The sequence below is a fragment of the Mesorhizobium sp. M1342 genome (assembly GCF_040317955.1).
Taxonomy (GTDB): Bacteria; Pseudomonadota; Alphaproteobacteria; order Rhizobiales; family Rhizobiaceae; genus Mesorhizobium.
In genome coordinates this window covers 171004-226985 of record NZ_JAMYLI010000005.1, presented here as the reverse complement: position 1 = coordinate 226985, position 55982 = coordinate 171004, and the positions used below count along the sequence as shown (strand labels likewise).

The following is a 55982-nucleotide window of genomic DNA, read 5'->3' as shown; positions in this document are numbered from 1 at the left end:
GCGGCGACTGCATCGCGTGCCGCGGAAAATCCAAGCTCCATCGCGATGCCGTGGTCGGCGTCGCCGATAACTCCGTCAAGCGCGCATAGTCGGTCCCTGTCGGCCGACATGGCGGTTGCGATCGCCGCGAACATCGCGACAAGGCGGGCGGTGTCGATTGTCGTCATGTCTTAGTCCTTGCCACAGAAGTGGGTTTAGCCGGCGCGAAACATGGCGCAGTCGCAGGGGTGGTCCAGCATCGTCTGCAACTCGCCGTCCAGCCGATGCAGAGTGATCGAGGCCCCGGCCATTTCGAGCGAGGTGCAGTAATTGCCGACCCAGCTTGCGTGTATGGACACACCGATCTCATCGAGCCTCTGCTTCACGCGCCGGTTCATGATGTAGAGTTCCATCAGCGGCGTCGAGCCCAGCGAATTGACGAGCACCGCGACCTTGTCGCCGCGCGCCGGCGCCATCTCGTCGAGAATCCTGTCCAGCATCTCGTCGGTGATCTCGTCGGCTGTTTTCAACTTTTCGCGCGCGATGCCGGGCTCGCCGTGGATGCCCATGCCGATCTCCATCTCGTCCGGGCCGATCTCGAAATTCGGCCGGCGGGTCTGCGGCAGCGAACAGGGCGACAGCGCCACGCCCATGGTGAAGGTATGGTCGTTGGCCTTGCCGGCGACGCGCTCGCATTCGTCGAAGGACAACATCCGGTCGCAGGCGGCGCCGGCCGCCTTGAAGATGAAGAAATTGCCGGCGACGCCGCGCCTCTTGTGCCGCTGGTCGCGCGGTGCCGAGGCGACGTCGTCGGTGCTCAGCACCGTGCGCACCTCGATGTCGTCCATGGCGGCCATCTCGGCCGCCATGTCGAAATTCATCACGTCGCCGGCATAATTGCCGTACATGAAGAGCACGCCGGCGCCGCCGCTGACTGCCTTGGCGCATTCGAGGATCGGGTCCGGCGGCGGCGAGGCAAAGACATTGCCGATGGCCGCAGCGTCAGCCAATCCCTTGCCGACAAAGCCGAGAAAGCTCGGCTCGTGGCCCGAACCGCCGCCAATCACGAGGCCCACCTTGCCCTGGCGCGGTCCGTCGCGGGCGATGATGGAGCGTGGACTGCCGTCCACGCTTTTGAGATGGCGGGGATGCGCTGCCAGGATGCCTTCCAGCATCTCGTCAACGGCGCGGTTGCCATCGTTGATGATCTTCTTGGTCTGCACCCGACGTCCTCCCGATTTCGGCATTTTCGCAGATAGTACCGGGTGTTACCGGGATTTCCACCCGGCAAGGCGCATTTCGCGTGTTGAAGTGCTCTCGCACAGCGGCTCCTGAAATCCAGGTGTCGGCTGGTTCAAGTGCCGAGGCCGTCGCGGATGGCTGAGAAATAGCGATCGGTTCCGACCTGGCCGCCCTTGAGCGCGACCTCCAAGCCGTCGATCGCCTTGACGCGCGAGTGGGCAACGCAGAGCGGCGAGCCAGGCGAAGCGGGCAGCGGCATGCGAATTGTCAGGGCATCGACACCCATCTCGCCGAGTGCGTGGCTCGACGTGTCGCCGCCGGCAATGACCACGCGCCGCAAATTCTGTTCGATCGTCAGGCTGCGAAGGATTTCTCCAAGGCCGCGGCCAAGCCTGTGGCGGGCGCCTTCCTGCCGGTCGATTTCGGCGCCCCTGTCGGCATCGGGGCCAAGCGCGGTGTAGAGGATGACGCTGCGCCCGGCTTGCAGACTGGCACGGCCGCTTGCCGTTGCGCGCGCGATCGCCTGCTGCGAAGACTCCGAAACCAGCTCGACGGGATCGACCTCGATGCCGTCGAAACCGTCGGTCAGGGCATGCCGGATCTGCCGCTCGGTGGTCGGCGAACAACTGCCCGACACGACGGCTATCCGCTCGGCTGCGCCCGGCGGCGTAAAACCTTGTCCAGCGCCGACAATGTCATTCGACGCCCATTCGGCCAGCAATGCATACTCGACCCCGGACGAGCCGACGACAAAAGAACCGCCTGGCTTGCGAACGCGCCAGATCTCCTTGCCGGCCAGAGCCTGCGTTTCCAGATTGTCGACATCGAGAAGCACGATGGGGGTGCCGTTTCCGGTCAGGCGATCGAACGCGGCCGATCGCGACGCGGACTGCAGCGTTGCAAGGTCGATCAGCCCGGAGCTCAGCGCCGTCTGCCGCGACAGATGGATCAGGAGATCGGCCTCATCCATCGGCGTCGTCGGATGGCGGCTCATCACAGGGTGGCGATCGATGCGGAAATATTGGTCGCGATAGGCGGCGAATAGATGGCCGAAGGCGGTGTAGCGCTTGAGCTGCGGCGCGCCGACCAGCAGCGGCACACTATCCTGCGCGAACACCGAGCGGCCGACCTCGATGGCCCGGCCGATGCTGCCGACCGTTGGGCTGGAATCGAAGGTCGAGCAAACCTTGTAGTGGCAGATCGCGGCGTTGAGTGTCTTCAGCCAGGCAAAGGCATCGCGCAGATGCATGTCCATCCACTGCGGCGTCTCGCTGCGGCTGGTGCCGGCGAGGCCGATCGCCCGGCAATGGGCAAACCGCGAAAGCAAGGCATCGTCCGGCTGGCGCATGAACAGCACGGTCGGCACGCCGCCGAGCTCAAGCGCCTCCATGACATCGGTCGAGCCGGTCAGGTCGTCGCCATAATAGCTGAGAAGCAGGTTCTGCATGGCTTCAGGCTGCCTTGCCGTCGCCGAATTTTTCGATCGACCGCGCCAGTTCAGGGTGGTTCAGGGCGAAGTCGGCAAGCGGAATGCCGTCGACCGCCGCCTGCCAGGCTTGCTGCACGGCACGCACGCCGGCGCCCGGCCCGTCCGGATGGCTGACGATGCCACCGCCGCAGAGATAGAGAAGATCGACGGTCCGGCCGGTCCGCGCATATGTCTCGGGCGCCTGCCCGCCCCACTGGCCGGAGCCGGCGACCGGCAAGGCGCAGTCCTCAGGTGAGAAGATCGGCGTCGTCACCGCCTTGAACGACTCGACGAAGGAGTCATCCGGCTCCCAATATTTCGAGGCGATGCCGTTGATCTGGAATTGGTCGACGCCGAGCAGTCGCCAGAATTGCTGCCAGACCTTGAAGCCCATACCTAGCCCGGGGTGCCGGGTGAGGATGTCCCAGCCGTTGCGGTGAGCATGCAGCACCAGACTGGAGCGCTTCCTCAGGAACGCCATGCCACTGAGCCCGATCGAATTGATGTTGACAACAGCGCAATTGCCGCCGGCCTTCGCCACCAGATCGTGGTTGCGCATCATCTCATCCGGGTCGGCATGCGAAATGCCGAAGGCATACATCACTTTCTTGCCGGTCTTCTGCTTATGGTCGAGGATCAGCGGCATGATTGCCTTCACCCGCTCCGACAGCGGCGAATAGGCCGGGCTCATCAGCTTCTCGTCATCCTTGATGAAATCGACGCCGGCGGCGATCAGTTCCGCCACCATTGCCGCCGTCTCGTGCGGCCGCAGCCCGAGCGCCGGCTTGACGATGGTGCCGATGATCGGGCGGTCCGTCACACCGGTCAGTCGGCGGCTGCCGGCGACACCGAACTGTGGGCCGGGATGCGCGCCGCGAAAATCCTCCGGCAGCTTCATGTCGACGACGCGGATCCCGGTGAGGCCCTTGATCGAATAGGTGCCGCCGATGGCGATGGTCATCAGCGCCGAAAGGTCGGTGCCGATGGCATCGAACGGAAAGGCGATGTCGACATCGGCGCGTTTGAACGGCCCGCTGCCGTCATCGGGAAGTGACGGCCGCTCGGCATCGGGCAGAGGCCGGATCGCCAGCACGCGCGCCGCCACCCGGGCCTTCAGCTCTTCGGTCTCGCCGGGCAGCGCGACGAAGGTGCCGGTCGACTGGTCGCTGGCGATCTTGGCGGCCAACGCTTCGATGCTTCCAGGCGTTTCGATGCGATAGGTGAGGGTGATCATGGTCTGCTGTCTTAAGCCGAGGCGTTCGAAAAAGGTTCACCGGTGTTCTAAATCTGGTATAATGAGTACATAAGTATTGCAAGGCATATCCGGCTAGAAGTTTTAGGCAGATCGACAGGCGGCAATTTCCGGGAAATGTGGCGGCAGTGTTAGATAGGGCCGGCTCAAGGGAGTGATTCGCGACGATGAACCGTTCGGAACCGATTGTCCGGCGCAAGCTTTCCGACGAGGTCTTCTTGCGGCTGAAGCGCCTGATCACCAGCGGCGAATTGATGCCGGGTGACGACATGCCGTCGGAGCGCGAACTGATGGAGCGCTTCGAGGTCGGCAGGCCGGCGATTCGCGAGGCGATGCAGGCGCTGAGCAATATGGGCCTGGTCGCGATCTCGCATGGCGAGCGCGCCAAGGTGCTGCAGCTCACGGCAAAGTCGATCATCAAGCAGGTCGATGGCGCCGCCAAGATCATCCTGTCGTCATCGAAGGACGCGCTTGAGCACCTGAAGACCGCGCGCATCTTCTTCGAGCGCGGCATGGTCAGGGAAGCCGCCGAAAAGGCCACCGCCGAGGATGTGCAGCGCCTCAGGGCCACCGTTGCCGAACAGCGCGGCTTCCGTGGCGATTCCGAAGCCTTCATCTCCGCCGACATGAAATTCCATACCCAGATCGCCGCGATCTCAGGCAATCCGATCTATGTCGCCGTTAGTGAGGCGATGCTCGGCTGGCTGAAGGAATACCACACCGAAATGCTGATCTGGACCGGCAAGGAAAAGTTCACGCTGACCGAGCACGAAGAGATCATCGGCCGCATCGAGAAAAAGGATGCGGATGGCGCCGAGAAGGCGATGATCAAGCATCTCGAACGCTCGCGCGCGCTCTATGTGATGAATTCCGAAAAGTAACTTCAGCCGAGCCGGGTGATCGCGTAAGGCGTCATCACGAGATGGCCGCGGCCAAAAGCCGAAATGTCGACCGGCACTTCGTCCGCCGTCAGGTTCGCCAGCCACGCGATTGTCTTGCCCGAGGCGGAGCGCCCGGCCAGCGCCAGCACCTTGGTCTCATCGCTCGTCCTTGCCGACACATGCGCAAGGCCGGCCAGTTCGCAAAGCCCCTTGATGGCCCTGAAGAGCGGCCGGGGTGTTCCTTCCGCGACGGGTTCTCCAAATGACGCCAGCACGCCGAACGGTCCGGTGAAGCTGGAGAGCGTGAGCTGTTCCAGCCCAGCGGGCGCGATGCGCGCGGCATAGCCGATCGTCCATGCCGCCGCGAACTGGCCGGCATGGCGCGGGTCTCGGTCGGCCATGGCGATGCGCTGTCCCCCGGGATTGGGCTTGGTCGCGCCGCCATAGGGGTTCTGCCGCATGGCAATCGTCGATGGTCCGATCCGATAGGGTTTCGCCCCGAAGATCGCCCGCGCCGATTGGGTGATGAAAGGCAGCGCCTCCAGCGATTGCATGATGCTGAGATCGTCGGCGGCGTGAACGATCGGGCAAGTACAATGGGTGACGAAATCGAGCTGGTCCTCCGGCACGCGCTTGCGGTTGAGTTCGGTGAAATAGCTGAACATGCCGCCGCCGAGCCGGATGTCCGGAAAGGCGCGCCGCGCGGCCGCGTAAACGTTCTCGAGCGGCGGACAGTCCGGCCACGTGCTGCCCGGCGGTGTCGACTGCCGGTCGACCGAAGGCGACACGGCAATGGCCGAGAGTTTTAGCCCGGCCTCGCGCACCAGGCCGGCGACACCTGACATCTCGGCGTCGAGATCGCCAGCGCAGGCAACGACGCATTCGAGGGTCGTTTCGGCTGCGTAGGCAGTTGCCAGTCGGGCGAAAGCGCGCAAGGCGTCGAGCCCGTGGCCACGCGTCGGATCGTAGTGAAACAGCAGCTGTTGTGGGCCGAGTGCCGCCAGCGTGGAGAGGTTCGCCAGCGCCGTCTCGACATCCTCGGGATAGATGACCACGCCGACATCGGGCAGCCTTGGCCCGACCTCGCCGAGTCCAACGCGGACCGGTTCGCTGGTCACGGTGGCAGCCGGTGCTTTGCCTTCACCTGCGATGCGCAGGCTGATCGTCTGGCGCAGGGTTTGGCCGGCAGGCAGCACATACGGCCATGGCAGCGCCAGCGGCCGCACATAGGTCTTGTAGGATGCGTCAGACCAGTTGCGCTGGTCCTCCATTTCGAAAGTATCGCCTTCCATCCGGCATTCGGCGGTGACGCCAGGCCGAACCTGATGGGTGATGGCGCGGATATCCTTGAAAGGCTGCCAGGGGTCTATCAGTTCGGGAAGCTTTGTCGCCTCCACGCTGCCGTCCGTATGCTCGACCTTGACCGGGCTGCCGGCGAGGTCGGCGATAGGATGCAGGATGCAGAAGCCGCAGCGGTTGGTTTCGAAATCGCTTTCGGGAAGGGCGCTGACCTCGAAGGCCAGATGGCTATCGGCAGAGCCTTTGATGGTGGCGCGGAAGCCGAGCCGGCTTCCATCGGGGGCCAGGCAGCTTGCCGAATAGCTGACCGAAAAAGCGTCGGCCGCCTGGTTGATGATCAGGTCCGTCAAATTTGGCTCATAGGTGCCCCAGTCGCGGTCACGCCCGATATAGGCGATGGCGCGCAGCACCTCGGTGCCGCCATGCCGGATGGTGCGCAGATTGCCGTTGACGAAGTCGGCGCTGAGCGCGCCTGCGCGTAGCCTGATTGGTTCGGCCTCGACGGCATGCGTTCCGTAGAGCAGGAATGCGTCGGCGGTCATTTAAGCAAGGCGTCGAGCTGCACCGGTTGCCGGCTCGCGGCACCGGTGTAAGCCGCCTCGACCAGTGCGAACGTCTTGAGATTGTCGGCGCCCGAGGTCGCCGGTTCGATTCCCTTCGCCAGGCAGTCTACCCAATGCTGCTGGATGGCGACGACGCTTTCCTGAATGTTATGCCAGGGCCGCGACGCCCATGGCAGCAGCGGCGGCGAGACGTCGGTGACGACCGTGCCGTTCTTGCCGGTGACGGTGAGCCGGTATCCCTGCGCCAGCCGGATCGTTCCGTCGCTGCCGTCGATCTCGATCAGCGTCTCGGGAAACGGCTCGGTGGCAAGCTTCGTCGCATAGCTGCAGTCGACCACGGAGGTCGCGCCGCTCTTGTGGTCCAGAAGCATCGTCGCCACATCCTCGCCCGCGATACTAGGATTGACGCGGGCGGTTCGCGACGTGATGGTCGAGACGTCGCCGAGCAGGAAGCGGGCGATATCGAGGATATGGATGCCGAGGTCCTCGATGATGAAGCGCTTTCCCGTCGCTAGATAGGGCTGGCCGGAAAACACGTCATAGCCGGAGCGGAAGGAGATGCGCCCGAAGAAAGACGTGCCGATCTCGCCGCTGTCGAGCACGGCGCGCACCGCCTGGATCGGCGACTGCCAGCGAAAATTCTCATGCACCATCAGCGGCACGCCGGCTTCCGCGCATGCCCCGACCATTGCCTTGGCGTCGGCGAGCGTCGGCGCGAACGGCTTTTGGCAGATCACCGGAACGCGATGAGCGGCCGCCATTTCGACAAGCGGACGATGGCTGGGCGCGGTGGTGGCGATGTCGACGAAGTCCAGGCTTTCGCCGGCAAAAAGTTCCGCCGCATCGGTATAGCGCTTCGCTATGCCGAACTGGTCGCCGACGATCTTGAGCCGTTCCGGGTCACGGTCGCAGATAGCAACGATCGAAGCGCCCGCAATGCCGCGCCAGGCGTGCATCTGGTTGACGGCAAAGAAGCCGCAGCCGATCAGCGCTCCACGCAACTCCGCCATGCTCAACCCGCCTTCGCCATCTGCATCAAGGTGACGCGCTGTTGAAGCCGGCGTTGTGCCTGGTCGACGACAACGGCGACGATGATGACGAGACCCTTGATCACCATTTGCCAGAACGAACTCACACCCATCATCACCAACCCGTCCGAAAGAATGCCGATGACGAAGGCGCCGACGATGGTGCCGCCGATCGTGCCGCGCCCGCCCGACATCGAGGTACCGCCGAGCACCGCCGCCGCAATGGCGTTGAGCTCGAAACTTTCGCCTGTTGCCGGATGCGAGGCCATCAGCTCGGACGAGATGATCAGGCCGACGATCGCCGCGCAGAAACCGGAGAACATATAGACGAACATCTTCACCATGTTGACACGGACGCCCGAAATCCGCGACGCCCGTTCATTGCCGCCGACGGCGAAGATATGGCGGCCGAGCGGTGTGTATTTGGCGAGATAGGCGGCTCCCAGTGCAACGACGATCAGGATCCAGATCGCCACCGGCAGGCCAAGCAGCCGGCCTGCACCGAGGAAACCGAAACCGGTGGTGCCAAGCTCCGGCTTGCCGACGAGGTTGGGAAAGGTGCGGCCATCCGACGACAGCAGCGCCAGGCCGCGCGCGACATAGAGCACGCCAAGCGTGGCGATGAACGGCGCGACGTTCAGCCGGGTGATCAGCAAGCCGTTGACGGCGCCGATCAATATGCCGACGGCAAGCGTGATCAGCGCGATCTCGAAGACGTTGAAATAGATGGTGTAGCCGATCTGCAGGTCGATGCCATTGAGCACGAGATAGCCGGCCACCATGCCGCACAGGCCGACGATCGAGCCGACCGAAAGGTCGATGCCGCCGGTGATGATGACGAAGGTCATGCCCATCGCCAGGAACGCGTTCAGCGCCACGTGCTTCGACATCAGGATCAGATTGGCGGTCGACAGGAAATTCGGCGCCGCGATCGAGAAGAAGATCAGCACGGCGATAAGCGCGATGAAGGTCCTGAGCTTCATCAGCGTCAACAGCACGGAGCCGCTGGAAGCGGAATGAGCGGCCGCCTTGGCTGGGATGTCAGTCATGGGCGGTGCTCTCCGTGTGTGGGACCGGTCCGTGGCCAAGCGCGGATGCAGCCACGAGTGCCGCCTCCGTCGCCTCGGCACGGTCGAACATGCCGGTCAGTTTTCCGTTGCTCATCACCGCGATGCGGTCGGACAGCGCCATCACCTCATCGAGGTCGGAGGTGGCGAACAAAATCCCCAAACCGTCGCGGGACAGTTTGCGCATGGTGCGGAAGACGTCGGCCTTGGCGCCGACATCGATGCCTCGGCTGGGCTCGTCCATCAGCAGCACCTTGGGTTCGGTGAGCAGCGCCTTGCCGATCACCACTTTCTGCTGGTTGCCGCCCGACAGCGACGACACCTCCTGCGCAGGATCGGCGACCTTGATCGCCAGCTCCCGCACCATCTGCGTCACCGCCTGCCTTTCGCCGGCGCCACGGATATGGAACAGGCGGGCAAAGCGCGATAGGCTGGCCAGCGTCAAATTGCTGGCGACCGAGAGGATCGAGACCAGCCCTTCGCGCTGACGGTCTTCGGGGATCAATGCCAGGCCACGCCGGATGCGCCGCGTCGTATCGCGCTCCTTGACCTTTATACCGCCAATGAAGATCTCACCCGTCGAATGGCCGTGGCGGCCCATGATGCAGTCGAACAGTTCGCTGCGACCGGCGCCCATCAGGCCGTAGATGCCGAGGATCTCGCCGGCACGCAGCGACAACGAGACATGGTCGACGGCAAGTCCGCCGGTGGCGCGGGGCAGGCAGATCTCCTCGGCACGAAAAATCTCTTCTCCCGGAAGATGGCCGTCGGCCTTGGCGAAGTCCTTGGCATCGGAGCCGATCATCTGGCGAACGATCCACTGCGTGTCGACGTTCTTCATCTCCTCATGGCCGGTGATGCGGCCGTCCCGCAGCACGGTGATGTAGTCGCCGATGCGGATCAGCTCTTCCAGCCGGTGCGAGATGTAGACGATGGCGACGCCGCGCGCCTTGAGGTCGGCGATCACCTTGAACAGGATTTCGACCTCCGCCGCGCTCAGCGCCGAGGTCGGCTCATCCATGATCAGGATGCGCGCGTCGAGCGAGACCGCCTTGGCGATCTCGACCAGCTGCTGCTGACCGATGCGCAGATCCTCGACCAGCATATCGGGCCGGATGCCGGCTTGCAGGCGTTCCAGAAATTCCGCAGCGCGGTTTTCCTGTTGCTCGCGGTCGATCTTGCCGAAGCGGTTGGTGATCTCCCGGGTGGCGAAAATATTCTCGGCGACGCTCATGTTGCCGAACAGGTTCAACTCCTGGAACACCATGCCGATGCCACGGTTCACCGCATCGCCGGATGACGAGAAGGAAACCTCTTCGCCTTCCAGCAGGATGCGGCCGGCGGTCGGCCGTTCCACACCGGCGATGATCTTCATCAGCGTCGACTTGCCGGCGCCGTTTTCACCGACCAGCACGTTGACCGCGCCCTTGCGCACCTCGAAATTGGCGCGCTTGACCGCAACGGTGCCGGAATAGACCTTGGAGACGTCCTCGAGCTTCAGGATGATTTCGCGCTCTGCTGTCGCGCTCATGGCTTCGGCCCGATCTCTGCCTCCGCCGGCGTCACCAGCGGCAGGTCCTGGCCGTTGCCCAGCGTATAGGCACCCAGCACTTTGGCACTGCGGCCTTCCAGCGCCTCGCGCGGCAGCTTGGACAGCACCGTCTTGTCGGTGTAGCTGTTGAACGCCTTGCCGAACTGGGCGAAGTCGATCTGGTTGGTGAAGTCGTTGAACTGGATGAAGTCCAGGCTGTCGCGCAGCGCGGTGCCGCGCACCGCCGGTCCGATCTGCACCCGTGCATCGGCCTTGCCGTCGCCCTCGACATCGACGTCGACGGTTGCCGCCCGCGACTGCGTGTTGGCCGCGACGATCTTGCCTTCCAGGCGAACCGCGAAAGTCCAAGGCGAATTCGCCTGCTTGTTCGGATTGCCGTATTTGGCGCCGGCAGCCGATGGATCGGTTGTCGCCAGGGTGTGAACCTGCGCAAACGGTCCGGCTTTCTGCTGGAGATAGGGCACGACCTTTGCCGCCCATGTCTCTTCGACCATCTTGTCTGGATTGAAGGCGGGAGCGTTGTCTCCGACTTCCGATTTCGTAGGCAGGATCTTGCAGGCGGTCAGGCTGATGCCGACCATCACGGTAAGGATCGGCCAGTTCGGCTTGGTGTTCAGCATGGCGGCCTGTCGTTCAGCATCGTGGGCGACCCACGGAAAATGGCGGCGAGGGGCGAAAACCGATTTTCGCCCCTCGCTATTGAAATCACGCTGGCTCAGTTCGTCAGCGCGAAGGTCTCCAGCTTGGCGGCATTGTCGCCATTGATCAGAACGCAGTCCATCAACTGCTTTTCCTTGGCCGGCGACTTCTTGTTCTTGATGAAGTCGTTGGCCTGCTCGACCGCCCTCTGCGCCTGCGCGAAGGCCGGCTGCAGCACGGTTGCCTTGATACCGCCCGACGTGATGGAGTCCCGTACGTCGTTCGATCCGTCGAAGCCGACGACGATGACGTCCTTGCGGTTCGCCGCGGCAAGTGCCGCATAGGCGCCCATCGCCATCGTGTCGTTGCCGGAGATCACACCCTTGATGTCGGGGTTGGCCTGAAGGATCGATTCCATCTTGGAATAGGCTTCCGTCTGGCTCCAGTTGGCCGACTGCTGGGCGACCATCTTCAGGTCCGGATAGTCGTCGATTACGTCGTGATAACCCTTGGAGCGAATGCCTGCATTGGTGTCGGATTCCTTGCCGACCAGTTCGACGAAATTGCCCTTCTCGCCCATCAGCTTGACGAACTCCTGCGCGCCGAGCTGGGCACCCTGGTAGTTGTTGGACACGATCTGCGCCACGGCGACGCCGGTGGCGTTGATCTCGCGGTCGATCAGGAAGGACGGAATGCCTGCGTCCTTGGCCTTCTGCACGGCGGCGACGGTGGCGTCGGCGCCTGCATTGTCGAGGATGATCGCCTTGGCGCCACGGCCGATCGCGGTGTCGATCAGCTCGGACTGCTTGTTGGCGTCGTCGTCATGGACCAGCACCAGCGCTTCGTAGCCGAGTTCCTTGGCTTTGGCTTCGGCGCCGACGGCTTCCGCCTTGAAGAACGGATTGTCGTGCGAGGGCGTGATAATGGCGATGAGATCCGCCGCGTAGGCGGGCACTGCCGTGCCAAGCGCCAGCATGCCGGCGAAAGCCGCAAGCGTCATTCTGCGTGTGAGTTTCATGAAGTCCTCCCGTTTGAAAAAATTGCCTTGATCGGCCAATGGCTTTGTCTGCATCCGAATTCGTCAGGCAGCGCGGGCCGCGGATCGCTTGGGTCAAAAAACCGTTGCCGGCTTACCCAAGACGGATCGTTGCTCCCCAGCCCTCCTCCACTCGCCCAGGCATCCTGCTCCCTGCGAAACCTTGTCGATCCGAGCCATGAACAGCTAAGCCAACTGGTATGATGAGTCAACCACAAATTCAGGTGACATGTACCTGATGAGCTACCAAAACCGAGGGTCGGCAATGACATGCCGGGCCCTCGAGGTGCTGCGTCAAGCACCTGTCTTCTCTCAGGTGATCCGCTGAATGCTGGCGGCGATCTCTTCCGGTTCGAACACCCGCTTCCAGTCGTCACGCATCAGCACCGGCTTGCCGAACTCGATCGCCTTGTTGCAGGCGTCCGAGAAAACGCCCTTGGTCTCGCCGAAAATGACGGCGCCGAGCACGTTCATATGGCCGAGCAGGAAGTCGAGTGCCGCCTGCTGGTCGACGCCGCGCGCCACGACCTCGTCGACGGCTTCTTTCATGACCACCAGCAACGAGGCGCACACCGTCTCCGAAAGGCCAGGCTCGAGCAGCGCCATCTGTTCGACGCTGACGCGGTGCGAACGCATCACCGGCGCCCATATGATCTTCGCGATCGCCTCGCCCTTGGCGTAGTCCTCTTCCGGCCCCTGCATCAGGGCGCTGACCATATGCTGCTTGGCCTTCACGCCGCCGAAATAATCCTTCTTCGCGGCCATGTCCGTCTCGTCATTGAAGATCGGCGGATGGCAGGGGTGGGTGACGAAATAGGTGAGGTCCGGCCGCTTCGGCAGATGGCCGGCAAAGGGTGCTGCCGCGTCGAGCACCACCACCATCGTGCCTGATACCAGCTTGCTCTCGATGCTGGCCGCTACCTTGCCGATATGCGTGTCTGGGACGGCCAGGATCACCACATCGGCGTCCTTGAGCGCCTCGTCGGCACTGACCGTATCGAAACCCAGTCCGGTCTTCAGCCGTTCGCGGCCGGCATCGCTGACCTCCACATGGCGTATCGTATAGGGCGACCCGCGAAAATTGGCCGACAGGCGGTAGCCCATTTTTCCGCCAGCCCCGAACAGCGCAATCGTTGTCATCTGGTCACCACTCCATCTCAGCCGACGGTATCGCCCGTCGTCTACTTATCAACTGGTATAATCACGCTACCAGATTTTGGCAATCGATAATGACCGTGCGCGCAGGGTCATGCGTTTGCGGCGTAATCGCCTGCCGCCCAGCAAGCTCCAGCACGAAGATGACAATGATGTTTCGCCCACGAACTGCTCCGTGAACAGAACCTTGGATGGCGCGCTCAGGGGATACGATCAGCCCGAAGAAGCCCGCACTGGCCGTTAAATGCGCATTGGCGCTCTGCCATCACCAGGGATGAGCCGGCATGTGATAGGCGGTCGGAGACTGGGTCGGGCGCTACTTCAAAAGATCGACCAGCACGTCGAAAGCGGCGTCGATGTCGGCGCGGACCGCGGCCCTGACGGCTTCCGCGTCCCGGTTTCTCAATGCCGCGAACATCGCCTGATGGTGTTCGTTGGCGGTCGAGTAGTTTCCTGAATCGTGCAGCATGTTGAAGTAGGGGCTGATCTGCAGCCACAGGTTCTCGATGATGTTGAGCATGTTCTCGGAACCGGCTGCCCGATAGATCGAGAAATGAAAGGCGTAGTTGGCGCGCAGGTAGGATTTGACGTCGCCGGCGGCATTGGCCTGTTCGAGCGCATCCAGATGCTGGCGCAACTGCGCCACGGCCTGGTCGCCCATACGCTCCGCAGCCCATGCGGCCGCGATCGCCTCGATCTCGAACCGGACATTCCTGAGGTCGACGAGGCGTGCGCGGCTTAATGCCGGAATGCCGATCGACCGACCTGAAACCACCATCAGCGCGTTGGCGGCCGTCAGGCGCCGCAACGCTTCCCTGACCGGCATCGGGCTGACGCCAAAAGCATCGGCAAGGCTCTGAACCGTGACCATCTCGCCCGGCACGATGCTACCGTCGAGGATCAGTTCGGTGACATGGCGATAGACCCTGTCCTGCAGGGTTTCCCTGGACAGGGGTGCGATCTCGACCCCCGGCTTTCTGAACGCCGATCCAGCCATCTCCCGTCAACCTTCCCGCCCAAGGGCGACGCTACCTGCATCCGGAATGCAAGGTTCAAGGTGCCGCGTCAAGCGCCCACGGGCGCCCGTTTTGATATTAAGCGATTTCATCATTGATCTTTGATCAAATCATGTTACGGTCGTCGGCATCGAATGGCAAGGGTTACGTTTTGTGCTCTTGGGAGGCATTCGGTCGTTCTGTTTGGGAGGAGTTTCACATGAGTATCGGATCGAAAGTCCGGCGGCTCGCGCTGCTGGCCGGGATGGCTGCATGCGCCTTCGGCCTGTCCGCCGCGCAGGCCGCCGAGAAGCACAAGATCTTTCTCAGCATGAGCTACATCGGCAATGATTGGCAGGCGGAGGCGGCCAACATGGTCAAGGCCATGGCCGCCCACAAGAGCCTGGCCGACAAGGTCGACCTGCAGGTCCAGGTCGCTGGCCCCAACGCGCAACGCCAGATTCAGCAGATCAACGCAATGGTGCAAAGCGGCGCCGAGGCCATCGTCGTGTATCCGATCTCGCCGACCGCGCTCAACCAGGTCGTCAAGAATGCCTGCGACAAGGGCGTGAAGGTCTTTGCCTACGACGCCGAGATCACCGAGCCTTGTGCCTACAACGTCCACATCGACCAGCTGGAAGCCGGCAGGGTGACCGCCGAATGGCTGGTCAAGAAGCTCAACGGCAAGGGCAACATCATCGCCATCACGGGTGTCCCGGGGACATCCGTCGACGATCAGCGGACAAAAGCCGCCAAGGAAGTCTTCGCCAAATATCCTGATATCAAGATCGTCGGCGAGGCTGTCGGCATGTGGAGCCAGGCGGTCGCCCGCACCGAACTTTCGAAAATCCTGGCCACCCGCAATTGGGACGACATCAACGGGCTGTGGATGCAGGTCGGCTGCTTCACCGCCAACTCGATGCAGCTCGAGGCCGGCAAGAAGACAAGCGAACTCCTGCCTTGCGCCGGCGAAGGTTCCAATGGCGGCCGCATCCAGATGCTGCCGGAGGGCACCGAAGTCGAAGGTGCGGCCGCCCCTTACGCGCCGGCCGGCGCACAACGCATTTCCTACGCCTCGCCGCCTTATTCGGGTGCGCTGGCGCTGAAGCTTGCCGTCGAGGCGATCGAAGGCAAGGACGTGCCGAAGACCACCATCCTGCCGCTGCCGGTCGTCACCAATGAGACGATCAAGCTGTGCGACGAAGGCACATGGGCGGAGATGAAGGCCGGCTGCAACGCCTTCAAGCCGTCGCTGGTCTCCAATCCGGGCTGGTTTGCCTCGATCTTCTCGGACCAGACACCCGAGGTCGGCCTCGCGGCTGCCCTCGTCGGACAACCGGAAGAATAAGCCTCCCAAGGCGATCTTGACGATGCGCGGACATTTTCTGTCCGTGCATCGTCGGTCCATGCCAAGCCCGGCGATCGAGGACAATGACAGAACATTCCGAGCTTCCCGCCATCGAGATCGACGGCATCAGCAAGGCGTTCGGCCCGACCGTCGCGCTGGACGGCGTGTCGTTTCGGATCGCGCCCGGCAGCGTCCATGCCCTGCTCGGTGAAAACGGAGCCGGCAAGTCGACACTTGTGAAGCTGCTGTCCGGGCTGGTCCGGCCGAGCCAAGGCCATGTCCGCGTCTTTGGCAAGGAGATCGCTTACGGCGCACCGCGCGCGGCACATGCGCTCGGCATGCAGACCGCGTTCCAGGAGATGACCCTGGTGCGCGATCTCTCCGTCCTCGACAACATGCTGCTGCCCTATGCTCCCGTCGGCGTCTCCGGCCTGATCCGGCGCAGCGCTGCCCGCAAGGCTGTCCGCCGCCACATCGACGATCTCGGTTTTTCCGTCGATCTCGACGCCGAGGTGAGCGAACTCGAGCTTTCGGTGCGCCAGAAGATCGAGATCGCGCGTGCCGTCTACCGCAAGCCGCGCATCCTGCTGCTCGACGAACCGACCTCGACGCTCGCCGGCCGCGACGTCGACTGGCTGGGCGACATCATCGCCAGGCTGAAGGCGGCGGGCACCACCATCGTCTTCATCACCCACCGCATGCGCGAGGTTCGCGCTTTTTGCGAGACGTTGACGATCCTGAGAAACGGCCGCCACATCGTCACCGCGCCGGTTGCCGATGTCTCTGACGCCGACGTCATCGAAAAGATCATCGGCCGCAGCATCGAGCAGACCTTCCCGCCCAAGCCCGACAGTGCCCAGGCCTTCGGCCCGCCGGTTCTGGGCGTGCGCGACCTGAAGGTCGGGCGCAAGCTCGACGGTGCCGGATTCGACTTGCGCAAAGGCGAGATCCTCGGCGTCGCCGGACTGCAGGGCATGGGCCAGCAGGATCTGTTCCTGGCCTGCTTCGGCATGGCCGAAATCACCCGCGGCGACATCCTCGTCGATGGCCGCAAGGTCTGGCTGGGATCGCCCGCCGATGCCGTGCTCCCCAACATGGCGATCGGCCTGGTGCCGGAAGACCGCAAATCCGAAGGCCTGTTCCTGAAACTGTCGGGAAGCCAGAACGCCACGCTGCCCGTGATATCGCGCTTCACACGGCTAGGCCTTGTCGACGCGCAAGCCGAGACCCGCTCCGTCGAGGCGGCGTTCGCCACTGTCGAAGTCGATGATCGTGCGCTGTGGACGCGGGCCGCCGCATTTTCCGGCGGCAATCAGCAGAAGATCGCCATCGCAAAATGGCTGGTGGCGCAGAGCCGCATCCTGCTTTTGTTCGATCCCACCCGCGGCATCGACGTCGGCACCAAGCACGAGCTCTATGTGATGATGCGAAACTACGTCGCCGCCGGCGGCTCGATCCTGCTGCACTCGACGGAGATCCCCGAACTTGTCCACCAGTGCGACCGGGTCCTGGTCCTCTACGACGGGCGCATCGTAGCCGAGCTCGCAGGCGACGCCATCACCGAGCCGGCCATCATGCGCCCGGCGCTCGGCGATGCCGGGGAAGCCGCCGCATGAGCAGCACGGCAGCCTCATCCCCTGTTTCCGGTGGCTTCGGGCTGCGCCCCGCGCTGATGCGCAATCGCGGCGCTCTGATCGCCGCGGTCGTCCTGGCCATCCTGCTTTTCATCGTCGACTGGATCAGCGCCGGGCCGCTGACCTATTTCGATGTGTCGTTCCTGTCGAGCGGCGGCACAACCTCGGCGCTCGCGGCGATCGGCCAGACCATCGTGATCCTGTCGGGCGGCTTCGACCTGTCCGCCGGCGCGGTGATATCGCTGGTCAATGCCGTGCTGGCATCGAGCATGGACCCAATGGCGCCAGGCGCCAGCATCATCTTGTGGACCGCCGTCGGCATCGGCGTCGGCATGGCCGTGGGCGCCTTCAACGGCTTCTTCATCGCTGTGCTGCGCATGCAGCCCATCGTGGTGACGCTGTCCACCATGTTCATCCTGCAAGGCGTGACGCTGCTGGTGATGGACAAGCCCGGCGGCTTCGTGTCGCCCGATCTCGGTACCTTCTATCTTGGCGACGCGATCGCCGGCTGGCTGCCGATGCCGCTGGTGGTGATCGGCGTCGTCCTGCTCGCCTGGTTCTGGCTGAAGGGAACCCGCTTCGGCACAGCACTTTATGCGGTCGGCAGCGATGCGGAGTCGGCCGCTTCCGTCGGCATCAATGTCGTGCTGGTGCGCTTTGCCGTCTATGTCATCGCCGGCGGCTGCTATGGCCTTGCCGGCGTCTTCATCAGCGCCCAGACCGGCAGCGGCGATCCGCTGGTCGGCAATCCGCTGCTGTTGTCGATGTTCGCGGCGGTCGTCGTCGGCGGCACGCGCCTCGGCGGCGGGCAGGGCGGCCCGGTGGGCTCTGTCTTTGGCGCCTTTATCCTGATGATCGTGGTGAACATCCTGCTGGTGCTCAACGTATCGGCCTATTATGCGACCATCGCCGAAGGCACCATTCTGGTGCTGGCAGCACTTGCCGGCTCCATCTCGCACGCATCGGTGCTTGCCGTGCAGTTGCGCGCCGCGCGTGCCCGGCTCGCCGCCTGGCGCGCCGGCATACTGCCCTCGCAACTCGAGCGCGTGGACCGGCGTCTCAAGACCGCCGAACCAGCCCATGCCCAGCGCAGTCCGGCATCGCCGCACCCTGCCTTCCATCTGCGCAACGCGGAAACGCTGCGCTATGCGCTGCCCGCCTATGTCTGCCTGCTGCTCATCGTGGTCGTCACGCAGGTCTGGCTCGGCCGCGCCATCCTCAATCCGGGGTACTGGAATTCGCTGCTGGTGCTGTCGTCGTTCCTAGCCGTCCTGGCGCTCGGGCAGGGAACCGTCATTCTGACCGGGGGCCTCGACCTCTCCGTGCCGTGGACGATCGGCATCTCCGGCATCATCCTGGCAGGCATGGTCAACGGCTCCGACGCCGCCCTTGTCTACGCCTTGCCGGTCGTCCTGGTGATGGCCTGCGCCATCGGCTTTGCCAATGGTTTCGGCATCGTCTATCTCGGCATCTCGCCGATCGTCATGACGCTCGCCACCAACGGCATTCTGCAAGGCTGTGCGCTGCTCTATTCGCAGGGAACGCCGGCCGGGTTTTCCTCGCCGATGCTGCGCTGGGTCATGACGGCCAAGCTTGCCGGCCTGCTGACCCCAATCGTCCTGCTGATGGTCGTCTTTGTCGTCGCGGCGGTACTGCTGCTTGGCCGCACGCCGTTCGGACGACGCGTCTACGGCATCGGCAATGGGCTGCGCGCGGCGCGGTTGTCGGGCATCGGCGTCGAGCGCACGCTGATCCTGGTCTATATGCTTTCGGCCGTCTGCGCGGCTGTTGTCGGCATCATGCTGACCGGCTTTTCGGGTCAGGCAAGCCTTGGCATGGGCGACGACTATCTGTTGCCGTCGATCGCCGTGGTGGTGGTCGGCGGCGCGCTGATCACCGGCGGACGCGGCCACTATCTCGGCATGCTCGGCGGCGTGTTGTTGCTGACGGCACTGCAGATGCTGCTCGCCGGCACCACGCTTCCCTATGCCACGAGGGCAATTCTTTACGGACTGGTCGTTCTGGGCGCCGTCATGGCGTTGCGCGAACGGCGGCTGCAATGAAAAGGACAGGACCATGAGCACAAGGGCGCCGGCATCGGCGGACGAATTTCTGACCGGGCTGAAAGGCCAGCGCGTGCTGGTGACGGCAGGCGCCGGCGGCATCGGTTTTGCCATAGCCGACACACTGTCACGCCTCGGTGCCCGCATCGTCGTCTGCGACGTTTCCGACGAGGCGCTGGCCGCTGCTCCCGGCAAGATCGATCTGGTCGCCGCTGTGAAGGCGGATGTTTCGCGCGACGATGACGTCGACCGGCTGTTCGAGGCGGTCGAGAAAGAACTCGGCGGGCTCGACGCGCTGATCAACAATGCCGGCATTGCCGGGCCGACCGGCGGTGTCGACGAAATCGACCCGGCCGACTGGCGGCGCTGCATCGACATCTGCCTGACTGGCCAGTTCCTGTGCGCCCGGCGCGCCGTGCCGCTGATCAAGGCGGCGGGCGGCGGCTCGATCGTCTCGATGTCGTCGGCCGCCGGCCGCCATGGCTACGCCTTCCGCACACCCTATTCGGCGGCCAAGTTCGGTGTCATCGGTTTCACGCAGAGTCTCGCCAAGGAGCTCGGGCCGCACGCTATCAGGGTCAACGCCATCCTGCCCGGCATCATCGAAGGGCCGCGCATCGAAGGTGTTATCTCGGCGCGCGCCAAGCAGGTCGGTATCAGCCACGAGGAAATGACCGGACGCTATCTGCAGAATATCTCGCTGCGCCGCATGACCAGCCCCTATGATGTCGCATCGATGGTCGCCTTCCTGCTCTCCGATGCGGGGATCAACATTTCCGGCCAGTCGCTCGGCGTCGACGGCAATGTCGAAACACTTTGAGGAGCCGATCCATGGCCAATGTCGCAATTGTCGGAAGCGGGTTCATCGGGCGGGCCTGGGCGATCAGCTTCGCCCGTGCCGGCCATGACGTGCGGATGTGGGATCAGTCGCCCGCTGCGACCGGCGGCGCCCGCGACTACATTGCCGGCGTGCTCGGTGACCTTGCCGCAAACGACCTGCTGCGCGGTCAGTCCGTCGACACTGTGCTTGGCCGGATCACCATTGTCGCGGAGCTGGCAAAGGCGCTGGCGGGTGCGGTCCATATCCAGGAGAACACGCCTGAAAACCTCGAGGTGAAGCGGGAGGTATTCTCGCTGATCGACACGCTTGCCGATCCGCGGACAGTCATCGCCAGTTCCACCTCGGCGCTGTTGCCGTCGAAATTCACCGACCATCTGCAAGGACGGCATCGCTGTCTGGTCGTGCACCCGATCAATCCGCCCTATCTCATTCCGGCGGCCGAAATCGTGCCGGCGCCATGGACGTCCGCCGAGACGGTCGAGAGAACCTGCGCCTTCCTCATCGACGCCGGTCATGCGCCCCTGGTGATGAAGCGCGAGCTCGACGGCTTCATCATGAACCGCCTGCAAGGCGCATTGCTTGAGGAGGCTTTCCGGCTTGTCGCCGACGGCTACGCCAGCGTCGAGGATGTCGATATCGGTATCCGTGACGGACTGGCGCTGCGCTGGTCGTTCATGGGTCCGTTCGAGACCATCGATCTCAATGCACCTGGCGGCGTGCGCGACTATGTCGAGCGTTATCAGTCGATCTATTCGAACATTTTCCCGCAGATGCTGCGGCGCGTCGACTGGGCGGGCGAGGTGATGAAAACCGTCGAAGCCGACCGCCGCGAGCGCCTGCCACGCGAAAACCTCGGCGAACGGCAGGTATGGCGCGATCGTCGGCTGATGGCGCTGGCGGCACACAAGAAAAAATCGGACCAGGAGTACGGACAATGATCGAAACGAGCCGCAAGCCAAGTGCTGCGCAGACCAGGGGCAAGGTCATCATCACCTGCGCGGTGACGGGCGCCATCCACACGCCGACCATGTCGCCCTATCTGCCGATCACGCCTGACCAGATCGCTTCTGAGGCGATCGCGGCTGCCGAAGCCGGTGCCGCAATCCTGCATCTGCATGCGCGAGATCCGGAAACCGGCAAGCCCGACCAGACGCCGGAGGCCTTCGCTCGCTTCCTGCCGCGCGTCAAGCAAGGCACCAACGCCGCCATCAACATCACCACCGGTGGCAGCCCGTACATGAAGGTCGAGGAGCGCGTGCGCCCGGCCGCCAAGTTCAAACCGGAAGTCGCCTCGCTCAACATGGGCTCGATCAATTTCGGGCTCTATCACCTCGCCGACAAATACGAGACCTTCAAGTTCGACTGGGAAAAGCCGCATCTGGAAGCGACCCGCGACCTCGTCTTTCGCAACTCGTTCAAGGACATCGAGTACATTCTGGCGACCTGCTACGACAACGGCACGCGCTTCGAGTTCGAGTGCTACGACATCGCCCATCTCTACAACCTCTCTCACTTCGCCGACCGCGGGCTGGTGAAGCCGCCTTTCTTCGTGCAGTCGGTGTTCGGGCTGCTTGGCGGCATCGGCACGCACCCGGAAGACGTCGCCCATATGAAGCGCACCGCCGACCGGCTGTTCGGCGACCAGTTCCGCTGGTCGGTCCTCGGCGCCGGCGCCAGCCAGCTGCGCATCGCCGCGCAATCGGCCGCACTTGGCGGCAACATCCGCGTCGGGCTGGAGGACAGTCTCTGGGCGGGCAAGGGCAAGCTTGCCAAATCGAACGCCGAACAGGTCTTGCTGGCACGCAAGATCATCGAGGGGCTCGGCATGGAGGTGGCGACGCCCGACGAGGCGCGCGAAATCCTGTCATTGAAGGGCGGCGACAAGGTCGCTTTCTAAATCGTTGCGTGGCGCCAATTCCGAGGAGGACGGCATGAAGATCGAAGTCGTGGTGGACGTGAAGACCACACTGGGCGAAGGACCGCTGTGGGACGTCGAACAGGAACGACTCTACTGGATCGACAGCTTCGACGGGCGCGTGTTTCGGGCGACCGCCGACGGACGCGAGATCCGGTCATGGGACGTGCCGATGAAGATCGGCTCAATGGCGCTACGCAAGGACGGTAGCGGCGCCGTGGTGTCGCTGCAGCGCGGTTTCCATCTGCTCGATTTCGCCTCCGGCGATGTGACGCTGATCCACGATCCCGAGCCGGACAGGCCAATGAACCGGCTCAACGACGGCAAGGTCGACCGGCGCGGCCGCTTCTTCGCCGGCTCGATGGACACGATGGAAGAGGGGCCGTCCGGCGGTCTCTACAGGCTGGATCCGGATTTCTCCGTCACCCGGATCGATTCCGGCATCATCTGTTCCAACGGTCCATGCTGGAGCCCCGACGACCGCACCTTCTATTTCGCCGACACCTGGACCGGCGAGATATGGGCCTACGACTACGACATCGCCACCGGTGCCGCCACCAACAGGCGTACCTTCGTGCGCGTCGACACCAGCCGGGGCGGTGCGGCGGACGGCTCGACCGTCGATGCCGAGGGCTATCTGTGGAATGCGCTGGTCTATGACGGAAGACTGGTGCGCTATGCGCCCGATGGCAGCATCGATCGCATCATCGACATGCCGGTCAAGAAGATCACCAGCGTCATGTTCGGCGGACCGAAGCTAGATATCCTTTACGTCACCTCGATGGCCAAGCCGCCGTTGCCGCGTTTTCCCGGCGACGGCGTTTTGCGCGGCAGCCTGTTCGCCATCACGGGCCTTGGCGTCAAAGGCGTTGCGGAGCCCCGCTTCGGCAGCTGACGCCAGACAAGCGAAGCGCCCGTAGCATACGCGGATCAGGCCTTCGCGCAGGCATCCCAATGAGCGGTCAACGGATCATTGGCCAAACAGGTCCGGGCGAGCCACGTTGAGCCGTTGCACCGTGCGCAGCACTTCGCGCAGATGCGCCGCCATACGCGCGCCTGCCTGCTTTGCCTCGCCGGTCTCCACGGCCTCGAAGATCGCCACATGCTGAGCGAGCAGCGTTTCGAGGTGACCCGGCTCGGGCAGGCTCAGATAGCGCACACGGTCCATCTGCAGCTTGACCACTTGGATCACCCGCCAGCTCTTGGGCAGGCCGGCCTCTTCGCAAAGGCTACGATGGAAGCCCTCGTCGAGCTCAAGAAACAGCTCGCGGTCGCCCTCGGCCACTGCCTTGGCCTGCTGGGCAAGATTCACCCTGCCTGCCGCGATGAAGGCGCTCGAACCGTGTCCGGCCAGCTTCTGCACGACGGAGACCTCGAGTGCCTCGCGAATGAACTGCGCTTCCTCGACGTCACTTAGCCGGATCGGCGCGACGAAGCTGCCGCGTTGCGGCAGGATGTCGATCAGCCCTTCATCGGCAAGCCGGATCAGCGCCTCGCGCACGGGTGTCCGGCTGACACCGAGCTGCTGGGCTAGGTCCTGTTCGCTGAGCGCTTCCGACGGCAACATCGCCAGCGTCGTGATGGCGCGGCGCAGGCGCTCGTAGATCTGCGGTGAGATCGGCATGCGATTGTTGACCGGCTCCAGCACCCGCGAGGGTTCGCGCTGACCGGCGGTTTTCAGCCTGGCAGCACTGCCTGAAAATCTGGTCGCCCCCGAAAGCTTGGTCCCCATGACGAATCCGTTGCTGTGAATGGCGCTGCACTGCTCCGGTCATGACACCGCGCACGTCCCAACTCAAGCGGCAAGCAGGATTGAAGCTGTGTTGACATACTACCATGGTAGTGTGTATGACGCCAGCAGGCTAGGGGAGAGGAGCCGGCATGAAGATCACGGACATCAAGGCGACCACCATCACCGTTCCGCTGGAAGCAGCATTGCGGCACAGCAACGGTACGCATTGGGGACGCTTTGTCCGCACCGTGGTCGAGGTCGAGACCGACGAAGGCATTGTTGGGCTCGGCGAGATGGGCGGTGGTGGCGCCGGCGCCGAACTCGCTTTCGCCGGCCTGAAATCCTACCTGGTCGGCCATGACCCTTTCGATCTCAACCGGATGCGCTACGCCATCTGCAATCCGACGGCGTCGCTCTACAACAACCGCACGCAGCTGCACGCAGCGCTGGAATTCGCCTGTCTCGACATCATCGGCAAGAAGCTCGGCGTGCCGGTCTACCAATTGCTTGGCGGGCGCGTGCGCGACCGGATCGGCTTCGCCTCCTATCTGTTCTTCCGTTATGCCGACCGCCGCAGCGGCAAGGGCGAAGTCCGCACCATCGATCAATTGCTCGAGCATGCCCGCGCGCTCAAGGCCGAACATGGTTTTCACGCCCACAAGCTCAAGGCCGGCGTGTTTCACCCCGACTATGAGTTGGAATGTTTCAGGGCGCTCGCCGCCGAATTTCCTGCCGATACGCTGCGCTACGATCCGAACGCAGCCCTGTCAGTCGAAGAGGCGCTGCGTTTCGGCCAAGCCATCTCCGATCTCAGGAACGACTATTTCGAGGACCCGACCTGGGGCCTGGCCGGCATGCGCCGCTTGCGCGAGAAGCTCTCCATCCCGCTGGCCACCAACACCATCGTCATCGATTTCGAACAGCTCGCCACCAATGTGCGCGACCCTGCGGTTGACGTGATCCTGCTCGACACCACCTTCTGGGGCGGCATCCGCGCCTGCGTGCGCGCGGCGCAGATCTGCGACACGTTCGGTCTCGGTATTGCGGTGCATTCCTCTGGCGAACTCGGCATCCAGCTCGCCACCATGCTGCATCTTGGCGCAGTGCTGCCCAACCTCGTCTTCACCGCCGACGCGCATTATCACCACCTTGCCGACGACATCATCGTCGGCGGCAAGATGCTCTACGAGAATGGTGCGATCGCGGTGCCGGAGGCACCGGGCCTCGGCGTCGAACTCGATCGTGACAAACTCGCCACCTATGCCGAACTCTATCGCTCGCTGGGCGGCTATGCCTACGACCGCGATCCCGGCCGTCCGGGCTGGTATCCGCTGCTGCCCAACACTAATTTCGCCGACCATTTGAACGATGCCGTGCCTGATCTCGGGCTGGGCTGACATTTTCCGTTCGAAAGGATCGTCGGGAGGACGCTATGACTTTCAACCGGAGGAGAACAACAATGAGCAAGACCACAGCCTTATTCATTGCAGCCATGCTCGGCTGCACCAGCTTTGCAGCGCTGGACGCGCGCGCCTATGAAGGCGTCGCCAAGGGCGACACTTCGGCCAAGAAGATCGCCTTCAGCAATTCCTACGCCGGCAATTCCTTCCGCCAGGTGATGATCAAGAGCTTCGAGGAAATGGGCGCCAAGGCCGTGGCCGACAAGCAGATCGCCGCAACAGCCGTCGTCAGCTCGAACAATTCGGTGACCGAACAGGCGAGCCAGATCGAGAACCTGATCCTGCAGGGCTACGATGCGATCATCGTCCTTGCCGGCTCCGACACCGCACTCAATGGCGCCATCAAGGATGCCTGCAATGCCGGTATCACGGTCGTCGCCTTCGCCAGCGGCGTCACCGAGCCTTGCGCCTATGTCGTCGACTACAACCTCGATTCCTATGCCAAGGCCGAACTGGATTTCATCTCCAGCAAGCTCGGCGACAAGCCGGCCAACATCCTCGAGATCCGCGGTATGGCCGGCGACGGTTTCGACAAGCGCCTGCATGAGGGCGTCGAGAAGGCGATGAAGGCGCACGCCAGCTACAAGGCTGTCGGCGAGGTCTATGGTCAGTGGACGGCCACCGTGGCACAAAAGGAAGTGTCGGGCATCCTGCCGTCGTTGCCTCAGGTCGATGCGGTGCTGACGCAGGGCGGCGACGGCTATGGCGCGGCGCAGGCATTCAAGGCCGCCAGCCGGCCGCTGCCGATCATCATCATGGGCAACCGCCAGGACGAATTGGCGCTGTGGAAGCAGGAGCATGATGCCGGCGGCTACGAAACCTTCTCGCTGGGCGCCACGCCCAGCGTCTCGCAGGTCGCGTTCTGGGTCGCGCAGCAGATCCTGGCCGGCAAGCAGGTGCCGAAATTCGTCGAGGTGCCGCTCCTGCAGATCAATCAGCCTGACCTCGACGCCTGGCTGAAGACGGTTCCCGCAGGCGGCGTGGTCAATGCCGAATACCCGCAGGAGCTGGTGGCCAAGATCATCGACGCCAACGTGAAGAAGGAGCCTCTGCCGGGCGTTCCCGCGCCGAAATGAGCAGCATGGCCGAATGATGAACGATCCCACGTCGCCCAAAAGGGACGCAGCAGAGACGGTCAATGCCGACGGCCTCCTCATCGAGGTGCGCGATGTCCGCAAGCACTATGATGCCGTGCATGCCCTGGGCGGCGTGGATTTTCATCTCAAACCCGGCGAGGTCGTTGGCCTTGTCGGTCACAACGGCGCCGGCAAGTCGACGCTGATGAACGTGCTGGCCGGCACCATCGAGCGCAGCAGCGGCAGCTTTCGCCTCGGCGGACGTGAGATCGGTGCCTGGAGTGCGGCCAGTGCCCAGCAGGCCGGTCTGCGCTGTATCTTCCAGGAACTGTCGCTCTGCGCCAATTTGACGTCGGCGGAAAACACCCGCATCGTGCACAGGTCCTTGCGTGGGTTGGGCTGGCGGCGGCGCGCGCGCCAGGTGATTGGTCCGGTGCTGGACGAGATCTTCCCTGGCCACGGCATCGATCTCGACAGGAAGGTCGCCGACCTGCCGATCGGCGAGCGACAGATGGTCGAGATCGCCCGCGCCTTCACGCAGACCAGCATCAAATTGCGCGCCGTCATTCTCGATGAGCCGACCTCGGCGCTCGGCCATGAGGCGACGGAACAACTGCTCGCCCACATTCGTCGTGCCGCAGGGCGTGGCATCGCCTGCATCCTGATCACCCATCGCCTCAACGAGATCCTCGCCGTCTGCGACCGCACCGTCGTCATGGTCGACGGCAAGGTCGTCGCCGAGCGGCCCACCGCCGGCCTGTCACGCGCCGCGCTGGTCGAGTTGATGGGAAGCATCGAACGGCCGCGTGAGCGCACGGCCGGCAAGGTGGCCTCGGTGCAAGCTCCGGTTATCCGGCATGCGGGTCGCGACACCACAGATCTGACCATCGACGTCGGCAAGGGTGAGGTCATCGGCTTCGCCGGGCTCGACGGCCACGGCCAGCGCGAGCGGCTGCGCGCGATGTTTTATGCCTCGCGCCGGCAACGCGAGGCCTTGCCGGGTGCCTATGTCGCCGGCGACCGCGGCTCGGAAGGCGTGTTTTCGCTGTGGTCTATCGCCGACAATCTGACCATCCGCAGCCTGAATGCACTGACGCGGGGCGGCATGATTTCAGGCGCCGCCGCCCGCAAGCTGGCCGAGACCTGGTCGAACAGGCTCAACGTCAAGGCGCCTTCGATCGACACGCCGATCCTGTCGCTGTCCGGCGGCAACCAGCAGAAGGTGCTGTTCGCCCGCGCGCTGTCGTCGGACGCCGAGGTGATCTTCCTCGACGATCCGATGCGCGGCGTCGATGTCGGCACCAAGCAGGAGGTCTACCGGCTGATCCGCGCGGAAGCCGAGAACGGACGCGCCTTCGTCTGGTACACAACCGAACTCGAAGAGCTGACCAATTGCGAGCGCATCTATGTCTTCCGCGAGGGCCGCGCCGTGACCAGGTTGGAAGGCGAGGCCATCGAGACCGGCCGTATCCTGCAGGCGTCGTTCGGAGGCGACCATGTCTGACGCGCCTGCCCGAGTTCCGGCCCGTTCTCCTTCCAATCCGCGCTCGGCCTTGCTCAATGCGATGCAGGTCGGCCTGCCGGCAATCGCGCTGCTGGTCATGCTGGCCATCATCTTCAGCATCCGCCCGGCGGCGATGAGCTATTTCGGCTTCCATCTGCTGTTCAAGCTCTCGGTGCCGCTGGTCTTTGCCGCACTGGCGCAGATGATGGTGATCATGCTGGGCGACATCGACCTGTCGAACGGCGCCTTTGTCGGGCTGATCACCTGCATCACGGCGCTCTATCTCGGGGATGCGCCGGCAATTGCGGCGCTGTGCTACCTGGTCCTGATCGCCGCCTATGCCGGCTTCGGCCTGCTTATTCATGCACGGCAATTGCCCTCGATCATCGTGACGCTGGGCATGTCCTTCATCTGGCTCGGCATCGCCGTCATCCTACTGCCGGCACCGGGTGGCTCGGCACCCGCATGGCTTGCCGCCTTCATGAGCTGGCAGCCGCCTTTGATGCCGCTGTCGATCTGGCTGGCGGCACTGGCGGCGCTTGCCGGCCATCTCGTCATCTCACGCTCCTCCTATGGCGTGGTGTTGCGCGGCGCAGGCGGCAATCCGCGCGCCGTCCAGCGCGCCGGCTGGTCCGTTGTCGGCATCCGCGTCGCTGTCTATGCCGCCGCCGGCCTGCTCGCCTGTCTGGCCGGGCTGACGCTGACCGGCCTCACCACATCGGGCGACGCCAATGTCGCGCCGGCCTATACGCTGCTCGGCGTCGGCGCGGTGATCCTCGGCGGTGGCGCTTTCACCGGTGGCGTCGTCTCGCCGGTCGGCACGGTGGTCGGCGCTCTGACGCTGTCGCTCGCGGGCTCGCTTTTGTCTTTCCTGCAGGTGCCGCCGACATGGCAGATCGGTGCCCAGGGCGTTATCCTGTTTCTCGTGCTGGCCGGGCGCGTGCTTTTGTCGGAGCGGGCGCGATGACCCGAAGATTGAGCCTCGCGCCGTGGACCTACGGCTTCATCGTGGCGCTCGCAATGTGGGTGGTGACATCAGCCTATTCCGGTATCGACAGCGCCGGCGCCACGCTCTCGGGGGCGCTCGCCTTCGGTGCCTTCAGCGTTGTGGTGGGAACCGGGCAGATGTTCGTCGTCGCCTCCGGGCCGGGCAATATCGACCTGTCCGTGCCATCCGTGCTGACGCTGGCCGCCTATGTATCGATAACGGTCATGCAAGGGTCCGACGGCATGCTGCTGCCTGGCCTGCTTGCAGCACTTGCCGTCGGCGCCGTCGCGGGTGCCGCTAACTTCCTTGCCATCGTCGCGCTCAGGCTGCCGCCGATCATCGCAACGCTCGCCTGGAGCTTCGTCTTCCAGTCGCTTGCCTTTAATCTCGGCGGCCAGGCGACACTGAAGCCGCCGGCCGGCCTTTCCCGGTTTACCTTGATGAACCTTGGCGGCGTCCAATTCATGCCGATCGCGGTGATGGTGCTGACGCTGGTCGCCATGGTCGTCCTCAAACGCACGGTCTGGGGCCGGCAATTGCTGGCCACCGGCCAGAGCGAACCGGCGGCGCGGCTCGCCGGCATCAACGTCGCCCGGGTGCGGTTGATTGCCTATATGCTGTGCGGCACGGCGGCAGCGCTCGCCGGCTTCCTGCTTGCCGGCTTCAGCGGCGGGGCAGCACTCAACATGGGTGACGCCTATCTGATGGAATCGATCGCCGTGGTGGTGCTTGGCGGCACCAGCGTCGCCGGTGGACAGGCCAACGCGGTAGGCATATGGGGGGCTGCGCTGTTCTTCAACCTGATGTCCACCATGCTCAACACCTTTGGCATCCAGGCAGGCGTGCGCTTCCTTTTGACCGGCGTGCTGATCATCCTGATCGTCGCTCTCGTGCCGAGGCCTCGCGTCAGATGACACCCGCCACCGATACGCTCGCCGGGCTGTTCGAAACAAAGGCAGTTTCCTTCGTCGACCTGACGCATCCGATGAAGCCCGGCATGCCGGTGTGGCCGACGCACCCGCATTACTGCCAGGAGATGGTGGAATCCTATGACCGCGGCGACGTCGCCTGCAACCATGCGTTGGCTATGAGCGAGCACACCGGCACGCATTTCGACGCGCCGGTCCATTTCATCCGCGGCGGTGCTGCCATCTCGGACATTCCGGTCGAGCGTTTCTTCGGCCGCATGGTGACGATCGATGCGCGGGACTGCGCGCCCCGGCAGGCGGTCGAGCCGGATTCTATCTTCGCTTTCGAGGCCGAACAGGGCTGCGTACGGCAGGGCGACGCCGTGTTCTTCCGTTTCGGCTGGGACCGGTTCTGGGACGATCCGGCCGCGTTTCTCGCCGACTGGCCCGGCCTGTCGCGGCAAGCAAGCGAATTGCTGGTCGAGCGCGGTGCGCGCATCGTCGGTTCGGACTGCCTGTCGATCGATTGTTTCGGCAGCGAGGATTTCCCGGCGCACAATACGTTGCTTTCAGCCGGCATCCTGATCGGCGAGAATTTCGCACGGCTTGGTGACTTGCCGCCTCGGTGCTTCCTGATCAGCTTGCCGCTGGCGATCGAAGGCGGCACCGGATCACCGCTGCGCGCCATCGCGCTGGTCGAGGGCTAAACCGGCTCAAGAGAAATCCAGCTGGACCTTGAGCGTGCGCTGAGGTTCCTTCTCGATCAGGTCGAAGGCGGCGCGCGCCTCCGTCGCCGCGAAGACCTGTGTGATCATGCCTTGCGGATCGAGCCGCTTGTCGGCCAGCCATTCGACGACGCGCGGCAACAGCCGGCGGTTCAGGCGCGAGCCGACGATGGTCAGTTCCTTGCGCACCACTTCCTGCTGGCTGAGGTTGGATGGGGCGTCCGAAAAGCCGAGCAGGCCGATGCGGCCCGCCGGGCTGGCCAGCCGGCAAGCCTCGTCAAGAAGTGCGGGAATGCCGGCGCCGTCAATGACCAGCGTCGGGCCAAGACCGTCATTTTCACCGCGCACCGCGGCCGGCACGGGATCGCGCACGGAGTGAATCACCCTGTCGGCGCCGAAGCGGAGCGCTCGCTCCAGGCGGGCTTCGTCGATATCGGCAACGATGCAGCGTGCGCCCTTGAGCTTGGCGACCTGCAGGACAGTGACGCCGACCGTGCCGGCGCCATAGATCAGCGCCGTGTCCTCGGGTCCGCAACCGGTACGATCAAGCACATTGGCGGCGATGGAAAACGGCTCGGCCAGTGCCGCCAGCCCAAACGGCATATCCCTTGGAACCGGTATGACATTTGCCGCCGGCACCGCCACGAAGGCGCGAAAACCGCCGTCGCGGTGAACGCCCATCACTTCGAGGTTGGCGCAGACATTGGAGCGGCCGACCCGGCAGGGATAGCAGTGGCCGCACGACACCACGGGATCGACCACCACGCGGTCTCCCACCGCTATGCCGGTCACATTGCGTCCGAGCGCTGTTACGGTGCCGGCGAATTCATGGCCGATGATGCGCGGATAGACGGCGAACGGATTGGAGCCGTGCAATATGTGAATGTCGGAGCCGCAGATGCCGGCACGGCTGACATGAACGACGACTTCGCCAGTGCCGGGCTCTGGCATGGCGCCCTGCCGGACTTCCAGCGACTGCGGTGCGCGAACGAGAACTTCAAGCATGGCCTCACCACTTGTATACTAGTCGACAAGTGGCTCAATCTCGCTGTGCCGTCAAGACGCAAGCGCTCATGGCGGCGGTAAGACGGCCTCTTACCTGACACGTTCCTTCACGAAATCGGGACGGGCGTCCGCTGAAACGCAAATGTGCCTGGCGACGGCAGTTCGGACTCCCAATGCGCTGTCCTGCCGATCTCCTCTCGAAGGGGTCGGCAGTCAAAATTTTTTGACTTCCATCAAAGAGGAAATGACTACCGCTTGCCTGCTTGTCGGACCATAAGACAGGCCGTGTGATCGGGCCTCGGCTGGCTTGCCGCACGGAAGGCGACCTTGCCTTTGAACGCGGACGCGCCACCTGGAATAGAGCAGCCGCTTGCATGACGGAATTGGCAATAGAATTGGAACAGCCTCAATTTGCCACCGAGCGCGACCCGAGGCTGAGATTGATCATCCCAATCATCGTCGCCATCGCCTTTCTGATGGAGCAGCTCGATTCCACCATCATCACCACCGCGATCCCCGCCATCGCACGCAGTCTCGACACGACGCCCGTCAGGCTGAACCTGGCGATCACCACCTACATTCTGACGCTGGCCGTATTCATTCCCGTCAGCGGCTGGTTCGCCGACAGGTTCGGTGCGCGAAAAGTGTTCGCGCTGGCGCTTTTCACCTTCACCCTCGGCTCGGCGCTGTGCGGCATGGCCAACAGTTTCGGCATGCTGCTGGCGATGCGCGCCCTGCAGGGGCTGGGCGGCGCCATGATGACGCCGGTCGGGCGGCTGATCCTGCTGCGCAGCTTCCCACGCAGCGGGCTGATCACCGCCATGACCTACACGACCTTGCCCGCCATCATGGGGCCTGTGATCGGGCCGCTGCTCGGCGGCCTGTTGACCACTTATGCCTCATGGCGCTGGATATTCTATGTCAACGTGCCATTCGGTTGCCTCGGCATTCTGGCGGCGCTGCGCTTCGTCGACGATTTCCGCGAGGAAGCGGTGCAACGCTTCGACTTTGCCGGGTTCCTGATGGTCGGATGCGGAGTCGCGCTGCTGCAGTTCGGACTGGAAAGCATCGGTAGGCCAATCATCTCCGTTTCGGCGACAGCGTTGGTGTTGGCCGCGGCGATCCTGCTGCTGCTCGCCTTCGGGCGCTATGCGCGCCGCGTCGTTGCACCGGCAGTCGATCTGACACTGTTTCGATTTCGCTCGTTCTGGGTCGGTACGCTCGCAGGCGGCCTGTGCCGCGTTGGCCTCAATGGCGTGCCTTTCCTGTTGCCGCTGATGCTGCAGGTCGGCTTTGGCATGAGCCCGGTCACCTCGGGCTCGCTGACATTCGTCGGCAGCTTCGGCGCCTTGCTCATTCGGCCGCTGCTGTCGCCGCTGTTGCGGCGCTTCGGTTTCAATGTCGTGCTGATCGGCAGCGCGGTGGTTGGTTCCGCCGCTGTCGGGGGCTTCGCCTTGATCGAAGCCGATACGCCGCACTGGATGATCGGCCTTTACGCCTTTGTCTTCGGGGTCATCCGGTCGGCGCAGTTCATGACCTCCAACACGCTTTCCTACGCCGACCTGCCGGCCGACAAGCTCAGCCGCGCCACCAGTCTCGGCGGCGTCCTGCAGCAACTCAGCGTTTCCCTGGGCGTTTCGATCGCCGCCATGGTGCTGGGCCTTGTCGCAGGAGAAACCCACATCGTGACAGCGGAACGCTTCCACCAGGTGTTCCTGCTGACCGCGGTCATCCCGTTGCTGTCCGTCCCCGGCTTCCTGTACCTGCGTGCCGAGGACGGCGTGCAGGTCAGCGGTCATGTTCGATCGGGTAATTCTCGCAAATGATGCCAGATGCATTCTGCGTTCAAAAAGGATTGCCTCGCCGGATCGGTCGATTATCATGAACGGCGATACCGTATGGCTGAGGGCAGCCCCACAGCGCTCTTGGCGGCGGATAGTGGGAAATGATCGCGCTGGCGAAACGGGAAAACGCGATGGTGTGGGTTAAGAAGCCTTCGGCTGACGAGAAGCTGGCCATGGCTGCCACTTGCGAGCGTTTCATCGCCGAGGTTCTGAAGCCTCGGTTCATCCACGGCCAGCCGAATCGGCTCGACCATCCGCTAGACATTTTCGGCAAGTGGCGAGGAAGCAAATACGGTTTCTCAGCGCGCTACCGTTCGGATGACGGTGAAGAATTCAACGCTCCCTTCGCCCGGCTCGATCATGTGGAGGAGCATCTCGCCGAGACCCGGTTCGACCTCATGTGGCACAGGCACACCGGAGCATGTGGGCGGCTGCATGCGACCGTTACGTTGGACGAAGCCCTGCGTCTCATCTCGGCTGACTCGAGGCTCCAGCCGCCACTATGAACCGCAAGAACAGCCGACCCCGTTTCGATGTCGATGCCCTGCGCGATCTTGTCGGCACCAAGGTGTACTCGCGCGGCGAGGCCTACTGGCGTGACGGGCTGGTGCAACTGCTGACCGTTGGGCCCAAGCGCGTGCTGGCGCAGGTTGCCGGCACGGAGGACTACCGTGTTGAACTGACGGGGCGTGGCGAGTCGGTCGACGGTTCGTGTTCCTGCCGCGCCTTCGGCGACTGGGGCTATTGCAAGCATTTGGTGGCGACGGCGCTGGCGGCAAACGCGATGGGCAGCGACACGGAAGCGCAAAGCATCGATGTGTTCACGCGTATACGCGAACATCTGGAAGGCAAGAACAAGGCGGCGCTTGTCGATATGATCATGGATGTCGTCGAGCGCGATCCTATCCTGTTGCGTAGGCTGGAAATGGCCACGCTGACTACGCAAGACGGCGACGAGGCGGCCATCGAGGCGCGTCTCGGCAAGATGATCGACGGCGCAACCGCCACGAATGGCTTCATAGATTACCGCGAGGCGCCCGACTGGGCCCAAGGTGTGGACGAGGCGCTCGATGTGATCGCCTCGGTCTCGAGCAAGCATGCGGGCATCGTTATACGGCTCGCTATGCGAGCCATCGATCGGATCGAGGCTGCCATCGAGGTCGTGGACGATTCCGATGGCCATTGCGCCCCACTTCTCGACCGGGCATGCGAAATTCACTGCAACGCTGTCTCGGAGGCGCCTTGCGAACCCTTGTCCCTGGCGCGTGACCTGTTCGCGCGCGAGATGAATGGTGGCTACGACACCTTCGGTGGCGCGGCTGAGCGCTATGGCGATATCCTCGGCGAGGAAGGATTGGCCGAATACCGTCGCCTGGCCAACGAAGCCTGGAATGAACTGCCCGCAACCGCCGGCAAGAATCGGATAGGTCACGGACTGTCCGGCGACCATTTCAGGCTGCAGGAAATCCTCGACTTCTTTGCTGACCGCGATGGCGACCTCGAGGCACGCATCGCCCTTCGCGCCAAGCATCTGTCCTCACAGCAAGCCTATCTGCAAGTCGCCAAATTCTGCCTCTCGCACGGTCGCGCCGAAGAGGCTTTGCGCAGGCCGAGGACGGCCTGTGGGTGTTCGAGGATGATCGACCCGACGAGCGGCTCATTTCCTTTGTAGTCGACCTGCTGACCACGGCCGGTCGCGATGCGGACGCCGAAGCGCATCTGTGGCGCGCATTCGAGAAGGCACCGAGCTTCGGACTGTATCAACGGCTGTGCAAGACGGGCACGGCGACGCGCGATCGAGTAATCGAGCGCCTCCAGTCCAGGCTAGCGCGCGAGAAGCCGTCCGCCTGGCATTATCCGGCCGATCTGCTCATCAGCATCTTGATTGAGGAGAAGCAGTTTGATCTGGCGTGGGCGAACACGCGCGCACATGGCGCTTCCGAAGGACTGAAGGAAAAGCTCGCGCAGGTCAGTGAAGCCACGCATCCGCGCGAGGCACTGAAGATCTATGCGGAACGCGTAAACCAACTGGCCCAGTTTGGCGGTAACGGCGCCTATGCAGAAGCGTCAACCCTGATCGGCCGTATGGCCGGCCTGCGCGGCGCGTCCGAACATGCCGCGTATCTGGCGGATGTGAAAGACCGCTTCGGCCGCAAGCGCAATTTCATGAAACTGTTGGCCTGACATGCGGCGCGCGGCGATTGACGAGCAAAATCGCTACATGCTGGAACGCCAGCAGCAGTTCCGCGCGGCGGCGGATGTCGTCACCGATGCTTGGACGCGTTTTCGAGAGGTGGGGGCGGTGGCCGTTATCGGCTCTGTCGCGAAGCCGCTTTGGAAAGAGGTGCCGCGCTTCAGCGAATTCCGGCGCGCTCGGATCGAGGTCTGGCATGAATGTAGCGATCTCGACCTGGCGCTTTGGCTTGACTCGCAGGCTCGTCTAGGCGAACTGCGTCGCGCCGCCGCTCTTGCCCTGCGTGAGGCGTTTGAGAAGGGAACAGGGATCAGCGTTGCCGATCACCAGCTAGACGTTTTTCTGATCGAACCCGGCAGCGACAGATATCTGGGCCGGCTCTGCAAGTTCAGTCAGTGTCCGAAGGGAAAGCTCGACTGCCTGGTTCCCGGGTGTGGCGAGATCGCCTTCAACAAGTGCGTTGCCGACTTCACGCCGCATGCTGATCTGCTCGCCCCAGCTCAAGGCGCGATGCTCTACAAGCGTGGTGTCGGGCGGATGCGCTCCGCGCTTGACCTGCCGCAGACTGGCTGAAAGCCCGCAGGGCTGGGCGAGCCGCGCCTTCAGTGCTTCAGACGATCGTCTCATATGCGCGAATCGGGACGTTGCCTTGCGGAGGCGGGTGGCGTCTTGCGGAGGAAGTCTGCTTGGCGCGGGCAGTGTGTATACGGGCATACCTATATCCGCATGGGTTTTTCAATTAGGCTCGATGCTGTGTGAAAACGGGGAGCATCGATTGCGAGGATTTGCGGAAAGCGTGATGCAGGGGCCGCGGACCGTGGCCGAACAGGTCGCCAATGTCCTGCGCGAAGCGATTGCCAGTGGAACCATCAGGGCGGGCACGCCGCTGCGCCAGGATGAATTGGCCGAGCAGTTTGGCTTCAGCCGCATGCCAATTCGTGACGCCCTTCGCCAATTGGAAGCCGAAGGTATTGTTTCCATTCATCCCACAAAAGGCGCGCAGGTCGCCCGGATGGACGGCGCCGAGATCAGTGAAATCTACGCGCTACGCGAGCTGCTCGAAAGCGAGGCGCTCCGGCTTTCGGTACCCAGCCTCTCCGGCGCGAAGTTCGACGAGGCCGAACAGGTGCTCGACCAGATCGACGCGGAGCGCAATGTCGGCCGATGGGGTGCGCTGAACCGTGCCTTTCATCTGGCTCTCTACGATGCCTGTGGCAACCATCGATTGCTCGGCCTGATCGAGGCGCACCACAATGCCGCCGATCGCTACGTCCGCATCCTGCTGTCGAACCTGGACTATCGCAGCCGCTCGCAGACGGAGCATCGCGAGCTGCTGGCCGCCTGCCGGCGGCGCGACGGCGACAGGGCCATAAGCATTCTGAGGCAGCATCTTCGCGAAGGAAGCGAGACGCTGGTCCGCGCGATCAGGGAAGATGGCCTGTCGCGAGAATCCTGACGGCGTGGCTCATGGGCATGCGATGGGCTTCAGCCCTGCGCCGGCCTGCGTTCGACGATGTAGATGTGGTCGGCCGCCAGCACCACTTCGCCGCGCTGGTTGATCACCTCGCAGCGTTCGATCACCCGTCCCGCCCCCGGCCTCTTCGGGTCGTCTTCCCTGGCCGTAATTGTCGTGCGCGTCCGGATCGTGTCGCCGATGAACACCGGCTTGATGAAGCGCAGCCGGTCATAGCCATAGGAAAAGGCAACAGGATTGATGACGGTTGCCGTCAGCCCGATGCCGACCGAGAACACCAGCGTGCCGTGCGCGATGCGCTGGCCGAATGGCGTCGTCTTCATGAACTCGGCGTCCATGTGGTGCGGGAAGAAATCGCCGGTGTGGCCGGCATGGACGATGAAGTCGGTCTCGGTGATGGTGCGGCCGCTGGTCAGGCGCGACGCGCCAATCTCATAGTCTTCGAAATACTGAATCCGTTCCATCAGGGTCTTTCCGCAATCGGCGTCGCCGGTGCCGCACTCGACTGATACGCCGCCTCGACCAGCGCCATCGTGCTCCACGCGTCCTCGACCGGGCTGATCAGCGTAGCATCTTCTCCGGTGGCAAAACGCTGGACATTGGCCATGCGGCCGACGAAGGCGTCGGGAAACCACTCGCCGGCCAAGGGCACTGCGATCCAGTCCGTCCCGCCTTTCGGATAGATTTCCAGCACATCCGGCTCACCTGTGGGATAATCGAGGTTGAGACCCAACTTGAGATAGGCTGCTCCCTCGGTGCCGCAGATGCGGAACTCGCAGGCTTGGTGCCGGCGGCCGAACTTGTGGTCGTGGTTGATCGACAGCGCGCAGCGCATGGTGTTGCCATAGTCGAGAATGGCGCTGGTGCGCGTCTGCGCCACGGCATGATTGGGATGGCCGAGCGTCTTAGCGTGCACGCCCTTGGGGTCGCCGAGCAATTGCCTGATCAGGTCGAGATAGTGGATCGAATGCATGGCGATCTCGACGCGCGGCGCCTTGAGCAGGAATTCCCAAAGCTGCCACGGTGTCGCCAGCGCCAGCCAGGCATCGAAGTCGACGATCTCGCCGAGCCAGCCCTTGCCGACGGCATCTTTGAGCGCCAGCATCATCGGCGCGAAGCGCAATTGGAAGTTCACCGCTGCGTGCAGCTTCCGGGCGCGGCAGATCTCGAGGATCGCGGTCGCCTCGGCAAGATTGCTGCCCATCGGCTTCTGGATCAGCGCCACCGCGCCATCAGGCAAGGACTTCAGCACATCGGCATGACGCGACGGCGGGGTGGCAAGGTCGAAGATCGCGCCCTCGACGGCAGCAGCTTCTTCGACCGACCCAAAGGCCGTCACGCCCCATTGGCTGGCCAGCTTTTCGGCCCTGGTATGATCAGGATCATAAAGCCCGGCAACCGGAAAGCCGGCCTTCCGGTAGGCCGGGAAATGCGCGTCGCCGACGATCGATCCGGCGCCGAAGGTGACGATCTGCCGGGGCTTGGAGGGTTTTGGCCAGGATTGAACGAGCAAGGCAGGGTCGAAACCGCCTTCAGTCATGATGGAAGACCTCATCCATCTCGGCCCACCACTCGCCCTCTTTGCGCGTCGCCAGCGGCTCCTGGCACGGCATGCAGACCGCCCACCATTCCTGCGTCTTCGGATCGGCCGCCATCTTCGCCATGTCGGCCTCGTAGTCGCTGCCGTGGTATTCGAAGGTGCTGAACAGCACGTTCTCCGGCCGCTTCAGGTAGATCGAGTAGTTCTTGATGTTGCAGGCGGAGATCATGGCCAGCACGTCGGGCCAGACGGCGGCATGGAGGCGGACATACTCCTCGACCTTTTCCGGCTTCAGCCCCAGAACCATTCCCATCCGCTGCATATCATTCTCCTATTTCGTGATCGCCGTGGTGAATTCGGCGATGCTCATGGCCTTGACCGCGTCCCAGTCCCAATCGATGCCGATGCCGGGTTCGTCGGGCGCCAGCGCCTGGCCATCCTCGATGCGGAGGCGCTTGCCGGTCAACTGGTCGAGTTGCGGAATGTACTCGACATATCGGCCGTTCTGAACAGCGCAGGTCAGGCTGACATGCAGCTCCATCAGGAAATGCGGGCAGACCGGAATGTCGAAGGCCTCCGCCGCGTGCGCGATCTTGAGCCAGGGCGTGATGCCGCCGATGCGGCCGACATCGACCTGCACGATCGAGCAGGCGCCTTTCTGCATGTACTCGCGAAAATGGCGAATGGAGTAGAGCGACTCGCCGATGGCAATCGGCGTCGGCGTCGAGTTCGACAACCGCACATGCCCGTCAATGTCGTCGGCCGGCAGTGGCTCCTCGATCCAGGCGAGGTCGAGGTCGCGTAATCTTGCCGCGCGCCGGATCGCCTCGTCGACCGAAAAGCCCTGATTGGCGTCGGTCATGATCTCGTAGCCGTCGCCGACCGCCTTGCGCACCGCCGACAGGCGCGCCAGATCTTCCGAGCCGTGCGGCCTGCCGATCTTCACCTTCGAGCCGCGAAAGCCCTTGGCCTTGGCGGCCAGCGCATCGTCGACCAGCGCCTGCGTCTCGATGTGCAGCCAGCCGCCTTCGGTCGTGTACAGCGGGCAGCGGTCCTTGGCGCCGCCGGCCAGCTTCCACAAAGGCAGGTTCTGCTTCTTTGCCCGTAGGTCCCACAGTGCTGTATCGATGGCCGCGATGGCGATGGCGGTGATGGCGCCGATGGTCGTGGCATGCGTGGCGAATTCGAGATCGTGCCAGATTGCCTCGATCATGTCGGGGTCGCGGCCGATCAGGCGCGGCACCAGATGGTCGGACAAAAGCCGCATCACCGACGAGCCGCCGGTGCCGATCGTGTAGCTGTAGCCGGTGCCGACCGCACCGTCGGAATCGGTGATGGTGACGATAGGCGTTTCCTGGCTGACGAAGCTCTGGATGGCGTCGGTGCGCTTGACCTTGGGCACAAGGTCCACCATCCGAAGGTCGACTTTCTCAATTTTGGCCATGCCGATCAGCTCCGCAATGTCTTTCCGGTCTCGGTGGCAAACAGGTGCGCCTGCGACATGTCGAGGCTCATGGCGACCCGCTCGCCCGGCCGCAGTGGCCTCGGGTTCAGCATGCGCGACACCCAGTCCGTACCGTTGAATTCGACGAACACCAGCGTCTCGTTGCCGAGCGGTTCGGTCACCGTGATCGGCAGTTCGATCTGGTGGACGTCGGCCGCGCTACCGGAACTGATGCCATGGCCGGTCGGATAAATGTCGTCCGGCCGCAGCCCGAACACCACCTTGTCGCCGGTGGCGACATTGGCTTTGAACTGGCCGGGCAAGGGCAACTTCTCGCCGCTGGCAAAAACCATCTGGCCGTCATCGATCGTCGCCTCATGCAGGTTCATCGGCGGTGAGCCGATGAAGCCGGCAACGAAGCGGGTTGCCGGCCGCCGGAACACTTCGTCGGGCGTGCCCACCTGTTCGATATGGCCGTCGCGCATGATGACGATGCGGTCGGCCAGCGTCATCGCTTCGACCTGGTCGTGGGTGACGAAGATCACCGTCGACTGCACCTTGGCATGCAGCTTCTTGATCTCGGTGCGCATCTGCGTGCGCAATTTGGCGTCGAGATTGGAAAGCGGCTCGTCGAACAGGAAGACGTCAGGATCGCGCACGATGGCGCGGCCCATGGCGACGCGCTGGCGCTGGCCGCCGGACAGTTGTGAGGGGCGGCGATCAAGCAACGTGTCGAGGCCGAGGATGGCCGAGGCTTCGGCGACACGGCGGTCCATGTCTTCCTTGGCGGCACCGGCGATCTTCAGCGAGAAGCCGAGATTCTCGCGCACCGTCATGTGCGGATAGAGCGCGTAGGACTGGAATACCATCGAAATGTTGCGCGAGCGTGGCGGCAGGTCGTTGACGATGCGCCCGCCGATCTCTATCGAGCCGGCGCTGATCTCTTCCAGCCCGGCGATCATGCGCAGCGTCGTCGACTTGCCGCAGCCGGACGGGCCGACCAGCGCGATGAATTCGCGGTCGGCGATCTCGAGATCGATGCCGTGCACGATCCCGATATTGCCATAGCGCTTGGTCAGCTTGGTGAGGGTAACGGTTGCCATTGGATCAGCCTTTCACCGCGCCGGAGGTCAGGCCGCCGACAAGGTGTTTCTGGACGATGTAGGTGAGGGTGAGCGCCGGAATGATCATCACCACGGCCAGCGCGCACATGCCACGCCAATCGATGGTGAACTCGGCCGTGTAATCGAGCAGGCCGACCGGCAGCGTCTTGGCGCTCACCGAGCGGGTCAGCTGCGAGGCCAGCGCGAACTCGTTCCAGCAGGTCAGGAAGGCGAAGATGGCGGCCGAAGCGATGCCCGGTCCGGCAAGCGGGAACTCGACCTGCCAGAACGCCTGCCAGCGCGTGCAGCCATCGATCTGCGCCGCCTCCGCGAGGTCCTTGGGCACCTGGCGGAAGAAGCCGTCGATCAGCCAGATGGTGAACGGCACGTTGAGCGCGACATAGGCAAGGATCAGCCCGAAATGCGTGTCGATGATGCCAAGCCGCACATAGAGGAAGAACAGCGGTAGCGAGAGCGCAATGCCCGGCACGGTGCGCGTCAGCATCAGGCTGAGGAAGACGCTGGATTTGCCGCGGAAGCGGTAGCGCGCGAAGGCATAGCCGCCGGCCATGCCGATGGCCACCGCAATGACTGTCGAGGTCACCGAGATGATCAGCGAGTTGCGGAAATATTCGATGACAGGGATGCCGCCCTTGCCGATGCCTGAGAACATGGCGACATAAGCGTCGAACGAGATCTCCTGAGGGATCCACACCGGTGGCTTGGCCATGATCTCGACCGCCGGCCGCAGCGACGAGATGACGATCCACAGGCCCGGCAGGCAGATGGTCAGCATCGCCAGGAACAGGCCGATGCGATAGACGATGCCCAGCAGCCGGCGCTTCAGGCGGGCGGAAGAATTCTCGTCCATCTTCACCACTCCGCACCGATCTGCGTGCGCGCCGCGGCGAGCTTGTTGAAGAAGTAGACGGTGAAGGCAATCGACAGCAGGATCGAGAAATAGGCCATGGCGTTGGCCATGCCCATGCGCCCGTCGCTGTAGGCGGTGCGGGCCACCAGGGTCCAAAGCAGTTCCGTGCGGCCCGCCGGTCCGCCATCGGTCATGATCTTGACGATGTCATAGGCGCGCGCCACGTCGAGCGAACGGATGGTCATGGCGATGTAGGCGAAGGGCATGACGAACGGCCACGTCACATAGCGGAATGTCTGCCACGGCGTGCAGCCGTCGACCCGCGCCGCCTCGATCGGCTCCTTGGGCATGGCGAGCAGGCCGGCGAGGATCAGGATGGCGAAGATCGCCGTCGACGACCAGATTTCGGCGATAGAGATGGCGATGAAGGCGAGATGGCCCTCGATCAGCCACGGTATGGCGTCCCTGGTGATGCCGAGCGACTGCAGCGCATTGTTCACCAGGCCGATATTGTCGTTGAACATGAACTTGAACTGAAAGCCGACCAGGATCGGCGAAAACATCATCGGAAACATCATCAGCGTGCGCAGGATGCGCTGGCCGCGCGTCGCCTTCTCGACCAGCATCGCGAGGCCAAGGCCGAGCAGCATCTCAAGATTGAGCGCGATGGTCAGCAGCAGAACCGTACGGCCGAAGGCCCACCAGAAATCGGTGTTGGACAGGATCGAAAGATAGTTCCGAATGCCGATGAAGACGTAGAACGTCTCGGGCCGCGTCAGGCGGAATGGCGTGAAGCTGGAGTAAAGGGACAACAGCAACGGCACAACGACAACCGCCGCCAGCACGATCATGGCCGGAAGCAGCAGCAGGAATGGCGCGGATGGCTTGAAGCCCTTCATCAGAATCCTTGAGGTGTTTGCATTTGGACGGCCGTGAGTGGGCCGGGGGCGATGGGTTAGCGTAAATCGCTGGCCGCGAAACACGATCGCCTCCCCCATTTCCGATGGGGGAGGCAGCCTTGGGAGCCCGTTTCTAGAGCTTGCCGGCGTCCTGGAGGATTTGCGTCGCCTTGGCGGCCGCATCGTCCAGTGCCTGCTTGGAGGTCTTGTCACCGAGGATCGCCGCCTGCAATTCGGGATAGACGGCGTTCGAGATCTCGATCCATTCAGGCGTCTGCGGCACGGCAAACGCGTGCTTGGCCTCTTCCTGGAAGGCGGTAAGAACCTCCTTCTTGTAAGGATCGTTTTCGGCCTGCTTCAAATCCCAGTCCCACACCGCGGTGCGGGTCGGCAGCGGGCCTGCGGCGGCCTCGAGCTTCTGGCTGTCTTCGTTGGTCAGCCACCACACCAGGGAAGCCGCGGCCTCCTTGTTGGGGCAATTCTCGGTCACCGAGAAGCCATGGAAACCTGACCAGCCGGTGCGTTTGCCGGACGAGCCCTTCGGCGCGACTTTCACGCCGACATTGCCGGCGACCTTCGACGACTTCGGATCGTTGAAGAAGCCAGCCCAGCCCGGCCAGTCCAGGTTGATGGCGACGGTGCCGGACGCAAAGCCCTGGCCGAGATCGTCCCAGAGATAGTTGGTGGTTCCGGCCGGTACGGCCTTGGCCTTGTAGAGGTTAACGAACCAGTCGAGCGCCCGGATGCCGGCCTCGGAATTGAAGACCGGCTTGCCGTCCTTGTCGAGATACTCGCCGCCTTCAGCGACAACCATCTCGTAGAAGCGGCCGTTGATCGCCTCTTCCTTGCCGGCGAACTGCGTGCCGTAGAAATTGGGTGGGTTGGCGAAGAACTGGGCCTGGTCGGTCACTTCCTTCCAGGTGTCCGGCGGCACCAAATCATAGCCGTACTTCGCCTTGAACTTGGTCTTGTTGTCGGCGTTCTCGTACAGGCTCTTCTGGTAGTAGAGCGCCGAAACGTCGAACTGCGCACGCGGCAGCATCTCCAGCTTGCCGTCGATGGTTGCGGACGTGATCGTCGACGGCACGAAAGCGTCGATCTCTTCCTTGGGCAGCAATTTGCTGAGGTCGGTGTAAAGGCCCGTATATTGCGGCGCAAAGGACGAATGGTTCCAGCCGACGCACCAGTTGGTGCTGCCCGAGGCGATGTCGGACTTGAGCTCCTTGTCGATGTCGAAGCCGTTCTTCTTGGTCAGGATGTTGACCTTGGCGCCGGTCGCCTTCTCCCATTCGGGAATGCGCTCGTAGAGCTTTTCATATTGCTGGCCGCCGATCAGCTTCACGTCGACGGTCACGCCTTCGAACTTGCCGGGCAGGTCGCCGGCAAGGGCAGCGCCCGCACCTGACGCGAGCAACAATACACCGGCGCACACGCCGGACAGCAGTCTGTTCATTGGTATCCTCCCTTGGTGCCGCCTCCGCGGCGACCGCAACTCGTCTGATGACAAGAAGTGCTACATTCATATACAAACAAAACATTCATAGACACGTCAAGGCGAAATTTGTTTCCGCCGCGCACGTTCCTGCGTATATGAAGGGTGAAATTCACTGGAGGATGAGCCCATGGACGACAGCGAAGACGAGCGCTATCGCGCGCCGGCGCTCGACAAGGGGCTCGATATCCTTGAACTGCTGGCGGGCGTCGACGGCGGCCTGACCCAGGCCGAAATCGCCAAGAAACTCGACCGCAGTCCCAACGAATTCTATCGCATGCTCGACCGGCTGGTGCGGCGCGGCTACGTCACGCGCCTCGACGGCGACCGCTATTCGCTAACGCTCAAACTGTTCGGTCTGGCACAGTTGCACGCGCCGGTTCGGCGGCTGGTCTCCTATGCGACGCCGCTGATGCGTGAGCTTGCCGAGACATCGCAGCAAGCCAACCAACTCGTTGTTTTTGATCGCGGTTCTGCCGTCGTCATCGGCCAGCAAGAAGCACCGAACTACTGGGGCATATCGATCCGGGTCGGCTCCCATATCAGTCTGTTCGACACCGGCTCGGGACATGTGCTGCTCGCTTTCCGCTCACCGGAAGAGCGCCAGATGATGATTTCCGAACACGTCCGCAGCACCGACAAGACGGCGCAATCGACCGAGTTCTTCACCCGTCTCGACCAGATCCGCGACCGTGGCTACGAGATGATGGCCTCGATGCAGACAGCCGGCGTCTTCAACCTGTCCGCCCCGGTGCGCAGTTCCGACGGCAAGGCGATCGCCGCGCTGTCGATTCCCTACATCACGGTGGTCAACGCGCCTTCCGCGCCCGACATCACCAGGACGATCGAACTGTTGCTGGCAACGTGTGAAAAGCTGTCGCACCTTGCTGGATCAGCAGTAGGCTCATCGGTGTGAATTCTTATTTGAATGAAGAATTCCCCCGTGAGATGATTTGAAAAGCCAGAGGGAGGAGCCTCACCATGATCATCGATACCCATCTGCATCTCATCGATCGCTCGGCCCTGCGCTATCCCTGGCTCGCCGGCGTGCCGGCGCTCAACCGCGATTTCTCCTATGAGGACTACGCCGTGGAGGCGCAGCGTGTCGGCGTCGAGCGCGTGCTGCATATGGAGGTCGATGTCGATGCGGCCGACATCGAGGCTGAAACCGCTCGGGTCGAAGGCCTGTCACGGCAGCCCAGCAGCATGCTGGCCGGGGTGATCGCGTCCTGCCGTCCTGAGGAAGGGGACTTCGCGGCCTATCTCGAACGGCAGCGGGCAAACCCGTTCGTAAAAGGCTTTCGCCGCGTCCTCCACGTCGTGCCCGACGAGCTCTCGGAAGGTGCGGTGTTTCGCGCCAGCATAAAGCGGCTTGGCGGCACCGGCCTGACCTTCGATCTCGTCGTGCTGCCGCACCAGATCCCCAGGGCGATCGTGCTTGCCGACCTGGCACCCGATGTGACGTTCGTCCTCGACCATTGCGGCGTCCCCGACATCAAAGGCAAGAGCGAACATCCATGGCGCGAGCATATGAGCGACATCGCCCGGCGCCCGAATGTCATGGCCAAAATCTCCGGTGTCGTCGCCTATGCCGATGCCGGCAGCTGGACGGTTGAGACGTTGCGGCCGTACGTCGAGCACACCATCAATTCATTCGGCTGGGACCGTGTCGTCTGGGGCAGCGACTGGCCGGTCTGCACGCTAGGCGGCGGTCTGTCGACCTGGGTGGCGGCGACCCATGCATTGCTCTCGGGCTGCAGCATCTCCGAGCGCGACAGGCTGTTGTCCGGCAATGCCCGCAAGCTGTGGCGGCTCGACTGACTGGTCCTTTCAGATGGTTGTCGAGACGTGCCGTTCGCGGCCATAGAGCGAAACCAGCAGCACGATGACGAAGCCGAGCGCGGCCTGCACCGCTGCGGGCTGGAAGCCGAGGCCGATCAGCAGCGTGTTGATCTCGGTCAGCACCAGCACGCCGGCGATCGTGCCGAGATAGCTTCCCCGGCCGCCGACAAGTGCTGCACCTCCTACGACAACGGCTGCGATGGTCTGGAACAGATAGGGCTGGCCGACATCGCCATAGGCCGAACCGGTGAAGCCGAGCAGCAGCACTCCTGCCACGGCGGCGAAGAAAGCGCTTGCCGCATAGGTGATGACCCACATGCGAACCGGGTCAATCAGCGCCAGCGGCGCCGCGCCCGGATTGCTGCCCAGCGCGTAAAGCCGGCGGCCATAGGGCGTTCGCTCCAGCACCAGGACGACGAGTGCCGCCAGCACGACAAGGCTCGGCACCAGCCACGGCACCGGCAGCGGTCCGGCCGATCCGCCGATCGAGACGAAGCTGGATACCGCTTGCGGTGCGGAGCCTGACGGGAAACCCGCCGTCCACAACAGCACCAGCCCTTGCACGACCATGCCGATGCCGAGCGTGACGATGAGCGGCTGGATGTCGAGGCTGCGCGAGATCAGCCCGTTCAGCCCGCCGATGATGATCGCCAGTACGCCGACGAGGCCGCAGACCAGGACAAAATGCCAGCCATCGCCATAAAGCTGCGCCGCCACGACATTGGCAAAGCCAATGACGAAAGGGATCGACAGGTCGATGCCGCCCATGATGACGACCAGCGTCTGCCCGATCGAGGCCACGGCGAGCAGCGAGGCGAGCACCAGCATGGCGCGTATGGCAAACGGCGCGGAGTAGCCAGGAATGAGGATCGTGCCGGCGAGATGCAGAAGGGCGGCGACGCAGAAGGCGCCGACGACGCGAGCGTTGGTTGTGGCGAAGAGGTTTTGGCGCAAAACCATGTCAGCGTCTCCCCATAGCAAGACGTTCCTGCAGCGCTGTCAGCATCACGGCCAGCACCAGGATCGCGCCGTAGGCGATCTGCAGCACGAAGGTCGAGACGTTGAACGTCGTCAGCACGCTTTGCAGCAGGAAGATGTCGATGGCGCCGATGGCGGCACCCGCCACCCCACCACGGCCGCCTGCAAGGCTGACGCCGCCGAGCGCTACCGCGGCGATGGCGATCAGTGTGTAAGTTGGCCCGATGTTCGGATCGGCGGAGCCGATCAGCGCGGTCAGCATCAATCCGGCGCAGCCGCCAAGGATGCCGGTCATGATATAGGCGATGAAGCGCACGCGCGTGACATCGACGCCGGCGGTGTAGGCGGCACGGTCGTCGCTGCCCACCGCCATAAGCTGGTCGTAGTAAGGGGTGCGCCGCACCAGCCACCAGACGATGAACATCGCCGCCAGCGGCAGCATCGACAGCGGACCGGACAGTGCCTTGAGCCAGGCCGGTGCGGGACCGATCGGCGCCGGCAGGATTGTTAACGTCACGCCGGTGAGGATCAGATAGGTGCCGAGCGTCGCGACGATCGGCTGAATGCGCACGATTGTCGCCAGAAAGCCGTTCGCAGCACCCACCAGCGCCCCGACGAGCAATGCAGCCGGAACGAGCACCAGGGGCGATGAGATGCCGGTGCCGAGGAACAGCACCTGGATCGTCAAAGCGTTGACGAAGCCCATCAATGGCCCGACCGAGATGTCGATTCCGCCACGCCCGGCGAGGATGACAGGCGTGGACGCAATGGCCGCACCGATCAAGGGCGCCGCCAATCCGACCAGCGCGCCCCAGGAACCCGGCTGGAACCGCCCGGGGCTGAGGATAAGATTGATCGCAAGCAGCACGACCAGCAGCACCACCGCGAAGCCGAAATTTCGCCCAAGGGACAGGAGGCGCGCAACAGGGTTCATGCCGCACGTCCGAACATGGCTGATATCACGCTGTCGGTGGTGAGCGCGTCGCCAGAGATCTCGGCCGCGACTTCATTCTCACGGAACACCAGCACGCGCTGGCACAGGAGAAGAATCTCCTCGATTTCACTGGATAGGATGACGAGCCCCATGCCGTCGGACGCCAGCCCGCGAAACACGTCGTAGAGCACATGCCGCGTCGCCACGTCGACGCCACGCGTCGGATCGTTGAGGAGCAGGATCGCGGGCTCCAGCGCCAAGGCACGCGCCAACAGCACCTTCTGCTGGTTGCCGCCCGAAAGAGTGGTGATCGGCGCATCGGGCCGGGGCGCCACTATCGAGAGTTTTTCGCGATAGAAGTCGTAGCGCGCCTTGCGTGCCGACGGGCTGATTAGCCCGAGCCGCGTGTCGCGCGACAAGGTCGAGACGGCGAAATTGTCGAGCACCGACTGTGTCGGGAAAATGCCGTTGGCGCGTCGGTCGCGCGGCAAATAGGCGATGCCGCTGGCGACAGCCTTGCGAAACCCGGTAATCTTTCGGGAGGCATCCGATGAACCGAGTTCGATCGAGCCGCCATGGGGCGGTTCCAGGCCGGCAAGCATCTTGAGAAACAGCTCCTGGCCATGACCATCGAGACCGGCAAGCCCGACGATCTCACCCGGAGCGATTGCCTGCGTGATCGGGCTGGCGCCGGGCGCGATGACAAGGTCCCGAACGGCAAGACCACCAAAATCGAGGGCGGCGCGATCAGCCATGCTGCAGCTCCGCCGCCGTGCGTGGCGCCATCGCCTTGAGAAGTTCAGCCGGCGTCGAAGCGCCGCGCTCCTCGGTGCGCACGACGCTGCCGCCGCGCAGGATCGAGATGCGATCCGACAGCGACATCACCTCGTCCATGCGGTGGGTGATGAACAGGATCAGGCAGCCTTCGCCGGCCAGCGCGCGCATCAGGGAAAAGACGGATTCGCGATCGGCGAAGTCGAGCGCGGCGGTGACCTCGTCGAGGATCAGGATCTTTGGGTTGCGCACGATCGCGCGGGCGAGAACGACCAATTGCTGCGCGGCAAGCGGCAGCAGGCCGGCTGGCTTGTCGAGGGGGACGTCGGTAACCGCGAAGCGCTTCAGCGCGGCTTTCGCCCGGTCACGGCGCTCGTTGCGGGGAACAGCGCGCCGGACCAGCCCGTCGAGGCCGAGCAGGATGTTATCGATGACGCTGCAGTCCGGCGCGATCAGCACCTCCTGGAACACCGTGGCAAAACCTTGCGCCTGGAAGGCCGAGGGCTTGGCACCCGAAAACGGCTTGCCGTGCAGCAGGATCGCGCCATTGTCCGGCTGGACGATGCCGGACAGCAGCTTGACCATCGTGCTCTTGCCCGAACCGTTCTCGCCCAGGATGGTGTGGATGGTTCCCGCCCGAAACGCGATCGATGCGTCCGCGAGCGCGATCGTCTCGCCATAGCGTTTGGATATGGTTTTGATTTCAAGCATGTCGCGTTTCGATGCTGGCAGGCCGGCTCCCTGAAAGGAGCCGGCCTGCTGAGAGACTAGCAGGCGTCACTTTGCACAGGCATCGGGCACCTTCGAATAATCCCAGCCCTTGGTCGGCGCCGGGTTCGAGAAATAGGCGTCGAGCCATTCCTCCGGCATCGGATCTTTCGGCGGGATCGGGAAGATCGACACGGCATCCGTCGTCATGCAGTCCTTGTACCAGGCACCGAGATCGGCGGTGTGGACAGGCGGGATCGGGATCAGCAGCGTGTTCAGCTTCGGCTTCTGGCCGTCGAGCATGCGCTCGCCGACGCGGAACAGTGTTTGCGCGGTCCAGTGCGGCAGCACCGCATGGCCTTCGAAGCGGTACTTGTCGGGGTTGGCCTTCCAGTAGCCCAGCGCGTCCCCGGTGATCGAGCCGGTGATCAATGGCGCCGGCCGGCCGGCTTCCGCGAAGGCTTCGGCGACGACGCGGCTTTCGCTGCCTGTCGTCCACACCGCATCGATCGGCGCCGGGTTGGTGGCGATCGCCTGCAGCACCACGGTCTTGGTGACGTTGGCTGTCCAGTTGCCGTTGACGTTGCGCGAGATCTTCAACTTCGGATTTTCCGCCAGCGCCTTGTCCGCGCCCTGGCGTTCCTGGACCACGATCGGGTGGCCGGCGATGCCTTCGACCAGAAGGATGCTGGCGCCGTCCGGCTGCGCCTTGCCGATCGCCGTCATCATGTCATAGCCCCAGCGCGCATAGTTGGAATCGACATTGATGGCGTTCGGGCTGGTCACCGAGCCGGCGGCGGTGATGAACGGAATGCCGGCCTTGGCGGCAGCGTCGATGGCATCGTCGAGCGCCGTCGCCGAGCCCGGCACCGACGTGATGATAGAGCATTTCTTGTCGATGAAGGCGCGGATCTGGTTGATCTGCTGGCTGGCATCATTGTTGGAATCCGACACCTCGAAGCTGGAGACGGTGCCGTCGGCGATCAGCCCGTCGACAAGACGCTTCAACTCCTTGGTCACCGTGACCCGCCACGGGTTGCCCTGGTAGGATTCCGAGTGGCACCATTTCCACGGCTTTGGCGGCGCGTTGAAATTCTCCCAGGCCGAAGGCAATACCTTCTGGGGCGCTCCGTCATACTGCGCCTTGAGTTCGGTCGGCAGTCCACCGATGACGCCTTGCACATCCTGTGCAAAGGCGGCCGTTGCAAGCGAGGCAAGCGCCGTTGCGGCCAGCAGGCCGCGGATCATTCCTGTCATTCTTGTTCTCCTCCGTTCGGTTTGGTTCAGGCTCCTCCACCGGCAGCGCCGGACACCTGCACCGGGGAACTCTCCCGAAACAGGCGATTGAGATCGGCAACGACCTGTCGGGCTTGATGCCGGAAGGTCATGCCGGAAAGGATGCGTTCGGACGCGGCCTGCTGGAACGCCATGTAGCCGTCATGGCGCGGCCGCACCCATGCACCCTCCAGTGTCGCGCGCGTGTCCCGGTAGAAATTGCCGGTCGCTTCATTGACGGCCTGATCTTCCCAGGCCGCTGCATGGCCGGGCTGGCCGCCGGCGGCGGCATAGGCGCCGCGCTGGACATCGCCGCTCGAGACCCAATAGGCAAAGTTGATCGCGGCATCCCTGGCTTTGGAAAAGGCTGATACGGCTATGCCGGTGCCGCCGAGCGCCGAACCGATCGGGCCGCCGGAACCGATGACCGGAACATCGGCAAAGGCCAGCCGGTTCGCCCGAAAGCCAGTCGTCGCATAGGAAACATAGCCATAGATCAGTGGCGCGCAGACGAACCTGGAACCGGCCTCCGCCATGCGCTCCGAGACGGCAATCGGATCCATCTCCAAGCAAGCCGGATCAACGAGCGCTGCAATCTCGCGCATTGCTTCAAACACTTCGCTACCGGCGTCAACATCGATGAGATCGTGGGATGGATCGGTGGTGCAAGGACGGCCGAGATTGCCTGCGAATGTGTAAAACACCATCAACACGTGAGGCGGCCGCAGCGGCAGCAGCACACGGCCTTGCCGGGCGAGATCGAGCACCTCGCTCCAGCGCGCCGGTGGCGCCTCGATCGCATCCGGCCGCCATGCCTGGACCTGGGTTGCCGCATCGATCGGGAAAGCCCATTGCCGTCCTTGCCAGTTGTAGCTCGGATAGGACTGGCCGACGCTGCCCGAGGCAAGGGCCGTGCGTTCCGCCTCGCGTCCGGCGACATCCAGCGGCTCCAGGCAGCCTTCGGCCGTGATCTGGCCGACATGCGGATGGTCGATGACGATGAGATCATAGGCGCGCGCCAGTTCCTCGACCGGGAAGGATTCGAAATCCTGCAGCGAGCGCTTGTCCCATTCGATGGCAATACCGGTCTTCTGCTGCCACAGCGCCGAGCAGGCGACCATCGGATCGTAGCCACGCGGATGGCTCCAGGTCATGCCTTTGAGCTTGGGCACGCTCACAGGCCGAACTCCGCGCGGATGGCGGCACTGTGCTCGCCGATGCGCGGCGCCGCCCGATCGACCTTGGCCCTGATGCCATCGACCCGGAGCGGCGAACTCGTCGTGAGGATCGAGACGTCATCCTCGCGCGTCACCGTCTGCAGCATATCGAGCGATTGAAACCCCTCGCTTGCCAGCATCTCGGGCCAGGTCAGTACCTTGGCGCACCAGATGTCGGCCGGCTCGAGGATATCAAGCCATTCGTCGATGGTTTTGGTGGCGATCCGCTGCGCGATGATCGCCTTGATGTCGTCGCGCGCGGTGAACCACGATGCAGGCTTGTCGCGATAGGGCGCCAACTCGCTGAGCGACAAGAGGTCGGCCAGCTTGGGGATCGGCGTCATAGCGATGGCGAGATAGCCGTCCTTGGCCGGGTAGACACCGTAAGGCGCCGACAGATAGGCATGCGCGCTGCGGAAGCTGGAGCGCCTGGGCAGCCGGCGGCCGTCATTGAGATGCGTCGTCAGCACCTCGAACTGGAAATCGACCAGCGCTTCCAGCAGGCTGGTTTCGATATGGCTGCCCTGACCGGTGATGCCGCGCCGCACCAGTGCGGCCAGAATGCCCTGCGCACAGGCGGCACCAGCCAGCATGTCGCCGATGGCGAGGCCGAACGGCACCGGTCCCTGATCCTCGTCGCCGTTCAGCCACATCACGCCGGAACGCGCCTGCGCCAAGAGATCCTGGCCGGGCCGTTTGACCCATGGCCCATCCTCGCCATAGCCGCTGATCGAAGCATAGACCAGCCGCGGGTTGATCTTGCGGACCGCTTCATAGTCCAGGCCGAGCCGTTCGATGACGCCCGGCCGGAAATTCTGGATCAGCACGTCAGCCCTGGCCAGGAGGCCGCGCAACGCTTCGAGATCGGCCTCGTTCTTGAGGTCGATGGCAAGACTTTCCTTGGCCCGGTTGATGGCGTGGAAGATGGTGGAATCGCCGCCGATCTCGGTGTCGCTGAGATAGAGCCGGCGCGACAGGTCGCCGCCATCCGGACGCTCGATCTTGATCACGCGGGCACCGAGATCGAGCAGCCTGAGTGAGCAGTACGGGCCCGACAGGAACTGGCTCATGTCGACGACGACGAGACCGGCGAGCGGCAATTCGGCTGCTGCCGGCATGCTATTTCTCCGTCTTGCCGACGAAGTCGGCCGGGTTGCGGTACTTCACCGTCTGCAGATGCTCGCAATAGAGAACGAGCTCGCCTTCGCCCTTGAAAACCTCATAGCTGGCGCGGATCAGCCCCATCTCCTTGTAGCGGGGCTTCTTGTCGAGGTTGGAGCGGATCGAATAGATCGTGTCGCCAATGAAGACAGGCTTTATGAAACGGAGCTTGTCGTAGCCATAGGAAAAGGCATTGACGCAATTGGTGGCGACCAGGCCGAGGCCAGCCGAGAAGACAAAGGCGCCGGCGATCAGCCGCTTGCCGAAAATGCCTTCGCTCTCGGCAAATATCTGGTCCTGCACATAGGGGTGGATGTCGAGCACCAGCGTGTTGAACAAATGGCTATCGCCTTCGGCCATGGTCCGTCGCAACGAGCGGATCTTCTGCCCGACCGGCCAATCCTCATAGAACCAGTTTTCGGCGTTCCACACCGGCAGCGCGGCGTGCTCCTCGGGCATATTTTTTGGGTGCGTCGAGGCGACGCCGACGGTGGGCGCAAAATCGTTCATGGTCGGCTCCACCAGCCCTGCCTGGAGCACGTCTCAGCTGTCGGAAAACGCATCAGGGCGTCGAAATGCAAGACGTCTCCTCCCGTCAATCTTCTTTTGTAAATAGTATTTTCACATATGGGGTTGCGTTGCAAGCGTGAACAGGCGAAATTTTGGTTGCTCCCGCGCGCCGAAGCGCAGGCGGGCAGGGGAGGAAATCATGCGCAAGGATTGTCTGGTCTTTGTCGGCAGCCTGAACCGCGAGGCGCCGTATTTTCAGGGCGCTCGGGGCGTCGGTCTCGGCGTCTACAGCTTTGACGAGACGACGCTGGAAACACGAAAACTGGCCGAGACCAACGATGTCGACAATCCGACATTCCTGTCGGTGACGCCAGACGGCTCGCACATCTATGCCAATTCGGAAGTCTTCACCTGGCGCGAGGGCACCGTCTCCGCCTACAGCTTCGATCGTGGCTCAGGCGCGCTCCGCTATCTGAACAAGCAGCCATCGCTCGGCAGCATCACCGCCCACAACACCATCACCCACGACGGGACGAAGCTGCTGGTCGCCAATTACGGCATGGGCGAGGGCGGTCCGGATCGGGCCGTGGCTGTCTATGGTTTCGAGAAGGACGGCGCGCTGTCGGCGCCGCTGGCCAGCATCTCGCATAGGGGCAGCGGCCCGAATGCCGCGCGGCAGGAACGTTCGCACGCCCACAGCGTCACCGAAACAATTGCCGGCGGAACAGCCATCGTTGCCGATCTCGGCATCGACCGGCTGGTGTCCTACCGGATCGAGCAGGATGGCAGCCTGACCAAGCTTGCCGAATCCGCCTTGCCGCCGGGCGCCGGCCCGCGCCATCTGGCGCTGCATCCGAACGGGCGTTTCGTCTTCGTCATGAATGAGTTGGATTCGACCATCGTGTCGATGGCGCTGGACGAAGCCAGCGGCAAGCTGTCAATTGTCGACACAAAGCCGGCGGTGCCGGCCGAGGCGCGCGACAGCAATCATTGCGCCGATATCCAGATGTCGCCGGATGGCCGCTTTGTCTACGGTTCCAACCGCGGCCATGACAGCGTTGTCATCATGGCGGTCGACCAGCAGACGGGTTCGCTGAGCCTCGTCGGCTATACCTCTTGTGGTGGCGCGACGCCGCGCAACCTGGCGCTGACGCCGTCAGGCGGCCATCTGTTTTCCGCCAACCAGAATGCCGACCGCATCTCGATCTTCGCTCGCGACGCCGAGACCGGCATGCTCAGCGACACTGGGCGCGCCATCGAGATCGGCACGCCGATGTGCGTCAAGATCGTGCGCTGAACGCCCACACTGTGAAGCCTTGGACAAAATCGCCCTGGGCTCAAGCCTGTTGTATCGCCGATAGCTTCCAACTGGAGCCATTCTCACGCACGAATGTCCACAGCTCGGTCGTCTCTGTCGGATGATCATCGTCGCCCGCGACGACCTTGCCGCTGGCCCGTTCGCGCATCACGTCACGAGACTCGTAGCGCAATGCGGCCGTGGCGTAGTCGTGGTCATCCTCACGCCAGCTTTCAGCGACGTCGGCCTGCAGCAAGGTGATGTCCGTTACCTCGTTCCTGAGACCTTTCTGGGCGTTGTCGGCCAGTTCTTCCGACAGATAGGACACCATTTCGGGGGTAACAGCCCGGCGCAGAGCGGCATGGTCTTCGCGCCCGAATGCTTCCTGGACATCGGTCAACAGCTGCTGGAATGCGTCGAGGTCGGTCTGAGCCAGCGTGATCTCATCGGAACCGATGGCCGGAGAGCTTCCGCCCGAACCACCGCCAAAGCCGGGAATTGTGAAGGAGCCTGCAGTCTGCTGCCCTGCCGTTGCGCGGTTCTCAAATTGCGAAGCCTGGGCATTGCCGGCACCGGCGAGCGCTGGCGCGGGACCACGCGCCGATTGCGAGCGGAAGAAGCGGATGGCCAGCATGATCGCGCCACCGATGAGCAGGGCCTGAAGCAGGAAACCGAACATGCCGGCCAGGCCGCCGAAGCCTTGGCCGACGAGCAGGCCGATCAGGCCGCCGAGCAGCAGGCCGCGCATCATCGTTCCACCGAAACCGCTCATGAAGCCGGGCCTCTGCGGGCCGGCCTGCGGCTGCCGGGCCGCGTTGTTCGCACCGGTGTTGGGCGTCATCGAACGCTCGACTGGAGCGGTCGGGGCCGGTGCGGTCCTGGTCGGCGGTGCCGATTGGAACGTGCGCATGCCACGACTGCCGAAACTGCCGCCGCGGCGCGCCTCGGCATGGTCTATCGCAACCATCGAAAACGCCAGGAACAGTCCTGCAAAGAGGGCTGCAAATCGGCTTGTACGGGAAGTCATCGGAGATGAACCTTTGTCTCTGCGGTTTCGGAAGTTTTCAGCC

General features: G+C 63.5%; 54 protein-coding genes (1 of these 54 running past the window's edge). 23 read left to right on the top strand and 31 right to left on the bottom strand.

Going from position 1 to position 55982, the window contains the following annotated elements; genetic code table 11:
- From dhaL to oiaX, 4 genes are all read right to left on the bottom strand, one after another.
- Nucleotides 1-167 carry the 5' portion of a dihydroxyacetone kinase subunit DhaL gene (gene dhaL, locus NKH06_RS07315; protein WP_023808903.1) on the bottom strand. Its footprint begins 475 nt before the window's first position, so only the first 167 of its 642 coding nucleotides appear in the window; its start codon is at nt 165-167; its stop codon lies beyond the left edge, outside the window.
- Nucleotides 168-194: 27 nt separating this feature from the next.
- Nucleotides 195-1202, bottom strand: a complete 1008-nt coding sequence (locus tag NKH06_RS07310) for a dihydroxyacetone kinase subunit DhaK (protein ID WP_023808902.1) — start codon at nt 1200-1202, stop codon at nt 195-197.
- 131 nt (nt 1203-1333) lie between these two features.
- Complete coding sequence (locus NKH06_RS07305; RefSeq protein WP_023808901.1) at nt 1334-2668, bottom strand: four-carbon acid sugar kinase family protein; 1335 nt, start codon at nt 2666-2668, stop codon at nt 1334-1336.
- A 4-nt stretch (nt 2669-2672) separates the two neighbouring features.
- On the bottom strand, nt 2673-3923 hold the full coding sequence (oiaX, locus tag NKH06_RS07300) for a 3-oxo-isoapionate-4-phosphate decarboxylase OiaX (protein WP_023808900.1): 1251 nt from the start codon (nt 3921-3923) through the stop codon (nt 2673-2675).
- A gap of 185 nt (nt 3924-4108) precedes the next feature.
- Between oiaX and NKH06_RS07295 the strand changes: the two genes are divergently transcribed.
- Entirely contained in the window at nt 4109-4822 is a 714-nt protein-coding gene (locus tag NKH06_RS07295) for a transcriptional regulator NanR (protein ID WP_352772162.1), read from the top strand.
- A 2-nt stretch (nt 4823-4824) separates the two neighbouring features.
- On the opposite strand, the gene apnL is transcribed toward NKH06_RS07295, so the two are convergent.
- From apnL to NKH06_RS07255, 8 genes are all read right to left on the bottom strand, one after another.
- Nucleotides 4825-6663 carry a D-apionate lactonase gene (gene apnL, locus NKH06_RS07290; RefSeq protein ID WP_352892612.1) on the bottom strand — a complete coding sequence of 613 codons (1839 nt, stop codon included), beginning with the start codon at nt 6661-6663 and terminating at the stop codon, nt 4825-4827.
- Nucleotides 6660-7694: a Gfo/Idh/MocA family protein gene (locus tag NKH06_RS07285; RefSeq protein WP_352609306.1), complete on the bottom strand. Its 1035-nt coding sequence runs from the start codon at nt 7692-7694 to the stop codon at nt 6660-6662. Before NKH06_RS07285 ends, apnL begins: the two co-directional genes overlap by 4 nt.
- Before the next feature lie 2 nt (nt 7695-7696).
- Nucleotides 7697-8761 carry an ABC transporter permease gene (locus NKH06_RS07280; RefSeq protein WP_023808896.1) on the bottom strand — a complete coding sequence of 355 codons (1065 nt, stop codon included), beginning with the start codon at nt 8759-8761 and terminating at the stop codon, nt 7697-7699.
- Nucleotides 8754-10310: a sugar ABC transporter ATP-binding protein gene (locus tag NKH06_RS07275; RefSeq protein WP_352890897.1), complete on the bottom strand. Its 1557-nt coding sequence runs from the start codon at nt 10308-10310 to the stop codon at nt 8754-8756. The genes NKH06_RS07280 and NKH06_RS07275 overlap by 8 nt, the downstream gene beginning before the upstream one ends.
- Complete coding sequence (locus NKH06_RS07270; RefSeq protein ID WP_352892610.1) at nt 10307-10951, bottom strand: DUF2291 family protein; 645 nt, start codon at nt 10949-10951, stop codon at nt 10307-10309. The genes NKH06_RS07275 and NKH06_RS07270 overlap by 4 nt, the downstream gene beginning before the upstream one ends.
- A gap of 95 nt (nt 10952-11046) precedes the next feature.
- Nucleotides 11047-11988 (bottom strand): D-ribose ABC transporter substrate-binding protein, encoded by a 942-nt coding sequence (locus NKH06_RS07265; protein WP_352892609.1) that lies wholly within the window; start codon nt 11986-11988, stop codon nt 11047-11049.
- Nucleotides 11989-12318: 330 nt separating this feature from the next.
- A complete protein-coding gene (locus NKH06_RS07260) occupies nt 12319-13146 on the bottom strand; it encodes a phosphogluconate dehydrogenase C-terminal domain-containing protein (protein WP_352440093.1) in 828 nt (275 codons plus the stop codon).
- Between the two features lie 331 nt (nt 13147-13477).
- Entirely contained in the window at nt 13478-14158 is a 681-nt protein-coding gene (locus NKH06_RS07255) for a GntR family transcriptional regulator (protein WP_128302334.1), read from the bottom strand.
- Nucleotides 14159-14376: 218 nt separating this feature from the next.
- On the opposite strand from NKH06_RS07255, the gene NKH06_RS07250 reads away from it, so the two are divergent.
- The 7 genes from NKH06_RS07250 to NKH06_RS07220 all read left to right on the top strand — a co-directional run bounded on the left by NKH06_RS07250 (nt 14377) and on the right by NKH06_RS07220 (nt 22852).
- Nucleotides 14377-15504 carry a sugar ABC transporter substrate-binding protein gene (locus NKH06_RS07250; protein ID WP_352892608.1) on the top strand — a complete coding sequence of 376 codons (1128 nt, stop codon included), beginning with the start codon at nt 14377-14379 and terminating at the stop codon, nt 15502-15504.
- An 83-nt stretch (nt 15505-15587) separates the two neighbouring features.
- The gene (locus tag NKH06_RS07245; protein WP_352792719.1) at nt 15588-17120 is read left to right on the top strand and encodes a sugar ABC transporter ATP-binding protein; all 1533 of its coding nucleotides are present in this window, start codon (nt 15588-15590) and stop codon (nt 17118-17120) included.
- Entirely contained in the window at nt 17117-19201 is a 2085-nt protein-coding gene (locus NKH06_RS07240) for an ABC transporter permease (RefSeq protein WP_352892607.1), read from the top strand. The genes NKH06_RS07245 and NKH06_RS07240 overlap by 4 nt, the downstream gene beginning before the upstream one ends.
- 13 nt (nt 19202-19214) lie before the next feature.
- Nucleotides 19215-20021, top strand: coding sequence for an SDR family oxidoreductase (locus tag NKH06_RS07235; RefSeq protein ID WP_023808888.1), 807 nt, complete (start codon nt 19215-19217; stop codon nt 20019-20021).
- A gap of 11 nt (nt 20022-20032) precedes the next feature.
- Nucleotides 20033-20980: a 3-hydroxyacyl-CoA dehydrogenase gene (locus NKH06_RS07230; protein ID WP_023808887.1), complete on the top strand. Its 948-nt coding sequence runs from the start codon at nt 20033-20035 to the stop codon at nt 20978-20980.
- The gene (gene kce / locus NKH06_RS07225; protein WP_023808886.1) at nt 20977-21939 is read left to right on the top strand and encodes a 3,5-dioxohexanoate:acetyl-CoA acetone transferase; all 963 of its coding nucleotides are present in this window, start codon (nt 20977-20979) and stop codon (nt 21937-21939) included. Before NKH06_RS07230 ends, kce begins: the two co-directional genes overlap by 4 nt.
- A gap of 34 nt (nt 21940-21973) precedes the next feature.
- Nucleotides 21974-22852: an SMP-30/gluconolactonase/LRE family protein gene (locus NKH06_RS07220; protein ID WP_023808885.1), complete on the top strand. Its 879-nt coding sequence runs from the start codon at nt 21974-21976 to the stop codon at nt 22850-22852.
- A 75-nt stretch (nt 22853-22927) separates the two neighbouring features.
- Here NKH06_RS07220 and NKH06_RS07215 read toward each other — a convergent pair whose 3' ends face one another.
- Nucleotides 22928-23689, bottom strand: coding sequence for a GntR family transcriptional regulator (locus NKH06_RS07215; RefSeq protein WP_128302340.1), 762 nt, complete (start codon nt 23687-23689; stop codon nt 22928-22930).
- 149 nt (nt 23690-23838) lie between these two features.
- Here NKH06_RS07215 and NKH06_RS07210 point away from each other — a divergent pair, with 149 nt between their 5' ends.
- From NKH06_RS07210 to NKH06_RS07185, 6 genes are all read left to right on the top strand, one after another.
- The gene (locus NKH06_RS07210; protein WP_023808883.1) at nt 23839-25086 is read left to right on the top strand and encodes an enolase C-terminal domain-like protein; all 1248 of its coding nucleotides are present in this window, start codon (nt 23839-23841) and stop codon (nt 25084-25086) included.
- A 62-nt stretch (nt 25087-25148) separates the two neighbouring features.
- Nucleotides 25149-26225 carry an ABC transporter substrate-binding protein gene (locus NKH06_RS07205; RefSeq protein WP_023808882.1) on the top strand — a complete coding sequence of 359 codons (1077 nt, stop codon included), beginning with the start codon at nt 25149-25151 and terminating at the stop codon, nt 26223-26225.
- A 13-nt stretch (nt 26226-26238) separates the two neighbouring features.
- Nucleotides 26239-27729 carry a sugar ABC transporter ATP-binding protein gene (locus tag NKH06_RS07200; protein ID WP_023808881.1) on the top strand — a complete coding sequence of 497 codons (1491 nt, stop codon included), beginning with the start codon at nt 26239-26241 and terminating at the stop codon, nt 27727-27729.
- A 61-nt stretch (nt 27730-27790) separates the two neighbouring features.
- The gene (locus NKH06_RS07195) at nt 27791-28696 is read left to right on the top strand and encodes an ABC transporter permease (protein WP_352440117.1); all 906 of its coding nucleotides are present in this window, start codon (nt 27791-27793) and stop codon (nt 28694-28696) included.
- Nucleotides 28693-29631, top strand: a complete 939-nt coding sequence (locus tag NKH06_RS07190) for an ABC transporter permease (RefSeq protein WP_023808879.1) — start codon at nt 28693-28695, stop codon at nt 29629-29631. The genes NKH06_RS07195 and NKH06_RS07190 overlap by 4 nt, the downstream gene beginning before the upstream one ends.
- Nucleotides 29628-30332 carry a cyclase family protein gene (locus NKH06_RS07185; protein ID WP_023808878.1) on the top strand — a complete coding sequence of 235 codons (705 nt, stop codon included), beginning with the start codon at nt 29628-29630 and terminating at the stop codon, nt 30330-30332. The genes NKH06_RS07190 and NKH06_RS07185 overlap by 4 nt, the downstream gene beginning before the upstream one ends.
- A 6-nt stretch (nt 30333-30338) precedes the next feature.
- On the opposite strand, the gene NKH06_RS07180 is transcribed toward NKH06_RS07185, so the two are convergent.
- Nucleotides 30339-31355 (bottom strand): Zn-dependent oxidoreductase, encoded by a 1017-nt coding sequence (locus tag NKH06_RS07180; RefSeq protein ID WP_128302346.1) that lies wholly within the window; start codon nt 31353-31355, stop codon nt 30339-30341.
- A 374-nt stretch (nt 31356-31729) separates the two neighbouring features.
- On the opposite strand from NKH06_RS07180, the gene NKH06_RS07175 reads away from it, so the two are divergent.
- From NKH06_RS07175 to NKH06_RS07150, 6 genes are all read left to right on the top strand, one after another.
- Complete coding sequence (locus tag NKH06_RS07175; RefSeq protein ID WP_128302347.1) at nt 31730-33181, top strand: DHA2 family efflux MFS transporter permease subunit; 1452 nt, start codon at nt 31730-31732, stop codon at nt 33179-33181.
- A 119-nt stretch (nt 33182-33300) separates the two neighbouring features.
- Nucleotides 33301-33705, top strand: a complete 405-nt coding sequence (locus tag NKH06_RS07170; protein WP_245273055.1) for a DUF3024 domain-containing protein — start codon at nt 33301-33303, stop codon at nt 33703-33705.
- Entirely contained in the window at nt 33702-34871 is a 1170-nt protein-coding gene (locus NKH06_RS07165) for an SWIM zinc finger family protein (protein WP_352865465.1), read from the top strand. Before NKH06_RS07170 ends, NKH06_RS07165 begins: the two co-directional genes overlap by 4 nt.
- Complete coding sequence (locus NKH06_RS07160) at nt 34826-35383, top strand: hypothetical protein (RefSeq protein ID WP_352440089.1); 558 nt, start codon at nt 34826-34828, stop codon at nt 35381-35383. Before NKH06_RS07165 ends, NKH06_RS07160 begins: the two co-directional genes overlap by 46 nt.
- A gap of 1 nt (nt 35384) precedes the next feature.
- The gene (locus NKH06_RS07155; RefSeq protein WP_023808873.1) at nt 35385-35966 is read left to right on the top strand and encodes a hypothetical protein; all 582 of its coding nucleotides are present in this window, start codon (nt 35385-35387) and stop codon (nt 35964-35966) included.
- 244 nt (nt 35967-36210) lie between these two features.
- Nucleotides 36211-36849, top strand: coding sequence for a GntR family transcriptional regulator (locus NKH06_RS07150; RefSeq protein WP_502895155.1), 639 nt, complete (start codon nt 36211-36213; stop codon nt 36847-36849).
- 29 nt (nt 36850-36878) lie between these two features.
- On the opposite strand, the gene NKH06_RS07145 is transcribed toward NKH06_RS07150, so the two are convergent.
- The 8 genes from NKH06_RS07145 to NKH06_RS07110 form a co-directional block, all read right to left on the bottom strand.
- On the bottom strand, nt 36879-37331 hold the full coding sequence (locus NKH06_RS07145; protein ID WP_128302349.1) for a MaoC/PaaZ C-terminal domain-containing protein: 453 nt from the start codon (nt 37329-37331) through the stop codon (nt 36879-36881).
- The gene (locus NKH06_RS07140; protein WP_023808870.1) at nt 37331-38407 is read right to left on the bottom strand and encodes a Gfo/Idh/MocA family protein; all 1077 of its coding nucleotides are present in this window, start codon (nt 38405-38407) and stop codon (nt 37331-37333) included. Before NKH06_RS07140 ends, NKH06_RS07145 begins: the two co-directional genes overlap by 1 nt.
- Nucleotides 38400-38729, bottom strand: a complete 330-nt coding sequence (locus tag NKH06_RS07135; protein ID WP_023808869.1) for an L-rhamnose mutarotase — start codon at nt 38727-38729, stop codon at nt 38400-38402. The genes NKH06_RS07140 and NKH06_RS07135 overlap by 8 nt, the downstream gene beginning before the upstream one ends.
- Before the next feature lie 9 nt (nt 38730-38738).
- Nucleotides 38739-39851 (bottom strand): mandelate racemase/muconate lactonizing enzyme family protein, encoded by a 1113-nt coding sequence (locus NKH06_RS07130; RefSeq protein WP_023808868.1) that lies wholly within the window; start codon nt 39849-39851, stop codon nt 38739-38741.
- 5 nt (nt 39852-39856) lie between these two features.
- Entirely contained in the window at nt 39857-40954 is a 1098-nt protein-coding gene (locus tag NKH06_RS07125) for an ABC transporter ATP-binding protein (protein WP_352892605.1), read from the bottom strand.
- A 4-nt stretch (nt 40955-40958) separates the two neighbouring features.
- Nucleotides 40959-41825: a carbohydrate ABC transporter permease gene (locus NKH06_RS07120; RefSeq protein ID WP_352892604.1), complete on the bottom strand. Its 867-nt coding sequence runs from the start codon at nt 41823-41825 to the stop codon at nt 40959-40961.
- A 2-nt stretch (nt 41826-41827) separates the two neighbouring features.
- On the bottom strand, nt 41828-42724 hold the full coding sequence (locus tag NKH06_RS07115) for a carbohydrate ABC transporter permease (protein WP_013533025.1): 897 nt from the start codon (nt 42722-42724) through the stop codon (nt 41828-41830).
- A gap of 133 nt (nt 42725-42857) precedes the next feature.
- A complete protein-coding gene (locus tag NKH06_RS07110; RefSeq protein WP_352892603.1) occupies nt 42858-44177 on the bottom strand; it encodes an ABC transporter substrate-binding protein in 1320 nt (439 codons plus the stop codon).
- Nucleotides 44178-44346: 169 nt separating this feature from the next.
- On the opposite strand from NKH06_RS07110, the gene NKH06_RS07105 reads away from it, so the two are divergent.
- Together NKH06_RS07105 and NKH06_RS07100 are read left to right on the top strand one after the other, a co-directional pair.
- Nucleotides 44347-45132, top strand: a complete 786-nt coding sequence (locus NKH06_RS07105) for an IclR family transcriptional regulator (RefSeq protein ID WP_023808863.1) — start codon at nt 44347-44349, stop codon at nt 45130-45132.
- 65 nt (nt 45133-45197) lie between these two features.
- Entirely contained in the window at nt 45198-46037 is an 840-nt protein-coding gene (locus NKH06_RS07100; protein WP_352609312.1) for an amidohydrolase family protein, read from the top strand.
- A gap of 9 nt (nt 46038-46046) precedes the next feature.
- On the opposite strand, the gene NKH06_RS07095 is transcribed toward NKH06_RS07100, so the two are convergent.
- From NKH06_RS07095 to NKH06_RS07060, 8 genes are all read right to left on the bottom strand, one after another.
- The gene (locus NKH06_RS07095; RefSeq protein ID WP_023808862.1) at nt 46047-47018 is read right to left on the bottom strand and encodes an ABC transporter permease; all 972 of its coding nucleotides are present in this window, start codon (nt 47016-47018) and stop codon (nt 46047-46049) included.
- Between the two features lies 1 nt (nt 47019).
- Nucleotides 47020-47970: an ABC transporter permease gene (locus tag NKH06_RS07090; RefSeq protein WP_352440085.1), complete on the bottom strand. Its 951-nt coding sequence runs from the start codon at nt 47968-47970 to the stop codon at nt 47020-47022.
- Nucleotides 47967-48725: an ATP-binding cassette domain-containing protein gene (locus NKH06_RS07085; protein WP_023808860.1), complete on the bottom strand. Its 759-nt coding sequence runs from the start codon at nt 48723-48725 to the stop codon at nt 47967-47969. The genes NKH06_RS07090 and NKH06_RS07085 overlap by 4 nt, the downstream gene beginning before the upstream one ends.
- Complete coding sequence (locus NKH06_RS07080) at nt 48718-49455, bottom strand: ATP-binding cassette domain-containing protein (protein ID WP_352440084.1); 738 nt, start codon at nt 49453-49455, stop codon at nt 48718-48720. Before NKH06_RS07080 ends, NKH06_RS07085 begins: the two co-directional genes overlap by 8 nt.
- Nucleotides 49456-49521: 66 nt before the next feature.
- Nucleotides 49522-50709, bottom strand: a complete 1188-nt coding sequence (locus NKH06_RS07075; RefSeq protein WP_023808858.1) for an ABC transporter substrate-binding protein — start codon at nt 50707-50709, stop codon at nt 49522-49524.
- A gap of 26 nt (nt 50710-50735) precedes the next feature.
- Entirely contained in the window at nt 50736-51905 is a 1170-nt protein-coding gene (locus tag NKH06_RS07070) for an extracellular solute-binding protein (RefSeq protein ID WP_352440083.1), read from the bottom strand.
- Nucleotides 51902-53062, bottom strand: a complete 1161-nt coding sequence (locus NKH06_RS07065; RefSeq protein ID WP_023808856.1) for a CaiB/BaiF CoA transferase family protein — start codon at nt 53060-53062, stop codon at nt 51902-51904. Before NKH06_RS07065 ends, NKH06_RS07070 begins: the two co-directional genes overlap by 4 nt.
- 1 nt (nt 53063) lies before the next feature.
- Entirely contained in the window at nt 53064-53615 is a 552-nt protein-coding gene (locus NKH06_RS07060) for a MaoC family dehydratase (protein ID WP_352440082.1), read from the bottom strand.
- A 199-nt stretch (nt 53616-53814) separates the two neighbouring features.
- Here NKH06_RS07060 and NKH06_RS07055 point away from each other — a divergent pair, with 199 nt between their 5' ends.
- Nucleotides 53815-54912 carry a lactonase family protein gene (locus NKH06_RS07055; protein ID WP_352440081.1) on the top strand — a complete coding sequence of 366 codons (1098 nt, stop codon included), beginning with the start codon at nt 53815-53817 and terminating at the stop codon, nt 54910-54912.
- 40 nt (nt 54913-54952) lie between these two features.
- Here the strand turns inward: NKH06_RS07055 and NKH06_RS07050 are convergent, their stop codons facing one another.
- Nucleotides 54953-55939 (bottom strand): Tim44 domain-containing protein, encoded by a 987-nt coding sequence (locus tag NKH06_RS07050; RefSeq protein ID WP_352892601.1) that lies wholly within the window; start codon nt 55937-55939, stop codon nt 54953-54955.
- Nucleotides 55940-55982 lie beyond the last annotated feature (43 nt).

What these genes read in the sequence shown, in the direction of transcription:
- NKH06_RS07195 (WP_352440117.1), top strand. Translation starts at nt 27,791, where the DNA reads ATGCAGGTCGGCCTGCCGGCAATCGCGCTGCTGGTCATGCTGGCCATC.
- NKH06_RS07210 (WP_023808883.1), top strand. Translation starts at nt 23,839, where the DNA reads ATGAAGATCACGGACATCAAGGCGACCACCATCACCGTTCCGCTGGAA.
- apnL (WP_352892612.1), bottom strand. Translation starts at nt 6,663, where the DNA reads ATGACCGCCGACGCATTCCTGCTCTACGGAACGCATGCCGTCGAGGCC.
- NKH06_RS07055 (WP_352440081.1), top strand. Translation starts at nt 53,815, where the DNA reads ATGCGCAAGGATTGTCTGGTCTTTGTCGGCAGCCTGAACCGCGAGGCG.
- NKH06_RS07185 (WP_023808878.1), top strand. Translation starts at nt 29,628, where the DNA reads ATGACACCCGCCACCGATACGCTCGCCGGGCTGTTCGAAACAAAGGCA.
- NKH06_RS07095 (WP_023808862.1), bottom strand. Translation starts at nt 47,018, where the DNA reads ATGGTTTTGCGCCAAAACCTCTTCGCCACAACCAACGCTCGCGTCGTC.
- NKH06_RS07220 (WP_023808885.1), top strand. Translation starts at nt 21,974, where the DNA reads ATGAAGATCGAAGTCGTGGTGGACGTGAAGACCACACTGGGCGAAGGA.
- NKH06_RS07240 (WP_352892607.1), top strand. Translation starts at nt 17,117, where the DNA reads ATGAGCAGCACGGCAGCCTCATCCCCTGTTTCCGGTGGCTTCGGGCTG.
- NKH06_RS07140 (WP_023808870.1), bottom strand. Translation starts at nt 38,407, where the DNA reads ATGACTGAAGGCGGTTTCGACCCTGCCTTGCTCGTTCAATCCTGGCCA.
- NKH06_RS07100 (WP_352609312.1), top strand. Translation starts at nt 45,198, where the DNA reads ATGATCATCGATACCCATCTGCATCTCATCGATCGCTCGGCCCTGCGC.
- NKH06_RS07090 (WP_352440085.1), bottom strand. Translation starts at nt 47,970, where the DNA reads ATGAACCCTGTTGCGCGCCTCCTGTCCCTTGGGCGAAATTTCGGCTTC.
- NKH06_RS07255 (WP_128302334.1), bottom strand. Translation starts at nt 14,158, where the DNA reads ATGGCTGGATCGGCGTTCAGAAAGCCGGGGGTCGAGATCGCACCCCTG.
- NKH06_RS07260 (WP_352440093.1), bottom strand. Translation starts at nt 13,146, where the DNA reads ATGACAACGATTGCGCTGTTCGGGGCTGGCGGAAAAATGGGCTACCGC.
- NKH06_RS07155 (WP_023808873.1), top strand. Translation starts at nt 35,385, where the DNA reads ATGCGGCGCGCGGCGATTGACGAGCAAAATCGCTACATGCTGGAACGC.
- NKH06_RS07110 (WP_352892603.1), bottom strand. Translation starts at nt 44,177, where the DNA reads ATGAACAGACTGCTGTCCGGCGTGTGCGCCGGTGTATTGTTGCTCGCG.
- NKH06_RS07130 (WP_023808868.1), bottom strand. Translation starts at nt 39,851, where the DNA reads ATGGCCAAAATTGAGAAAGTCGACCTTCGGATGGTGGACCTTGTGCCC.
- NKH06_RS07080 (WP_352440084.1), bottom strand. Translation starts at nt 49,455, where the DNA reads ATGCTTGAAATCAAAACCATATCCAAACGCTATGGCGAGACGATCGCG.
- NKH06_RS07135 (WP_023808869.1), bottom strand. Translation starts at nt 38,729, where the DNA reads ATGCAGCGGATGGGAATGGTTCTGGGGCTGAAGCCGGAAAAGGTCGAG.
- NKH06_RS07170 (WP_245273055.1), top strand. Translation starts at nt 33,301, where the DNA reads ATGATCGCGCTGGCGAAACGGGAAAACGCGATGGTGTGGGTTAAGAAG.
- NKH06_RS07250 (WP_352892608.1), top strand. Translation starts at nt 14,377, where the DNA reads ATGAGTATCGGATCGAAAGTCCGGCGGCTCGCGCTGCTGGCCGGGATG.
- NKH06_RS07205 (WP_023808882.1), top strand. Translation starts at nt 25,149, where the DNA reads ATGAGCAAGACCACAGCCTTATTCATTGCAGCCATGCTCGGCTGCACC.
- NKH06_RS07175 (WP_128302347.1), top strand. Translation starts at nt 31,730, where the DNA reads ATGACGGAATTGGCAATAGAATTGGAACAGCCTCAATTTGCCACCGAG.
- NKH06_RS07065 (WP_023808856.1), bottom strand. Translation starts at nt 53,062, where the DNA reads ATGCCGGCAGCAGCCGAATTGCCGCTCGCCGGTCTCGTCGTCGTCGAC.
- NKH06_RS07075 (WP_023808858.1), bottom strand. Translation starts at nt 50,709, where the DNA reads ATGACAGGAATGATCCGCGGCCTGCTGGCCGCAACGGCGCTTGCCTCG.
- NKH06_RS07105 (WP_023808863.1), top strand. Translation starts at nt 44,347, where the DNA reads ATGGACGACAGCGAAGACGAGCGCTATCGCGCGCCGGCGCTCGACAAG.
- NKH06_RS07115 (WP_013533025.1), bottom strand. Translation starts at nt 42,724, where the DNA reads ATGAAGGGCTTCAAGCCATCCGCGCCATTCCTGCTGCTGCTTCCGGCC.
- NKH06_RS07165 (WP_352865465.1), top strand. Translation starts at nt 33,702, where the DNA reads ATGAACCGCAAGAACAGCCGACCCCGTTTCGATGTCGATGCCCTGCGC.
- NKH06_RS07245 (WP_352792719.1), top strand. Translation starts at nt 15,588, where the DNA reads ATGACAGAACATTCCGAGCTTCCCGCCATCGAGATCGACGGCATCAGC.
- NKH06_RS07125 (WP_352892605.1), bottom strand. Translation starts at nt 40,954, where the DNA reads ATGGCAACCGTTACCCTCACCAAGCTGACCAAGCGCTATGGCAATATC.
- NKH06_RS07280 (WP_023808896.1), bottom strand. Translation starts at nt 8,761, where the DNA reads ATGACTGACATCCCAGCCAAGGCGGCCGCTCATTCCGCTTCCAGCGGC.
- NKH06_RS07085 (WP_023808860.1), bottom strand. Translation starts at nt 48,725, where the DNA reads ATGGCTGATCGCGCCGCCCTCGATTTTGGTGGTCTTGCCGTTCGGGAC.
- NKH06_RS07190 (WP_023808879.1), top strand. Translation starts at nt 28,693, where the DNA reads ATGACCCGAAGATTGAGCCTCGCGCCGTGGACCTACGGCTTCATCGTG.
- NKH06_RS07120 (WP_352892604.1), bottom strand. Translation starts at nt 41,825, where the DNA reads ATGGACGAGAATTCTTCCGCCCGCCTGAAGCGCCGGCTGCTGGGCATC.
- NKH06_RS07285 (WP_352609306.1), bottom strand. Translation starts at nt 7,694, where the DNA reads ATGGCGGAGTTGCGTGGAGCGCTGATCGGCTGCGGCTTCTTTGCCGTC.
- NKH06_RS07215 (WP_128302340.1), bottom strand. Translation starts at nt 23,689, where the DNA reads ATGGGGACCAAGCTTTCGGGGGCGACCAGATTTTCAGGCAGTGCTGCC.
- NKH06_RS07270 (WP_352892610.1), bottom strand. Translation starts at nt 10,951, where the DNA reads ATGCTGAACACCAAGCCGAACTGGCCGATCCTTACCGTGATGGTCGGC.
- NKH06_RS07275 (WP_352890897.1), bottom strand. Translation starts at nt 10,310, where the DNA reads ATGAGCGCGACAGCAGAGCGCGAAATCATCCTGAAGCTCGAGGACGTC.
- NKH06_RS07180 (WP_128302346.1), bottom strand. Translation starts at nt 31,355, where the DNA reads ATGCTTGAAGTTCTCGTTCGCGCACCGCAGTCGCTGGAAGTCCGGCAG.
- NKH06_RS07305 (WP_023808901.1), bottom strand. Translation starts at nt 2,668, where the DNA reads ATGCAGAACCTGCTTCTCAGCTATTATGGCGACGACCTGACCGGCTCG.
- NKH06_RS07145 (WP_128302349.1), bottom strand. Translation starts at nt 37,331, where the DNA reads ATGGAACGGATTCAGTATTTCGAAGACTATGAGATTGGCGCGTCGCGC.
- oiaX (WP_023808900.1), bottom strand. Translation starts at nt 3,923, where the DNA reads ATGATCACCCTCACCTATCGCATCGAAACGCCTGGAAGCATCGAAGCG.
- kce (WP_023808886.1), top strand. Translation starts at nt 20,977, where the DNA reads ATGATCGAAACGAGCCGCAAGCCAAGTGCTGCGCAGACCAGGGGCAAG.
- NKH06_RS07060 (WP_352440082.1), bottom strand. Translation starts at nt 53,615, where the DNA reads ATGAACGATTTTGCGCCCACCGTCGGCGTCGCCTCGACGCACCCAAAA.
- NKH06_RS07235 (WP_023808888.1), top strand. Translation starts at nt 19,215, where the DNA reads ATGAGCACAAGGGCGCCGGCATCGGCGGACGAATTTCTGACCGGGCTG.
- NKH06_RS07050 (WP_352892601.1), bottom strand. Translation starts at nt 55,939, where the DNA reads ATGACTTCCCGTACAAGCCGATTTGCAGCCCTCTTTGCAGGACTGTTC.
- NKH06_RS07230 (WP_023808887.1), top strand. Translation starts at nt 20,033, where the DNA reads ATGGCCAATGTCGCAATTGTCGGAAGCGGGTTCATCGGGCGGGCCTGG.
- NKH06_RS07295 (WP_352772162.1), top strand. Translation starts at nt 4,109, where the DNA reads ATGAACCGTTCGGAACCGATTGTCCGGCGCAAGCTTTCCGACGAGGTC.
- NKH06_RS07265 (WP_352892609.1), bottom strand. Translation starts at nt 11,988, where the DNA reads ATGAAACTCACACGCAGAATGACGCTTGCGGCTTTCGCCGGCATGCTG.
- NKH06_RS07200 (WP_023808881.1), top strand. Translation starts at nt 26,239, where the DNA reads ATGATGAACGATCCCACGTCGCCCAAAAGGGACGCAGCAGAGACGGTC.